The sequence below is a fragment of the Streptomyces sp. NPDC047525 genome, from assembly GCF_040643025.1.
In the GTDB taxonomy this organism is placed as follows: Bacteria; Actinomycetota; Actinomycetes; order Streptomycetales; family Streptomycetaceae; genus Streptomyces; species Streptomyces durmitorensis.
Genome location: NZ_JBEYTL010000004.1, coordinates 565,667 through 622,053, shown reverse-complemented (window position 1 = coordinate 622,053; position 56,387 = coordinate 565,667). Strand labels below are relative to the sequence as shown.

49 protein-coding genes, 1 pseudogene and 1 riboswitch (2 of these 51 running past the window's edge) are annotated in these 56,387 nt (G+C 71.8%); of the genes and pseudogenes, 24 read left to right on the top strand and 26 right to left on the bottom strand.

Going from position 1 to position 56,387, the window contains the following annotated elements; translation table 11 throughout:
• Nucleotides 1–773: the end of a bifunctional glycosyltransferase 87/phosphatase PAP2 family protein gene (locus ABZ833_RS15230; protein WP_361046116.1), read on the top strand. Its footprint begins 1,288 nt before the window's first position; the window shows 773 of its 2,061 coding nt (coding positions 1,289–2,061); the start codon falls outside the window, past its left edge; its stop codon occupies nucleotides 771–773.
• Here the strand turns inward: ABZ833_RS15230 and ABZ833_RS15225 are convergent.
• Both ABZ833_RS15225 and ABZ833_RS15220 read right to left on the bottom strand, forming a co-directional pair.
• Nucleotides 727–2,349, bottom strand: coding sequence for a hypothetical protein (locus tag ABZ833_RS15225; RefSeq protein ID WP_361046114.1), 1,623 nt, complete (start codon nucleotides 2,347–2,349; stop codon nucleotides 727–729). The genes ABZ833_RS15230 and ABZ833_RS15225 overlap by 47 nt on opposite strands.
• Before the next feature lie 192 nt (nucleotides 2,350–2,541).
• Nucleotides 2,542–3,786: a cytochrome P450 gene (locus ABZ833_RS15220; RefSeq protein ID WP_361046111.1), complete on the bottom strand. Its 1,245-nt coding sequence runs from the start codon at nucleotides 3,784–3,786 to the stop codon at nucleotides 2,542–2,544.
• 282 nt (nucleotides 3,787–4,068) lie between these two features.
• Between ABZ833_RS15220 and ABZ833_RS15215 the strand changes: the two genes are divergently transcribed.
• Nucleotides 4,069–5,238 carry a steroid 3-ketoacyl-CoA thiolase gene (locus ABZ833_RS15215; protein WP_361046108.1) on the top strand — a complete coding sequence of 390 codons (1,170 nt, stop codon included), beginning with the start codon at nucleotides 4,069–4,071 and terminating at the stop codon, nucleotides 5,236–5,238.
• A gap of 126 nt (nucleotides 5,239–5,364) precedes the next feature.
• On the opposite strand, the gene ABZ833_RS15210 is transcribed toward ABZ833_RS15215, so the two are convergent.
• The 7 genes from ABZ833_RS15210 to ABZ833_RS15180 all read right to left on the bottom strand — a co-directional run bounded on the left by ABZ833_RS15210 (nucleotide 5,365) and on the right by ABZ833_RS15180 (nucleotide 13,157).
• The gene (locus tag ABZ833_RS15210) at nucleotides 5,365–5,820 is read right to left on the bottom strand and encodes a transglycosylase SLT domain-containing protein (protein ID WP_249590171.1); all 456 of its coding nucleotides are present in this window, start codon (nucleotides 5,818–5,820) and stop codon (nucleotides 5,365–5,367) included.
• Between the two features lie 347 nt (nucleotides 5,821–6,167).
• Nucleotides 6,168–7,031 carry an ECF transporter S component gene (locus tag ABZ833_RS15205; protein ID WP_361046105.1) on the bottom strand — a complete coding sequence of 288 codons (864 nt, stop codon included), beginning with the start codon at nucleotides 7,029–7,031 and terminating at the stop codon, nucleotides 6,168–6,170.
• The gene (locus ABZ833_RS15200; protein WP_361046102.1) at nucleotides 7,028–8,716 is read right to left on the bottom strand and encodes an ATP-binding cassette domain-containing protein; all 1,689 of its coding nucleotides are present in this window, start codon (nucleotides 8,714–8,716) and stop codon (nucleotides 7,028–7,030) included. Before ABZ833_RS15200 ends, ABZ833_RS15205 begins: the two co-directional genes overlap by 4 nt.
• Nucleotides 8,713–9,882 carry an energy-coupling factor transporter transmembrane component T gene (locus ABZ833_RS15195; RefSeq protein ID WP_361046099.1) on the bottom strand — a complete coding sequence of 390 codons (1,170 nt, stop codon included), beginning with the start codon at nucleotides 9,880–9,882 and terminating at the stop codon, nucleotides 8,713–8,715. The genes ABZ833_RS15200 and ABZ833_RS15195 overlap by 4 nt, the downstream gene beginning before the upstream one ends.
• A gap of 8 nt (nucleotides 9,883–9,890) precedes the next feature.
• Complete coding sequence (locus ABZ833_RS15190) at nucleotides 9,891–10,568, bottom strand: SCO2322 family protein (RefSeq protein WP_361046097.1); 678 nt, start codon at nucleotides 10,566–10,568, stop codon at nucleotides 9,891–9,893.
• Nucleotides 10,565–11,791: a prenyltransferase/squalene oxidase repeat-containing protein gene (locus ABZ833_RS15185; RefSeq protein ID WP_361046094.1), complete on the bottom strand. Its 1,227-nt coding sequence runs from the start codon at nucleotides 11,789–11,791 to the stop codon at nucleotides 10,565–10,567. The genes ABZ833_RS15190 and ABZ833_RS15185 overlap by 4 nt, the downstream gene beginning before the upstream one ends.
• A gap of 144 nt (nucleotides 11,792–11,935) precedes the next feature.
• Nucleotides 11,936–12,005: riboswitch (cobalamin riboswitch) on the bottom strand.
• A gap of 102 nt (nucleotides 12,006–12,107) precedes the next feature.
• Complete coding sequence (locus ABZ833_RS15180; protein WP_361046092.1) at nucleotides 12,108–13,157, bottom strand: MBL fold metallo-hydrolase; 1,050 nt, start codon at nucleotides 13,155–13,157, stop codon at nucleotides 12,108–12,110.
• Nucleotides 13,158–13,370: 213 nt separating this feature from the next.
• Here ABZ833_RS15180 and ABZ833_RS15175 point away from each other — a divergent pair, with 213 nt between their 5' ends.
• The 6 genes from ABZ833_RS15175 to ABZ833_RS15150 all read left to right on the top strand — a co-directional run bounded on the left by ABZ833_RS15175 (nucleotide 13,371) and on the right by ABZ833_RS15150 (nucleotide 22,007).
• A complete protein-coding gene (locus ABZ833_RS15175) occupies nucleotides 13,371–14,837 on the top strand; it encodes an aldehyde dehydrogenase (RefSeq protein ID WP_361046089.1) in 1,467 nt (488 codons plus the stop codon).
• On the top strand, nucleotides 14,837–15,070 hold the full coding sequence (locus ABZ833_RS15170; RefSeq protein WP_361046086.1) for a ferredoxin: 234 nt from the start codon (nucleotides 14,837–14,839) through the stop codon (nucleotides 15,068–15,070). The genes ABZ833_RS15175 and ABZ833_RS15170 overlap by 1 nt, the downstream gene beginning before the upstream one ends.
• 205 nt (nucleotides 15,071–15,275) lie before the next feature.
• A complete protein-coding gene (gene lanKC / locus ABZ833_RS15165) occupies nucleotides 15,276–17,966 on the top strand; it encodes a class III lanthionine synthetase LanKC (RefSeq protein WP_361046083.1) in 2,691 nt (896 codons plus the stop codon).
• Between the two features lie 44 nt (nucleotides 17,967–18,010).
• Nucleotides 18,011–18,139: a SapB/AmfS family lanthipeptide gene (locus ABZ833_RS15160; RefSeq protein ID WP_249590181.1), complete on the top strand. Its 129-nt coding sequence runs from the start codon at nucleotides 18,011–18,013 to the stop codon at nucleotides 18,137–18,139.
• Nucleotides 18,140–18,294: 155 nt separating this feature from the next.
• Entirely contained in the window at nucleotides 18,295–20,028 is a 1,734-nt protein-coding gene (locus tag ABZ833_RS15155; RefSeq protein ID WP_361046079.1) for an ABC transporter ATP-binding protein, read from the top strand.
• A 101-nt stretch (nucleotides 20,029–20,129) separates the two neighbouring features.
• Entirely contained in the window at nucleotides 20,130–22,007 is a 1,878-nt protein-coding gene (locus tag ABZ833_RS15150; RefSeq protein ID WP_361046356.1) for an ABC transporter ATP-binding protein, read from the top strand.
• Here the strand turns inward: ABZ833_RS15150 and ABZ833_RS15145 are convergent.
• Nucleotides 21,921–22,163 (bottom strand): annotated as a pseudogene (locus tag ABZ833_RS15145) (LuxR C-terminal-related transcriptional regulator); the annotation flags it as partial. The gene ABZ833_RS15150 and the pseudogene ABZ833_RS15145 overlap by 87 nt on opposite strands.
• A gap of 545 nt (nucleotides 22,164–22,708) precedes the next feature.
• The gene (locus tag ABZ833_RS15140; protein ID WP_249590184.1) at nucleotides 22,709–23,344 is read right to left on the bottom strand and encodes a TetR family transcriptional regulator; all 636 of its coding nucleotides are present in this window, start codon (nucleotides 23,342–23,344) and stop codon (nucleotides 22,709–22,711) included.
• Nucleotides 23,345–23,565: 221 nt separating this feature from the next.
• Here ABZ833_RS15140 and ABZ833_RS15135 point away from each other — a divergent pair, with 221 nt between their 5' ends.
• Genes ABZ833_RS15135 through ABZ833_RS15125 form a run of 3 tightly spaced genes read left to right on the top strand, consistent with a single transcriptional unit; the run spans nucleotide 23,566 to nucleotide 26,761 of the window.
• The gene (locus ABZ833_RS15135; RefSeq protein ID WP_361046076.1) at nucleotides 23,566–24,930 is read left to right on the top strand and encodes a glycosyltransferase family 4 protein; all 1,365 of its coding nucleotides are present in this window, start codon (nucleotides 23,566–23,568) and stop codon (nucleotides 24,928–24,930) included.
• Nucleotides 24,930–25,673, top strand: a complete 744-nt coding sequence (locus tag ABZ833_RS15130; protein WP_361046074.1) for a class I SAM-dependent methyltransferase — start codon at nucleotides 24,930–24,932, stop codon at nucleotides 25,671–25,673. The genes ABZ833_RS15135 and ABZ833_RS15130 overlap by 1 nt, the downstream gene beginning before the upstream one ends.
• Nucleotides 25,670–26,761 carry a prenyltransferase gene (locus ABZ833_RS15125; protein ID WP_361046072.1) on the top strand — a complete coding sequence of 364 codons (1,092 nt, stop codon included), beginning with the start codon at nucleotides 25,670–25,672 and terminating at the stop codon, nucleotides 26,759–26,761. Before ABZ833_RS15130 ends, ABZ833_RS15125 begins: the two co-directional genes overlap by 4 nt.
• Here ABZ833_RS15125 and ABZ833_RS15120 read toward each other — a convergent pair.
• The gene (locus tag ABZ833_RS15120) at nucleotides 26,755–27,045 is read right to left on the bottom strand and encodes a hypothetical protein (protein WP_361046070.1); all 291 of its coding nucleotides are present in this window, start codon (nucleotides 27,043–27,045) and stop codon (nucleotides 26,755–26,757) included. The genes ABZ833_RS15125 and ABZ833_RS15120 overlap by 7 nt on opposite strands.
• A 90-nt stretch (nucleotides 27,046–27,135) precedes the next feature.
• On the opposite strand from ABZ833_RS15120, the gene ABZ833_RS15115 reads away from it, so the two are divergent.
• The gene (locus ABZ833_RS15115; RefSeq protein ID WP_361046353.1) at nucleotides 27,136–27,681 is read left to right on the top strand and encodes a hypothetical protein; all 546 of its coding nucleotides are present in this window, start codon (nucleotides 27,136–27,138) and stop codon (nucleotides 27,679–27,681) included.
• Between the two features lie 77 nt (nucleotides 27,682–27,758).
• On the opposite strand, the gene ABZ833_RS15110 is transcribed toward ABZ833_RS15115, so the two are convergent.
• From ABZ833_RS15110 to ABZ833_RS15090, 5 genes are all read right to left on the bottom strand, one after another.
• The gene (locus ABZ833_RS15110; RefSeq protein ID WP_361046067.1) at nucleotides 27,759–28,769 is read right to left on the bottom strand and encodes an LLM class F420-dependent oxidoreductase; all 1,011 of its coding nucleotides are present in this window, start codon (nucleotides 28,767–28,769) and stop codon (nucleotides 27,759–27,761) included.
• 117 nt (nucleotides 28,770–28,886) lie between these two features.
• Entirely contained in the window at nucleotides 28,887–29,765 is an 879-nt protein-coding gene (locus tag ABZ833_RS15105; RefSeq protein ID WP_361046064.1) for a hypothetical protein, read from the bottom strand.
• A 170-nt stretch (nucleotides 29,766–29,935) separates the two neighbouring features.
• Nucleotides 29,936–30,934: an N-acetylmuramoyl-L-alanine amidase gene (locus ABZ833_RS15100; RefSeq protein WP_361046062.1), complete on the bottom strand. Its 999-nt coding sequence runs from the start codon at nucleotides 30,932–30,934 to the stop codon at nucleotides 29,936–29,938.
• 99 nt (nucleotides 30,935–31,033) lie between these two features.
• Nucleotides 31,034–31,300, bottom strand: coding sequence for a hypothetical protein (locus ABZ833_RS15095; protein ID WP_361046060.1), 267 nt, complete (start codon nucleotides 31,298–31,300; stop codon nucleotides 31,034–31,036).
• Nucleotides 31,301–31,344: 44 nt separating this feature from the next.
• Nucleotides 31,345–31,998, bottom strand: a complete 654-nt coding sequence (locus ABZ833_RS15090; protein WP_361046058.1) for a class I SAM-dependent methyltransferase — start codon at nucleotides 31,996–31,998, stop codon at nucleotides 31,345–31,347.
• 116 nt (nucleotides 31,999–32,114) lie between these two features.
• Between ABZ833_RS15090 and ABZ833_RS15085 the strand changes: the two genes are divergently transcribed.
• Nucleotides 32,115–32,759 carry a CatB-related O-acetyltransferase gene (locus ABZ833_RS15085; RefSeq protein ID WP_361046350.1) on the top strand — a complete coding sequence of 215 codons (645 nt, stop codon included), beginning with the start codon at nucleotides 32,115–32,117 and terminating at the stop codon, nucleotides 32,757–32,759.
• Between the two features lie 83 nt (nucleotides 32,760–32,842).
• Here the strand turns inward: ABZ833_RS15085 and ABZ833_RS15080 are convergent, their stop codons facing one another.
• The gene (locus tag ABZ833_RS15080; RefSeq protein WP_361046055.1) at nucleotides 32,843–34,576 is read right to left on the bottom strand and encodes an MFS transporter; all 1,734 of its coding nucleotides are present in this window, start codon (nucleotides 34,574–34,576) and stop codon (nucleotides 32,843–32,845) included.
• A 273-nt stretch (nucleotides 34,577–34,849) separates the two neighbouring features.
• On the opposite strand from ABZ833_RS15080, the gene ABZ833_RS15075 reads away from it, so the two are divergent.
• From ABZ833_RS15075 to ABZ833_RS15065, 3 genes are all read left to right on the top strand, one after another.
• Nucleotides 34,850–37,033 (top strand): acyl-CoA dehydrogenase, encoded by a 2,184-nt coding sequence (locus ABZ833_RS15075; RefSeq protein ID WP_361046052.1) that lies wholly within the window; start codon nucleotides 34,850–34,852, stop codon nucleotides 37,031–37,033.
• Nucleotides 37,034–37,054: 21 nt separating this feature from the next.
• On the top strand, nucleotides 37,055–38,245 hold the full coding sequence (locus ABZ833_RS15070; RefSeq protein WP_361046050.1) for a lipid-transfer protein: 1,191 nt from the start codon (nucleotides 37,055–37,057) through the stop codon (nucleotides 38,243–38,245).
• A 95-nt stretch (nucleotides 38,246–38,340) separates the two neighbouring features.
• On the top strand, nucleotides 38,341–39,777 hold the full coding sequence (locus ABZ833_RS15065) for an MFS transporter (protein WP_361046048.1): 1,437 nt from the start codon (nucleotides 38,341–38,343) through the stop codon (nucleotides 39,775–39,777).
• Nucleotides 39,778–39,850: 73 nt separating this feature from the next.
• Here ABZ833_RS15065 and ABZ833_RS15060 read toward each other — a convergent pair whose 3' ends face one another.
• From ABZ833_RS15060 to ABZ833_RS15045, 4 genes are all read right to left on the bottom strand, one after another.
• A complete protein-coding gene (locus ABZ833_RS15060) occupies nucleotides 39,851–40,456 on the bottom strand; it encodes a response regulator transcription factor (protein WP_361046045.1) in 606 nt (201 codons plus the stop codon).
• Complete coding sequence (locus ABZ833_RS15055; RefSeq protein ID WP_361046347.1) at nucleotides 40,453–41,604, bottom strand: sensor histidine kinase; 1,152 nt, start codon at nucleotides 41,602–41,604, stop codon at nucleotides 40,453–40,455. The genes ABZ833_RS15060 and ABZ833_RS15055 overlap by 4 nt, the downstream gene beginning before the upstream one ends.
• A 140-nt stretch (nucleotides 41,605–41,744) precedes the next feature.
• Nucleotides 41,745–42,467, bottom strand: coding sequence for an ABC transporter permease (locus tag ABZ833_RS15050; RefSeq protein ID WP_361046042.1), 723 nt, complete (start codon nucleotides 42,465–42,467; stop codon nucleotides 41,745–41,747).
• Nucleotides 42,467–43,402, bottom strand: coding sequence for an ABC transporter ATP-binding protein (locus ABZ833_RS15045; protein ID WP_361046039.1), 936 nt, complete (start codon nucleotides 43,400–43,402; stop codon nucleotides 42,467–42,469). The genes ABZ833_RS15050 and ABZ833_RS15045 overlap by 1 nt, the downstream gene beginning before the upstream one ends.
• A gap of 267 nt (nucleotides 43,403–43,669) precedes the next feature.
• Here ABZ833_RS15045 and ABZ833_RS15040 point away from each other — a divergent pair, with 267 nt between their 5' ends.
• The 3 genes from ABZ833_RS15040 to ABZ833_RS15030 are packed head-to-tail and all read left to right on the top strand — an operon-like array spanning nucleotide 43,670 to nucleotide 46,633.
• A complete protein-coding gene (locus ABZ833_RS15040; protein WP_361046036.1) occupies nucleotides 43,670–44,533 on the top strand; it encodes a MaoC/PaaZ C-terminal domain-containing protein in 864 nt (287 codons plus the stop codon).
• A gap of 40 nt (nucleotides 44,534–44,573) precedes the next feature.
• The gene (locus ABZ833_RS15035; RefSeq protein ID WP_361046034.1) at nucleotides 44,574–45,650 is read left to right on the top strand and encodes a Zn-dependent alcohol dehydrogenase; all 1,077 of its coding nucleotides are present in this window, start codon (nucleotides 44,574–44,576) and stop codon (nucleotides 45,648–45,650) included.
• A gap of 17 nt (nucleotides 45,651–45,667) precedes the next feature.
• Entirely contained in the window at nucleotides 45,668–46,633 is a 966-nt protein-coding gene (locus ABZ833_RS15030) for a 3-oxoacyl-ACP reductase (protein WP_361046032.1), read from the top strand.
• 327 nt (nucleotides 46,634–46,960) lie between these two features.
• Here ABZ833_RS15030 and ABZ833_RS15025 read toward each other — a convergent pair whose 3' ends face one another.
• Nucleotides 46,961–48,043 carry a hypothetical protein gene (locus ABZ833_RS15025; protein WP_361046345.1) on the bottom strand — a complete coding sequence of 361 codons (1,083 nt, stop codon included), beginning with the start codon at nucleotides 48,041–48,043 and terminating at the stop codon, nucleotides 46,961–46,963.
• Nucleotides 48,044–48,294: 251 nt separating this feature from the next.
• Between ABZ833_RS15025 and ABZ833_RS15020 the strand changes: the two genes are divergently transcribed.
• From ABZ833_RS15020 to ABZ833_RS15005, 4 genes are all read left to right on the top strand, one after another.
• Nucleotides 48,295–49,347: an iron-siderophore ABC transporter substrate-binding protein gene (locus ABZ833_RS15020; RefSeq protein ID WP_361046029.1), complete on the top strand. Its 1,053-nt coding sequence runs from the start codon at nucleotides 48,295–48,297 to the stop codon at nucleotides 49,345–49,347.
• Nucleotides 49,348–49,424: 77 nt separating this feature from the next.
• A complete protein-coding gene (locus ABZ833_RS15015; RefSeq protein WP_361046026.1) occupies nucleotides 49,425–50,276 on the top strand; it encodes a Nif3-like dinuclear metal center hexameric protein in 852 nt (283 codons plus the stop codon).
• A complete protein-coding gene (locus ABZ833_RS15010) occupies nucleotides 50,273–51,016 on the top strand; it encodes a C4-type zinc ribbon domain-containing protein (RefSeq protein ID WP_361046342.1) in 744 nt (247 codons plus the stop codon). The genes ABZ833_RS15015 and ABZ833_RS15010 overlap by 4 nt, the downstream gene beginning before the upstream one ends.
• Before the next feature lie 12 nt (nucleotides 51,017–51,028).
• Nucleotides 51,029–52,207 (top strand): bifunctional RNase H/acid phosphatase, encoded by a 1,179-nt coding sequence (locus tag ABZ833_RS15005; RefSeq protein WP_361046023.1) that lies wholly within the window; start codon nucleotides 51,029–51,031, stop codon nucleotides 52,205–52,207.
• 71 nt (nucleotides 52,208–52,278) lie between these two features.
• On the opposite strand, the gene eda is transcribed toward ABZ833_RS15005, so the two are convergent.
• Entirely contained in the window at nucleotides 52,279–52,917 is a 639-nt protein-coding gene (eda, locus tag ABZ833_RS15000) for a bifunctional 4-hydroxy-2-oxoglutarate aldolase/2-dehydro-3-deoxy-phosphogluconate aldolase (protein WP_361046021.1), read from the bottom strand.
• 77 nt (nucleotides 52,918–52,994) lie between these two features.
• A complete protein-coding gene (gene yaaA / locus ABZ833_RS14995) occupies nucleotides 52,995–53,801 on the bottom strand; it encodes a peroxide stress protein YaaA (protein ID WP_361046019.1) in 807 nt (268 codons plus the stop codon).
• A 425-nt stretch (nucleotides 53,802–54,226) separates the two neighbouring features.
• Between yaaA and ABZ833_RS14990 the strand changes: the two genes are divergently transcribed.
• Entirely contained in the window at nucleotides 54,227–55,669 is a 1,443-nt protein-coding gene (locus tag ABZ833_RS14990) for an RNB domain-containing ribonuclease (protein ID WP_361046017.1), read from the top strand.
• On the opposite strand, the gene ABZ833_RS14985 is transcribed toward ABZ833_RS14990, so the two are convergent.
• Nucleotides 55,620–56,387, bottom strand: the 3' portion of a protein-coding gene (locus ABZ833_RS14985; RefSeq protein WP_361046015.1) for a hypothetical protein. The gene runs 42 nt beyond the window's last position; only the last 768 of its 810 coding nucleotides appear in the window; its start codon lies beyond the right edge, outside the window; the stop codon is at nucleotides 55,620–55,622. The two genes, ABZ833_RS14990 and ABZ833_RS14985, sit on opposite strands and share 50 nt — an antisense overlap.

Sequence of the window (56,387 nt, the reverse complement as noted above, 5' to 3'; positions counted from 1 at the left end):
TCCTCGAACTGCTCCTGATCCGCGTCGGCTACTCCGCCTACCAGCAGGCGCGGCTCGCCGCGACGGGCGGCACCAACTCGGGCGGGCGGGCCACCGCCGAGCAGCACGGCGAGCAGGTCTACTCGATCGAGCAGTTCCTGCACATCGACATCGAGCACTGGGTCAACCACGCGGTGGTGAAGGTCGACTGGCTCGAGGAGTTCTTCAACTTCTACTACACGTCGTTCCACTTCGTGGTGCCGCTGACCGTCCTCGGAGTGCTCTACGCCCGGCGCCCCGCCGACTACCGCTGGGCACGCTCCGCGCTCGGCTTCGCGACGCTCCTCGCGCTCGTCGGGTTCTGGCTCTACCCCCTCGCCCCGCCCCGCCTGATGCCCGACCTCGGCTTCATCGACACGGTCCACGGCGTGCAGGACTTCACCCAGCCGGACTACGGCACGCTGACCGCGCTCACCAACCAGTACGCGGCGATGCCCTCGCTGCACTTCGGCTGGTCGCTGTGGTGCGGTGTGGTGATCGTGGCCCTCGCGCCGAAGTGGTGGATGAAGGCCCTCGGCCTGCTGCACCCGCTGTTCACGGTCTCCGCGATCGTCGCCACCGGGAACCACTGGGTCCTGGACGCGGTGGGCGGCGCGACCGTCGTCGGCGCGGGCTTCGGCATCGGCTACCTCCTGGCCGGGCCCCGGGTGGGCAGGACCCTGGAGGTGGCGACGGGCGCGGAGCCGGTCATCGACATGTCGAAGGACTCGGCGAAGGACCGTACCCCGAGCTGATCTTGTACGTCCCCGGGGCGGACACCGTGAGCCGGGTGAAGTCGCCCTGCCGCTTCAGGCAGGCCCCCTCCGCCCGGAGCCACGGCGAGTACACCAGGCGCAGCGTCACCGGCTCGCTCGTGGGGACGCGGACCACCATGGCCGAGCCGGTGGAGCGGACGACCGACGCGGGCCTGGAGACCATCGGCACCGGGTCCTTCACCCGGAACACCCGCCAGTGCGCGTCCCGCCACACCGGCTCCAGCCACTGAGGACCGCTCGCCACGAGCTCCGCCTCGTCCTCGGCGAACCCGTCCGGCTTGCCCGAGGGCAGCACCACATAGCCGACCGCCCACTTGTCCAGCCACGCCCGGTAGGTGGCCGCCGAGAAGGACCCGTCGTAGAAGAGCCGGCCGCGCTCGATGTCGAGCTGCCGGTTCCAGCCGCGCGCCATGTTCACGTACGGGGCGAGCGCCGTGGCCTCGCGGTGATTGCGGGCCGGGACCACCTCCACGCGCCCCCGGTCGGCGCCCAGCCGCTCCAGCTCGCGCACCACGCCCTGGGTGTCGGCGGCCCACTTCGGCACGGCCGTCGACACCGTCAGATCGTCCGCGGTCTTCTGCGTCACCCAGGCCGTGGACAGCACGAGCGCGACGACGAGCACGGCCTTGCGTGCGCGCGTCAGTGCGGGCATCAGGAGCGCGCCGAGCAGCGCCGCGGGCGCGAGCAGCTCGGCAAGGCGCTCCACGTTCGTGCCGATCGGCGACGGGATCAGATACGTCAGGACCGTCCCCGCCGCGTACACACCGGCCCCCCACCGCAGCACCCGCCACTCGCGCGGCACCGCCACGATGAGCGCCAGGCTGAACACCACGGGCGGGAAGATCCGGTCGAACGGCATCAACTGCTCGCCGGTGAACGGGAAAAGGACGGTGGTCGCGCCCACGACAAGCACCGGCGGCGCGATCAGCGCCGCGGCCCGCCCCCAGTCGCGTACGAGGAAATAGGCGGCGCCCGCCACCACGAGGAAGAGCCCCGCCACCGGACTGGACATGGCGGCAAGCGCCCCGCACACCACGGCGGCCCCCACGCGCCGCTCCCGCACGAGCATCAGGCACGCGGCGAACCCGAAGGCGATGCCGAGCGCGAACGTCGTGCGCCCCGACGCGACGTTGCACCACACCGCGAGCGAGGCGAACACCGCGGGCCACAGCGGGCGCCGCATCCCGGTGCGTTCGACCAGCGCGGCGACCAGCCAGGCACCGGCGACGCCCGACACCACCGTCACCGTCTTCACGCCCACGGCGGCCATCAAGTAGGGCGAGATCAGGGAGTAGTTGGCGGTGTGCATGCCGCCGTACCAGAACAGGCCGTACGCGGATGCCCCGTGCTCGGAGGCGAAGCGTGCCCAGGCCTCCTGGGCCGCCAGGTCGCCGCCGCCGGTGGCGAGCCACGCCGCCCACACCGCGTACAGCGGAAGCGTGGGCAGGGTGGCGAGGAGCGGGATCCGGTGGCGTCGGCAGAAGGCACGGAGGGAGGTCTTCCGCTCCGTGGGTGTGCTGCCCGATGGCGCGAGAGAGAAACCGGCGGAGGCCACGGCACCGTTTCCGTTCGAAGTCTTGGAGAGGCAACGTTTGCTTCTCAAGACGCGTAACGCAACGGAAACGTTGGCTTTGGACCGCACCTGGCCGGATATGCCACCCGGATGCGGCCGTGGCCCCGGATGGAGCCAGGGGGAGGCAGGGGCAGGGCGTAGGGGGGAGTCGCCCCTGCCTCCCTGGCAAGCAGGTCAGCCCGTGCTGACCTGCAGTTCCTTGACGCCGTTCAGCCAGGCCGAGCGGAGCCTGCGGGGGTCGGAGACCAGTCGCAGATCGGGCAGCGCGTCCGCGATCGCGTTGAAGATGAGGTTGATCTCCAGGACCGCGAGCGACTTGCCGAGGCAGAAGTGCGGGCCTCCGCCGCCGAAGCCCAGGTGCGGGTTCGGGTCGCGGCTGATGTCGAACTTCCCCGGCTCGTCGAACACTTCGGGGTCGTTGTTGGCCGAGGAGTAGAAGATCCCGACGCGGTCGCCCTTCCTGATCGTCACGTCCCCGATCTCGGTGTCCTGGGTCGCGGTGCGCTGGAAGGAGACGACGGGGGTCGCCCAGCGCACGATCTCCTCGGCAGTGGTCTGAGGGCGCTCGCGCTTGAAGAGCTCCCACTGCTCGGGGTGGGTGAGGAAGGCGTGCATGCCGTGGGTGATGGCGTTGCGGGTCGTCTCGTTTCCGGCCACGGCGAGCAGGATGACGAAGAAGCCGAACTCGTCGGAGGAGAGGTTGCCCTCGTCCTCGGCGGCCACCAGCTGGCTGACGATGTCCTTGGCCGGGCACTCCTTGCGGGCGGCGGCGAGGTTCATCGCGTACGAGACGATCTCCATGGCCGCCTCGGCGCCGACCTCCTCGGTGATCGCGTACTCGGGGTCGTCGTAGGCCGCCATCTTGTTGGACCAGTCGAAGATCTTCGTCCGGTCGTCCTGCGGCACGCCGATGAGCTCGGCGATGGCCTGGAGGGGGAGTTCGACGGCGACGTTCGTGACGAAGTCGAAGGAGCCGTCGGCCTTGGCGTTCGCCAGGGCCGTCTCGACGATGGAGCCCGCGCGGTCGCGCAGGGCGTCCTCCAGGGAGCGGATGGCGCGGGGCGTGAAGCCGCGCTGCACGATCTGGCGGACCCGGGTGTGCTCGGGCGGGTCCATGTTCAACATGATCATCTTCTGGACCTCGATCTGGTCCCGACTGATCGTCTCGTTGAACCGGATGACCGCGGTGTTGAGGTTCGAGGAGAACAACTCCGGGTGCGTGGAGACGTACTTGACGTCCGCGTGCCGCGTGACGGCCCAGTACCCCGAGTCGTCGAAGCCGGAGATGCGTGGCGGCTGGGCGATCCAGCGCACCGGTTCCGTCTGCCGCAGCTGGGCGAACTCCGGGAGGGGTACGCGCTCTTGGAGCAGGTCGGGGTCGGTGAAGTCGAACCCGTCGGGCAGCGCTGGACAGGGCATCGGCAACTCCAGGAGTTCAGTTCCGGTAGTGAGTCGTGGTGCTGAGTCGTGGCTCTGTGTTCTGACGGTCCATCAGGAGATGCCCCGCAAGGTAGTAACGGGTTCTACAAGTGGCAAGGCCCGCGACGGGTCCGCTTTCGTGCAGGTAGTGCGCAAGGTGCGTGCAAGCCCCTTGCGGCGGTGGGGTCGGGCTCAGCAGACTGCATGCAGAACTAGAACGCGTACTAGTTCTCCGCGCGGGTGCCGGGACACTCCCGCGGGATGTGGATGGAGAGGACGCCCATGGCCGCGGAACCTGTCATCGTCGAAGCCGTACGCACCCCCATAGGCAAGCGCGGCGGCGCGCTCGCCAATCTCCACCCCGCCTATCTGCTCGGCGAGACCTACCGCGAGCTCCTCGGCCGTACGGGCATCCACGCGGACTGCGTCGAGCAGATCGTGGGCGGCACGGTGACCCACGCCGGGGAGCAGTCCATGAACCCCGCGCGCACGGCCTGGCTCACGATGGGCCTTCCCTACGAGACCGCGGCGACGACGGTGGACTGTCAGTGCGGCTCGTCGCAGCAGGCGAGCCACATGGTGGCCAACATGGTCGCCGCCGGTGTCATCGACGTCGGCATCAGCTGCGGCGTCGAGGCGATGTCGCGGGTGCCGCTGGGCTCGGGCTCCAAGCACGGTCCGGGGAAGCCCTTCCCCGAGGAGTGGAACGTCGATCTGCCCAACCAGTTCGAGGCGGCCGAGCGGATCGCCCGCAACCGGGCTCTCACGCGGGAGAACGTCGACTCGCTCGGCCTCATCTCGCAGGAGCGTGCCGCCACCGCCTGGGCCGAGGAGCGCTTCAAACGCGAGACGTTCGCCGTCCAGGTCCCCACCACGGAGGAGGAGCAGGCCGCGGGGCAGGGCATGTGGCGGCTCGTCGACCGGGACGAGGGGCTGCGGGACACCACGATGGAGGGCCTTGAGCGGCTCAAGCCGGTGATGCCGACCGCCGTGCACACCGCGGGCAACTCCTCGCAGATCTCGGACGGCGCGGCGGCGATCATGTGGGCGTCGAAGCGGATGGCGCGCGCCCTGAAGCTGAAGCCGCGCGCGCGGATCGTGGCGCAGGCGCTCGTGGGCGCCGATCCGCACTTCCACCTGGACGGGCCGATCGACGCGACGCGGGCGGTCCTGGGCAAGGCGGGGATGTCCCTGAAGGACATCGACCTCGTGGAGATCAACGAAGCCTTCGCCTCGGTGGTCCTCAGCTGGGCGCAGGTCTTCGAGCAGGACCTGGAGAAGGTGAACGTGAACGGGGGCGCGATTGCGTTGGGGCATCCCGTGGGGGCGACCGGGGCTCGGCTCATCACGACCGCCCTGCATGAACTGGAGCGCCGGGACAAGGAGTTCGCGCTGATCACGATGTGCGCGGGTGGAGCCGTGGCCACGGGGACGATCATTCAGCGGCTGTAGGCCGCCGCGGAAGCCGAAAACGCCGGACAGGCTGGAAAATCCAGCCTGTCCGGCGTTTGAGGACGAACTCGGCGAAGCCGGTGATTCGTGGTGCGCAGAGCTTCGTTCAGGCGGCAGAGCCGAGGCTCAGTACCACCCGTTGGCCTGCCAGTGGGCCCAGGCGCCCGTCGGGCTGCCGTAGCGGTCGTTCATGTAGTCGAGGCCCCACTTGATCTGGGTCTCGGGGTTGGTCTTCCAGTCCGAGCCCGCCGATGCCATCTTCGAGGCGGGCAGGGCCTGGACCAGGCCGTAGGCGCCGGAGGAGGAGTTCGTCGCCTTGTGGTTCCAGTGGCTCTCGTGCTCGACGATCTTGCTGAACGCCTGGTACTGCGCGGCGTCCGGGATCATCTTCTTCGCGATCGCCTGGGCCGAGGAAGGAGCCGCGGCGGGAGCGGCGGCCGGAGCGGCCGCCTTCGCCTCGGTCGGGGCGGCGGCCTGGGCCGGACCCGCCATGAGCACCATGCCGGTCGTGGCGGCGGCCAGGGCGGCACCGGTGAGGGCCTTCTTCGGGGTGGCGATGCGGCTCAGGAGCGTGGCGGACAAAGCGTGACCTTCCGTGGGGGACATGGTGTCGCGGGCACGCCGTGGGCCACGGGAGTGTGGCGGGGGGAATGCGTCGGCGCCCTGGGCCTTGAGGCCGTCGGCGCCGTGCGACTCGATCCAGAGAAACAGGGCTGCCGCGTCTCCGCAATGACCCCTTTTACTAGTGGATGTCGCATGTGCGCGGAAGGTCCTTCGTGTGACGTGGCTCTCAATCCCCAGGTCAGGGCGCATATTGGCGCGTCCGCGTCAAGACAAATGATCTACGGCCCCGCCTAGTAGAGGACCAAGGTCCTGTGGGCCGCCTCACCGCGAAGGGACCCTTTCGGTCACGGAGAGCCGACGGCCGGCTACGCCTTCGGACCCTCGAATGTGACCTGGGCCTCGAAGGCGGCCCGGCGCGTGGCCCGGCGCAGCGCCTTCAGGACGGCGGGACCGAGAGCGAGGCTCAGCAGGACGGTGACGACGGCGCGGGGCAGGTCCCAGCCGAGCGAGGTCGCCAGGCAGTACGCGATGAAGCGGCCGAGGTTCTCGCCGACGGGGTCGCCCGGCACGAAGGAGACGCCGGTCGCGAGGCCGCCGAGGTAGGGCCAGCCCTGAAGGTTCATGACGGTGCCGTACAGGACGGACGAGACGGACCCGTAGGCGGCGAGGAGCCACAGCTCGCCGCGCCCGCGCAGGGTGTCGGGGCCCGGCAGCAGCCCCGCGCCCATGCAGACCCACCCCATGGACAGCATCTGGAACGGCATCCACGGCCCGACACCGCCGGTGAGCAGCGCCGAGGCGAACATCGACACCGCACCGAGCACGAACCCGAACCCGGGTCCGAGCACGCGCCCGCTGAGCACCATGAGGAAGAACATCGGCTCGATCCCGGCCGTCCCCGCCCCCAGCGGCCGCAGCGCGGCCCCGGCGGCGGCGAGCACCCCGAGCATCGCGATGGCCTTCGCGTCGAGCCCGACATCGGCGATGGTCGCCACGACCACGGCGAGCAGCAGCGGCAGCAGCGCCGCGAACAGCCAGGGCGCGTCCTGGGCGTGCGCGCTCAGGCCCGATTCCCCGCCCGCGATGAGTGGCCACCCGAAGGCCACGACACCGACCGCGCTGACGAGCGCGAGGGCGCCGATGGAGCGCGGGCCCAGGCGGATGGGCCGCGCCTGACGGGCGGCGGGAGGAACAGGAGGAACAGGAGGAACAGGAGAGGAGGGGCTCATGCGCTGCCGCCCTCCGCGCGCAACGCGTCCCGTACCTCCGTGACCGTCAGCCACTGCTGCGGGGCCAGGATCTTGGTGGTCTGCGGGGCGAAGGACGGGGACGAGACGACGATCTCCGGGGTCGGGCCGTCCGCGACGATCTCGCCGTCGGCGAGGATCGCCACCCGGTGGGCCAGTTCCGCCGCCAGCTCCACGTCGTGCGTGGCCAGGACGATCGCGTGGCCCTCGGCGGCGAGGCCGCGCAGGAGCGTGACCAGACGCGCCTTGGCCGCGTAGTCGAGGCCACGGGTCGGCTCGTCCAGGAGGAGAAGGGGAGGGCGGGCCGTCAGGACGATCGCCAGGGCCAGGGTGAGGCGCTGGCCCTCCGAGAGGTCGCGGGGGTGGGTGTCGTCCGCGATGCCGGGGAGCAGCTCCGTGACCAGGGCGCGGCAGGTGCCGGGCACCGCCGACGCGTCGTGGTCCGCCGCCGCGCACTCGGCGGCCACGGTGTCCGCGTACAGGAGGTCACGCGGTTCCTGGGGGACCAGGCCCACGTGGCGGATCAGCTCGCGGGGGCCCGTGCGGTGCGGGATCGCGCCGCCGACGCGGACCGATCCGGCCGCCGGTTCGAGCAGCCCCACCAGGGTCGACAGGAGCGTGGACTTCCCGGCGCCGTTGCGGCCCATCAGGGCCACCGTCTCGCCCGCGCGGACGGTGAGGTCCACGCGGCGCAGGGCCTCCACCCGGCCCCGCCGGACGCCCAGACCGGAGACGCTCGCGGCGGCCGCCTCCGGGGCGTCGGTCTGCTTCGTACGCCGGAAGAGGCTCGGCCTGCCCGCCGCCGGAGGCACGGCCACGGCTTCCTCGCGCGGCCCGGCTGCGGCTCCGGCGAGCGCCAGGCGCTCCCGCAGCGCGCCCGCCCTGCGCCGCGCGTCGCGCACCGTCAGCGGAAGGGGAGACCACCCGGCGAGCCGGCCGAGGCCCACCACCGGCGGGTAGACCGGCGAGACGGCCATCAGCGCGGCGGGATCCCCGAGCACGGGAGCCTCGCCCGGCGCCGCGAGCAGCAGCACCTGGTCGGCGTACTGCACGACCCGCTCCAGGCGGTGCTCGGCCATCAGGACCGTCGTGCCCAGGTCGTGGACCAGCCGCTGCAGTACGGCAAGGACCTCCTCGGCGGCGGCCGGGTCCAGGGCCGACGTCGGTTCGTCGAGGACGAGGACCTGGGGGTGCGGCGTCAGCACCGAGCCGATGGCGACGCGCTGCTGCTGACCGCCGGAGAGCGTGGCGATGGGGCGGTCGCGCAGATCGGCCAGGCCAAGGAGGTCGAGGGTCTCCTCGACCCGGCGGCGCATCACTTCGGGGGCGAGTCCGAGCGACTCCATCCCGTACGCGAGCTCGTCCTCGACCGTGTCCGTCACGAAGTGCGAGAGCGGATCCTGGCCCACCGTGCCGACGACGTCGGCGAGTTCACGCGGCTTGTGCGTACGGGTGTCGCGCCCCGCCACGGTGACCCGCCCCCGCAGCGTGCCCCCGGTGAAGTGCGGCACGAGCCCGCTCACCGTGCCGAGCAGCGTCGACTTGCCGACCCCGGAAGGGCCGACGAGGAGCACCAACTCGCCCTCGGGCACGGCGAGATCGACCCCGCGCACGGTGGGCTCCGCGACCCCTTCGTACGTCACGGAGGCATCCTCGAAGCGGATCATGAGGACTCCTTGGTGCGAGCGGGGGCGCGAACAGGGGTGGCGGAATCGGCGGGCACCGGCGCCACGAAGGCGGGCAGGAGGCCGATGAGGATGGCCGCGGCGGGCCACAGCGGCAGCGTCGGCGCCGTCAGGGGGACGACTCCGGGGTGCAGGGCGGACGCGTCGTACGAGGCGGCCCAGATCATCAGGCCCGCCACCGCGATGCCCGACCCGGCGACGAGCCAGGCGCGCACGCCCCAGGGGTCGGGGCGGTAGCGGGTGCGCACGGAGCGCCGCCCGCCCAGGTGAAGCCCCGCGAGGGCGGCGACGAGCCCGGCGGCCAGGACCGGCAGGCCGTAGCCCGTGCCTCCCTCGGAGAGCAGGCCGTACGTTCCCGCGCAGACGCCCATCAGACCGCCGAGGGTCAGGACGGCCGTGGTCCTGCGCACCCCGGCGGGCACGGGCGCGCTGCGGCCGAAGCCGCGCGCGTCCATCGCGGCGGCCAGAGCCACCGACCGCTCAAGGGCGCCTTCGAGGACCGGGAGCCCGACCTGGAGCAGCCCCCGGATGCCCTTGTCGGCGCGCCCGCGAAGGCGCCGCGCGGCACGAAGCCGCTGCACGTCCATGATCAGGTTCGGTGCGAACGTCATCGCGACGACGATCGCGACCCCCACCTCGTACAGCGCGCCCGGCAGCGACTTGAGCAGCCGGGCCGGGCTTGCGAGGGCGTTGGCGGCGCCGACGCAGATGAGGAGACCGGCCAGGCGCACCCCGTCGTAGAGCGCGAAGAGCAGCCCCTCGGCCGTCACCCGGCCCCCGATCCGCACCCCCTTCGCCCAGTCGGGCAGCGGCACCTCGGGGAGCGTCACGACGACATGGCTGCCGGGGATGGGGGAGCCGAGGACGACGGCGAAGACGAGCCGGATCGCGATCACGAAGAGGCCCAGCTTCACGAAGGCCCCGTACGACTTGGCCCACGGGGCGGACGTCCTGCGGGCCGCGACGACATAGCCCGCGACCCCGATGAGCAGCCCGAGCAGCAGGGGATTGGTGGTGCGGGACGCCGCGACCCCGAGGCCGAGCGCCCACACCCACCAGGCGCCCGGGTGCAGCGCGTTGCTCCGGTGGGCTTCGGGGGCCAGACGCCGCCGCAGCGCACCGGGAGCGGTGCTCGGGTGATCCTTCATCGTGCGGGTCAGCCGCGTCGGCGGCGTGCCTGCCAGACGGCGGCACCGCCGAGCAGGGCGATGGCGGCCACGCCCGCGATCAGGCCGACGGAGGGACCGCCGGAGTCGTCCTTCCCGCCGGACTCGCTCGCGGTCGGCTTCTTCTCCGCCTTCTCGGACTGCCCGTTGCCCGCCACCTGCTCCCCGCAGCCCGACTTCGGGTAGTCCGCGATGGCGCACAGCAGGGCGTTGCTGTCGTAGCGCAGCGGCTTGGCGACCGCGGCAAGGGCGTCCGCGCTGGTCGCGTCGTCGGCGACCTGCGCGCAGGCGGTACGCGGCTTCGGCGGACTCTCGCCGTCGGGGGCGTCACCCGGCGTGCCGAAGTCGACGACCAGGGCGATCCGCTTGCGGTCGTCCTTGGCGGGGGTCTTGGCGCAGATGGTGTCGAAGTCCGCGGTGCCGCGCGGCTTCGCGGCGTCCTTCGAGTCCTCGGACACGGAGAACCGGAAGCCCTGGACGGCACCGTCGTCGGGGCGGGCGGTGCTCGGCCCCTGACTCGCATACGCCCACTTCGCGCCGTCCCGGTCCCAGAAGGACCAGTAGCGGTAGCCGGCGGCCTGGGCGGGGGCGGCGGCGAGGACGCCGAACAGGGCGGCGATAAGCGCCCCGATCACCAGGCGTCCGCACCGCGCGCGACCCCGCGTCACAGCTGCTGCTTCTTCTTGTTGCCGCTGTACAGGAAGCCGATGCCGATACCGGCGACCATGCCGACGCCGATGATCCACCAGATGCTCACGCCGCTGCCGTCGGCGTCGTCGGTGGCCTTCTTCTCGCCGTCGGCCTCCTCGGTCGCCTGCGGGGCCGGACCCTGCGCGTTGAGCTGCTTGACCAGGTCCGCGCCGCCGAAGTCGCGCGGGTCCATGCCCGCGGCGTGGGCGGCGAAGATCAGCTGGGCGTAGGCGGCGGGGCCTGACTTCTTGGCCCACTCGGCCGAGTTCTTCGCCAGCCACTGGGCCGACTTCTCGGCCTGCTCCTGCTGGCCGGCCGCGGCGAGCGCGAGCACGGAGTCCGCGGTGTTGCCCAGGTCGGGCATGTTCTTGGCGCCGGGCATCGACGACATCAGGTGGTCGTCGCCCTTGGCGAGGGTCTTGAGGAGGTAGCCCGTGCCGTTCGACGCCGCCTGCTCGGAGCTGTCCGCCTTGGCGCACTTCGGGGCGGCGGCCGTCTTCTTGGCGGGCTCCACCACCAGGCCCTTGCCGTGGCCGCCCAGGACACCGGCCGCCGTCGCGTCCGCGTTCGGCGAGAGCTTGCCGGACTTGACGTCCGCGAGGCCGAAGGCGCCGCCGTCCTTCTCACAGCTCATCGAGAGGGCGGGCAGTGCGTCGTACGGGGACTTGCCGTCCTGGTTCTTCACCGACTGCGGCTTCTCGCCCGCCGCGGTCAGCGCGCCGATCACGATGCCGGTGGAGTTGGCGTCGGAGTCCATGCCGGGGCTGTAGCCCCAGCCGCCGTCCTTGTTCTGCACCGACTTCAGCCAGCCGACGCTCTTCTTGACGGCCTTGTCCTGACCGCCGAGCGCGGCGAGCGCCTGCACGGCGGACGCCGTCGCGTTGCTGTCGAACATCGTCTTGGAGTCGCACGGCTCGCCCGCGTCGGCGCGGTACGCGGCGAAGCCGCCGCTGTCGCAGCTCTGGCCCGTGAGCCAGTCGACGGACTTCGCCGCGGGCTTCACACCGGCCGAGTCCTGGGCGAGCAGGGCGTACGACTGCCGGAACACCCCGTCGAACTTGGGGTCCGCGTCGCCGTACAGACCGGAAGGAAGGGCGGCGGAGGGCGACGGTGACGCACTCTCCGCGAAGGCGGCCGGGGCGGCGGCCGAACCGAACACGGCGACGGCGGCCAGGACCGCTGCGCTGCGGCGAACGTTCATGATGCGGCGGGTGCCTCTCCCTGCGGGGAGCGGGGCAGCACGGGCGCGTAGCGGGCACGGGCACCGGGCGGCTCCGGCTCCGTATACCTCGACGGTGCCGGTCGCCGGAGGTTCCGACGACGCGAGCCGGTCACGCTTCGTACCGGGCATTCCGGCTCACCGCTCGACGCGGTATACGGCTGCGGGTCAGCGCCGGATTCGCACCGGCTTCCCCCCGTACGGGCATGATGACGACGGGGCCACTCTACCGGCCCGTAGGGGGAGTGGCCCGGGGCGCCCGGACCCGGCCGGAGACCGACCGCTCCCCGGCCGGAGGTCACACCGCCCGGTACCGCACCGGATCGTTGCCCACCGCCTCCGCGCGCCCCAGCTTCACCAGGCGCCGCACATGGGCCTCGGCCTCGGAGACCGCGATGTTCCGTGAGCCGTAGCGGATCTCGGCCCAGGGGCGGTTCCACTCCATCTGCTCGGCGAGCTGCCAGGGCGTGAGGGGCTCGGCGAGGAGGGCCAGCAGGTCGGTGAGGCGCTCCTCGTGGTGGGCCAGGATCTCCCGCACGCGGGCCGGGGCGTCCGTGAACGCGTACTGGTGGGCGGGCAGCACCTCGGCGACCCCCAGGCGGCCGATGCGCTCCAGGGAGTCGATGTAGTCGCCGAGGGGGTCGGTGACGGTCTCGTCGTCGGGGTCCTCGTACAGGCCGATGTGCGGGGTGATCCCGGGGAGCAGATGGTCGCCGGAGAACAGGCGGCCGTGTCCGGGCAGTTGAGCCGGGTGCTCCTCCTCCAGGTGCAGGCAGACGTGGCCCGGGGTGTGGCCGGGCGTCCAGATCGCGCGGAGTCGGCGCCCCGGCAGTTCGAGCAGCTCGCCCGGCGTGATGTCGCGGTCGGGGAGCGCGGCGGCCATGCCGGGAAGGCGGGGCGCGCGGCCCGCGTCCCGGGCGGCGATGAGGGGGCCCAGGTGGTCGGCGGGGGCGCCCGCGGCCGTCAGCTTCTCCACCATGTAGTCGAACCAGCGCGCGGGCGGTCCCGTGCGCGTGCGGCGTACGACCGACGCGTCCGCCTCGTGCATCGCGATCCACGCGCCCGACGCCTCGCGGACCTTGGCCGACAGGCCGTGATGGTCGGGGTGGTGGTGGGTGATGACGACACCGTGCACCGCGTCGGGGGACGTGCCGCAGGCGGCGAGACCGGTGGCGAGCGCGTCCCAGGACGTGGGGTCGTCCCAGCCCGTGTCGACGAGGACGGGTCCCGCGTCGGTGTCCAGGAGGTGGACGAGCGTGAAGCCCAGGGGGTTGTCCGGGATCGGGACCTTGATGCTCCACACGCCCCCACCGTGCTCGGTCACCTGCGGGTCGGTCACCTGCGTCATCGGGAGCCCTCATCTCTCGTCGGCTGCGCGGCCACGACCACGGCCCCCACCACCATAACTAGAACTAGTTCCAATGATCGCCCAAGTCGACTGTTTCGACAGGCTACTTGCACCTTGCCCTCCGTGGACTCCTGGAACTAGAACTGGTATCAGTTCTGAAACAGTGTCAGAAAGCGTGCCGCGCAGGCGGAACTCCGCAGGAGGCAGTCAGCCATGACCGAGCTCGTGGAACACGGACAGCTTTTCATCGGCGGGGAGCTGGTGGACCCCCTCGGCAAGGACGTCATCGAGGTGATCTCGCCGCACACCGGCCAGGTCTTCGCGCGGGTGCCGCACGCCGCGCCCGCCGATGTCGACCGGGCCGTCGCCACCGCGCGCAAGGCGTTCGACGAGGGGCCCTGGCCCCGGATGACGCTCGACGAGCGGATGGAGGTCATCACCAGGATCAAGGACGCGATCGCCGTACGGCACGAGGAGATCGCCCGCGTCATCAGCTCCGAGAACGGCACCCCGTACACCTCCAGCATCATGGTGCAGGCCCTCGCCGCCATGATGGTCTGGGACTCGGCGCTCACGGTCGCGCGCGACTTCACCTACGAGGAGGAGCGCGCCGGAGCCCTCGGCAAGATCCTCGTGCGGCGCGAGCCGGTGGGCGTCGTGGCGGCCGTCGTCCCGTGGAACGTCCCGCAGTTCACCGCGGCGGCCAAGCTCGCGCCCGCGCTGCTCGCCGGGTGTCCGGTGATCCTCAAGACCTCGCCCGAGGCGCCGCTCGACGCGTACATACTCGCCGACATCGCCACTGAGGCGGGGCTGCCGAAGGGTGTGCTCTCGATCATCTCGGCGGACCGCGAGGTGAGCGAGTACCTCGTCGGGCACCCCGGCATCGACAAGGTGTCCTTCACCGGCTCCGTCGGCGCGGGCAAGCGCGTCATGGAGGTCGCGGCCCGCAATCTCACCCGCGTGACCCTGGAGTTGGGCGGCAAGTCGGCCGCGGTGATCCTGCCGGACGCGGACGCTGCGACCGCGGTCGCGGGCATCGTCCCCTTCGCCTGGATGATCAACGGCCAGGCCTGCGTGGCCCAGACCCGCATCCTGGTGCCCCACTCCCGCTACGACGAGTTCGCCGAGGCCTTCGCCGCCGCGGCCTCCGCGCTCAAGATCGGCGACCCGCTCGACCCGGAGACCGAACTCGGCCCGCTCGTCGCCCAGCGCCAGCAGCAGCGCTCGCTCGACTACATCCGCATCGGCCAGGAGGAAGGCGCCAAGATCCTGACGGGCGGCGGGCGTCCGGCCGGGCTCGACGACGGCTGGTACGTCGAGCCGACGCTCCTGGGCAGCGTGGACAACTCGATGCGCGTCGCGCGCGAGGAGATCTTCGGCCCGGTCATCTGCCTTCTTCCGTACGGAGACGAGAGCGAGGCAGTGAAGATCGCCAACGACTCGGACTACGGGCTCAGTGGCAGCGTCTGGACGGCGGACGTGGAGCGCGGCATCGACATCGCCCGGCGGGTGCGCACCGGGACGTACTCCGTGAACACCTTCAGCCTCGACATGCTCGGCCCGTTCGGCGGCTACAAGAACTCCGGTCTGGGGCGGGAGTTCGGGCCCGAGGGGTACGGCGAGTACTTCGAGCACAAGATGATCCACCTGCCGGCCGGGTACGAGGGGACGGGTGCCTGATGGGTGACCGCTGGCACGTCGAGGTGGACCGGTCGGTCTGCATCGGCTCCGGGATGTGCGTGATCACGGCACCGGGCGGCTTCGCGCTCGACTCCGCCCGCCAGTCGCACCCCGCGGACCCCGAGACCGACGCCAACGAGAAGGTGCTCGAAGCGGCCGAGGGGTGCCCGGTCGAGGCGATCACCATCACGTTGTCCGGCGGCGGGGAGGTCGTTTTTCCGCCGGAGGAGTAGCGGAGTTCGCACCGGCAACGGGCTTTACTCCCGTGACGCCGTCCGCGCCGGTTTGTGTGGGTCCTGTGTTCATTATGTGCGCTCGAACGTGTGCGAACAGGACTTTACCCATGCGTTCCGCATGCCCGATCGATGACATCCGTGACTGTCCGTCCCCTTTGCGGCCTGGAACTCTCTGACCCAGACGACATGGGGAGGGGACGCCGTGGACAAGCGGTACGAGGTCTACTGTCTGGCCGACAGGTACTTCTACGAGACTCCGGACCGCTTGTCCGTGGGCGGCGCCGCCGCCGCTGCCCCGTTCGCGACGGCGGAGCGCGCCGTCCCGGACGGCTGGCGCTCGGTGCGTGCGGGGGACTGGCTCTCGATCGTCCCTGTCGACGCCGATGGGGAGGCGCGACCCGCCCCTCAGCAGGGCTGGAAGGTCCACGCCTCCGCGACCCTGGGCAACGCCGACCGCGTCGGCGCGATCATCTGGGACTACTGCGTGGAGCGCTCCGTCCCCTTCAAGTTCGTGCCCGCCGCCCACCTCCTGCACCTGCGCAACAGCAAGTACGCGGGGCGCGACAACAGCGGCAAATTCGCCACGATCTACCCGGCCGACGAGGAGCAACTGCGCGCTGTCCTGAATGAGTTGGGCAAGCTGCTCGAAGGTTTCGAGGGTCCCTACATCCTGACCGACCTGCGCTGGGAACAAGGACCGCTCTACGTCAGGTACGGGGCGTTCACGCGGCGCATGTGCGACAACGGCAAGGGCACGCTCGTGCCCGCCATCGAGGACGCCCGGGGCGTGCTCGTGCCCGACTCCCGCGACCCGGCCTTCCGGGTGCCCGAGTGGGTGACGCTGCCCGCGTTCCTCGAACCCCAGCTGGCCGCCCGCAACACGACGACCGTCGGCGACCTGCCGTACCGCATCGAGAAGGCCCTGCACTTCTCCAACGGCGGCGGTGTCTACGCGGGAACCGACACCCGCGACGGCCGCAAGGTCGTCCTGAAGGAAGGCCGGCCGCACGCGGGCCTCGCCGCCGACGGAGCCGATGCCGTCGCCCGGCTCGAGCGGGAGAAGACCGCCCTCGACAAGCTGTCGGGCCTCGGCGTCGCTCCCGAGGTCCGGGACTGGTTCCTGCTCGGCGACCACCGCTTCCTGGTCATGGACTTCATCGAGGGCACCACCCTCAACTCCTTCTTCGCCCACCGGCATCCGCTCCTGGTCAGCAGGCCCGACCCCAAGGACATCGCCGACTACACGGCCTGGGCGCTGCGCATGCACCGCCGCGTCGAGGAGGCCGTCGCCGCGGTGCACGAGCGCGGTGTCGTCTTCAACGACCTCCACCTCTTCAACATCATGGTCGCGCCCGACGAACAGACCGTGGCACTCCTCGACTTCGAGGCGGCGGGATCCGTGGGCGACTCGGGGCGCCAGGTCATGGCGCACCCCGGATTCGTCGCGCCGCCGGACCGCACCGGCACGGGCGTCGACCGCTACGCCCTCGCGTGCCTGCGGCTCGCCCTCTTCCTGCCGGTCACCTCGCTGCTCGCCGTCGACCGGGGCAAGGCCGCACATCTGGCCCAGATGATCGCCATCGAATTCCCGGACGTACCGGCGGAGTTCCTGGCCGACGCGGTGGCGGAGATCGAGCACGGCGGCACCGATGAGCGGGCGCCGGTCCTCGACGCGGGAGCGCCGATGGCCCTGGGCGGGGGCGGTCTTGGGCGGAGCGGGACCGGCGCCACCAAGGCGGCGAGCATGTCCACGGTGTTCGTCGACCCGGCCGACTGGCCCTACAGCCGGGACTCGATGGTCAAGGCGATCCTCGCCTCGGCCACCCCCGAGCGCGACGACCGCCTCTTCCCGGGCGACATCGCCCAGTTCGCCGACAGCGGCGGCCTCGGCCTCGCGCACGGTGCGGCCGGAGTGCTGCTCGCCCTCGACGAGAGCGGCGCCGAGCGCTACGAGGAGGGCGAGCGCTGGCTCCTGAAGCACACCGAGCGCGTCCGCCCCGGCACCCCCCTGGGGCTGCACGACGGCCTGGCGGGCATCGCCCACGTACTCGGCAGGCTCGGGCACAGCGGCCGCGCCCTCGACCTGATGGAGGTCGTCCTCCAGGAGAACTGGCAGCGGCTCTCCTCCGACCTCCAGGGCGGCCTCGCCGGACTCGGCCTCGCCCTCGACGCCCTCGCCCACAGCACCGGCGAGGAGGAACTCGCCCAACACGCGCTCAAGGCAGCGGAGTTGCTCGGCGAGCGGCTCGCCGTCGAAAGCCCTCCGGGCGGGCGGCCGCGGGCCGGGCTGCTGCACGGGGCCACCGGCCCCGCACTCCTCTTCCTGCGGCTCCACGAGCGCAGCGGCGACCCCGCGCTCCTCGACCTCGCGGCGCGGGCCCTGCGCGCGGATCTGGCCCGGTGCGTGGCGCGTCCGGACGGCAGCCTCGGCGTGGACGAGGGCTGGCGCACGATGCCGTACCTCGGCGACGGGAGCGTCGGCATCGGGATGGTCATCGACGACTACCTCGCGCACCGGGACGACGCCGAGTTCGAGGCGGCACGGCCGGGCATCCTGGCCGCCGCGCGCTCACGCTTCTGTGTGCAGCCAGGCCTCTACCAGGGGCGGGCCGGACTCCTGCTCCACCTCAACCGGACCACCGCGCCGGGCGTCGAGCCCGAGGACATCGCCGAGCAGATCGCGGCGCTCGGCTGGTTCTCCATGTCGTACGAGGGCCAACTCGCCTTCCCCGGCAACCAGATGATGCGCCTCTCCATGGACCTGAACACCGGCACGGCGGGCGCTCTCGTGGCCCTGTCGGCCGCGCTCGGTGACGGCGAGGCGCACGTCCCCTTCCTGCCGCCGCCCCGGCGGCAGCCCCAGAGCCGGCCCCGCCACGCAGCGGGGTCGTGACACCACCCATAAGGACAATACGTCCCCAAATGAGAGGGAAGATCATGGCGCTTCTCGACCTGCAGAGCATGGAGTCCGACGAGATGACCGGTGGCGGCGGCGGTGGCGGCGGCCAGAGCACGGCCAGCCTGCTGCTGTGCTGGAGCGAGGTCAGCCTCGTCATCTGTCTGTGACGCGCTTGCGCGCATGAGCGGTACGGCAACTGACGGCCCGGGCGGCGCCCTCTCGAGGGGGCCCGCCCGGGTCCGCCGGCGTCGGCCGCCCCGTCACGGACATCCGGCCACGGACATCCGGCCACGGACACGAGGACTGCGAGGACCCGGACCGCATGGCGACCACGACCCCCCGTCTCCGTCCTCCGCCACCCGCCTCCGACGCGGGCCTGCTGCGCGCGGCGACCCGCCACAGCGCGGCCCGCTGCACGGCCCTTGTGCTGTGCGCCGCCGGGGGCGCGGGAGGGAGCCTGCTCCTGCCGCTCGCGATAGGCCGTGCCCTGGACGCCGTCCTGACCGGCCACGCGACCGGCCACGGCGGGGGCGGCGCGACCCGCTGGATCCTCGCGTGCGCGGGGCTCATCGGCGCGATGGCCCTGCTCGACGCCGTTGACGGCGTCCTCACCGGGACCACCAACGCCCGCACCACGGCCTGGCTGCGCGGTCGCGTGGTGCGCCATGTCCTCGCCGTCGGCCCGCGCACCACCGCACGCTTCGCCCACGGCGACCTGGTGGCACGCCTCATCGACAACGCGGCACACGCGGGCATCGCGCCCGCCACGTTCGCCGCGCTCCTCTCCGCCCTGGCCGTGCCCGTCGGTGCCGTGGTGGCCCTCGCCCTGATCAACGGCTGGCTCGCCGTGGCGTTCATCGCCGGGGTCCCCGTACTCGTCCTGCTCCTGTGGGCGTTCACCCGTGCCACATCCGACTGCGTGGCGAGCTACCAGCGGGTCCAGGGAGACATCGCGGGCCGCCTGTCCGAGGCGATCGGAGGCGTCCGCACCATCGCGGCCGCGCACACCGAGGACAAGGAAGCGGCCCGCGTCCTCGCGCAGCTGCCCGAACTCTCCCGGCACGGCCACCGGATGTGGCAGGTCCAAGGCCGCTCGCAGGCCCAGGCCGTCACGGTCGCGCCGCTCCTGCAGCTCGCGGTCGTCGCGGTGGCCGGACACCAGCTGCTCCAACACCACATCACCGTGGGGGACTTGCTGGCCGCTTCCCGGTACGCGGTGCTCGCCACCGGCATCGGCATGCTCGTCGGACAGCTGGGGGGCATCGCGCGGGCAAGGACGGCGGCACACCGTCTCGGCGAGATCCTCGCGGAACCGGAGACCTCATACGGGACACACGAACTGCCCGCAGGAGACGGCCTGTTGGAGCTGCGCGGCATCAAGGTGACCCGCGGCGGGCGCACCGTGCTCGACGGCGTCGATCTGACGGTGCCCGCGGGCGGCACGCTCGCCGTGGTCGGGCGCTCCGGCGCGGGCAAGTCGCTCCTCGCGTCCGTCGCGGGCCGGCTCGCCGACCCCGACGAAGGGGACGTACGCCTCGACGGCGTCCCCTTGCGTTCGCTCAGCCGCGAGGAGCTGCGCCGCGAGGTCGGCTACGCCTTCGAGCGGCCCGCGCTGCTCGGCACCACCCTGGAGGACACGATCGGCTTCGGAGCACCCCGCCCGGCCCCGCCCCGCATCCGCGAGGCGGCCCGCGCCGCCCATGCCGACCCCTTCATCACCCGCCTCCCCGACGGCTACGCCACGCCCTGCGGGCAGGCGCCGCTGTCCGGAGGCGAGGCCCAACGCCTCGGCCTTGCACGGGCGTTCGCGCGGGGAGGGCGGATCCTGATCCTGGACGACGCGATGTCCAGCCTGGACACGGTGACGGAACACCACATCGCCGAGGCCGTGCTCCACCACACCCCGCACCGCAGCCGCCTGATCATCGCCCACCGCGCGGCGACGGCGGCCCGCGCCGACGTGGTGGCGTGGCTGCACGACGGCCGGATCCGGGCGGTGGGCACGCATGCGGAGCTGTGGGAGCGGCCGGAGTACCGGGAGGTGTTCGGCGCGTGAGGCGTGTCAGGCGCGTGGCGCCGGTGAAGCCCGTGCAGCCGTCCCCGGCCCCGCAGGGCACCTACCACCGAGGCGTCCGCTTCCTGTGGCGCAGGTGGCCGGTGGTGCTGCGGCTCGCGCTCTGGTCCGTCCTGGAGACCGGGCAGACCTTCCTCACCGGGTACGCACTCGCGCGCGCCCTGGACGACGGATTCCTGGCCGGGCGCGAGGCGGTCGGCCTCGGGTGGCTCGGCGCGGCCGGGATCGGCGTGGTCGTGGCCGCGTACGGCACGGGCCGGGTGTACCGCGCCGTCGCCGATCTGGTGGAGCCGCTGCGGGACACCCTGGTGCGGCAGGTAGTCGGCCGGGGGCTGCGGGACGCGGACGGTGCCTCCGTGTCCCGGCTGACCCAGCAGGTGGAGATCGCCAGGGACACGTTCGCGGGCCTGGTCCTCGTCTCCCGTTCCTTCGTCTTCACGGCGGCGGGCGCGCTGATCGGCCTGTTCTCGCTGGCGCCGCTCCTCCTCCTGGTGGTCGCGCCGCCGCTCGTGGCCGGTGTCGCCCTGTTCGTGGTGAGCCTGCGCCCGCTGGCCCGGCGTCAGGAGAGGTTCCTCGTCGCCGACGAGGGCATCGCGGCCCAACTGGGCGTGGTCTCACCGGGGTTGCGGGACGTCGCGGCCGCGGGCGCGGAGCAGGACGTGGCCGAGGAGCTGGACCGGGGTGTCGCCGCGGAGTACGCGGCGGCCGGTGCCCTCGCCCGCTGGGGCGTCCTGCGCACGGCCGCCCTCGCGACCGGCGGCCAGCTCCCGCTCGTCCTGCTCCTGGTCACGGCCCCCTGGCTCCTGGACCGCGGAGTGACACCGGGCGCCCTGGTGGGGGCGATCGCCTACGTCACCCAGGCCCTGCTCCCGGCCCTGCACAACCTGATCCACGGCCTGGGCACGAGCGGCTCCCGCCTGGCGATCGTCCTGCGCCGCGTGACGTGGACCCCTGGGGCAGCGGAACCCGAGCCGGGCGAGCAGGCGGCGCAGGAGGCGCCCGCTCCCGACGGGGAGCCCGCCCTCCAGCTCTCCTCCGTCACCTTCGCCTACGGCCCCCTCGCCGAGCCCGTCGTCCGGGACCTGTCGCTCACCGTCCCCCGGGGCGGCCACCTGGCGGTGGTCGGGCCCAGCGGGATCGGGAAGTCGACGCTCGCCGGGCTCGTGGCGGGGCTGTTCGAGCCTGGGGAGGGTGTCGTCCGCGTGGGCGGGCGGTCCGTGCGGGGGCACGAGGCCGTCGGGCGGCGGGTGTTGATCCCGCAGGAGGCCTACGTCTTCAGCGGGACCGTGCGGGAGAACCTGGAGTATCTGCGGGTGGACGCCGTCGGGGACGCGGAGTTGCTGGCCGCCGCGCGGGCCGTCGGGCTCAGCGGCGTGATCGAGCGGCTCGGCGGGCTCGGCGCCGCGGTCGAGCCCGCCGCGCTCTCCGCAGGCGAGCGCCAGCTCATCGCGCTGACCCGCGCCTATGTCTCGTCCGCGCCTCTCGCCCTGCTCGACGAGGCCACCTGCCACCTCGACCCGGTGGCGGAGGCCCGCGCCGAGCGGGCGTTCGCGGCGCGGCCCGGCGGCACCCTCGTGGTGATCGCCCACCGCATCAGCTCGGCCCGCCGCGCCGACCGGATCCTGGTGATGGACGGGACGTACACCCTGTGCGGCAGCCACGAGGAGCTGCTCGAGTCCTCCCCGCTCTACCGTGAGCTCTCCGGCAACTGGGGCCCGGTGAACGAGACGTCGCCCAGCGAGATGTCCCCCAACGGGATTTCGCCCGACGGGCCGTCACGCAACGGGGCGTCACACCCAGCCCTCCACGCGCGAGATGCGTATGGCGTCGATCCTGTTGCGGGCCCCGGTCTTGCGGGTGATGGCGGCCATGTAGTTGCGCACCGTCCCGTTGGTCAGATGCAGACGGTGCGCGATCTCGGAGACGGGCGCGCCGCCGGCGGCGAGCGAGAGCACCAGTAACTCTCTGTGGGTGAGCGGCATCTGAGCCGCCTTCAGGAAGCCGAACCCCAGTGAATCGTCCACGAACCGCTGTCCGCCCGCCACCTGCCTGATGCCGGTGAGCAGCCGGTCCGGCGGGCTCGCCTTGTCCACATAGCCCAGGGCGCCCGCCTCCATGCAGCGCCGGAGCAGCCCTGGCCGGTTCCCGGAGACCAGGACGAGGAGCGGGCTGCCGAGCCCGCCGTTCACCGGATGGGACTGCTCCCCGAACTCGGCGGACGTGTAGGCCGTGTCGCCGTCGGGATCGACCACGCAGACGTCGGGACGCACCGCGCCGATGCTGTCGCGGGCGCTGTGCCATGGTGCATGGAACACCTCCAGGTCCGGCTCGCGGGCGAGACGTTCCGCCAGAGCCGACCGCAGCAGACAGGCGTCGTGCACGAGAAGTACCCGGATCACGTTTCGCTCCTCCAGGTCCCCGCATTTTTCGGGCCCCGTCGCTTCATTCAGCACGTAGACCATTCATACGGCGCCGACCGCGGATACGGACGCGGAGAACTGGCCAAGCGGGACCAGGAGAGGCTCAGGGGCGCAATTGCCAGGCGAGTGTGCGCCCCCCGTGCACCGATTGAGGGGTTGTGGGCAGCGAGATCCCCCGGCAAGGCGCAACGGGTTGCGAGTGACGTACGGCGAGCGCCGGGCCACGAGTGACGGAGGGCGCGCTACGAGGCCTCGGGAGTCGTCAGATCGATCAGGCGGCACACCATCTCGATGTCGATCTTGACCTGCGCGATCGAGGCCCGGCCCGAGAGCCACGTGATCAGCGCGGAGTGCCACGTGTGCTCGATGACCCGGACCGCGGAGAGCTGCTCGGGGGTCGGCGCGTCCTCCAGGCCCATCGCGTCCAGGATGATCGCCGTGGTCAGCCGCGAGACCGTGTCCACCTCGGGGCTCACGGAGCGGTCGGCGAAGGTCAGGGCCCTGACCATCGCGTCCGCCAGATGCGGCTCGCGCTGCAGGGCGCGGAAGGCCCGCATCAGCGTCTCGGCGCACCGCTCGGCGGGCGTCTCACCGGCGGGCGGACGCTTACGGATCGTCGTGTGCATGTGCTGCAGCTGGTCCTGCATGGTGGCGACCAGGAGATGCACCTTGGAGGGGAAGTAGCGGTACAGCGTGCCGAGGGCGACGCTGGAGGACTCGGCCACCTCGCGCATCTGCACCGCGTCGAACCCGCCCCTGCTCGCGAGTTGGGCGCTCGCGTGCAGGATGCGGCGCCGACGCGCCTCCTGCCGCTCGGTCAGGGGCGGCGACGCCGGATCAGCTGCTGCGACTTCCGCTGCCTTGGCTTCCGCTGTCATATGTCCCGTTGTTCCGTCGTGCGGGTCCGGTCATGTGGTGGGCCAGCATGGCAGGGCACCCGTCGTGGCGCGAATCACCTGATCCGGGCCTTACAGCGCGGCTACCTGCCGGTAGATTCAAAGCTCGTTCAGCGATCATTCAGCGATCAAGTCTGTAACTTGTTCTAGATTACCGTCCCGGCGTAACCTCGCGGACAACCGCAGGGAGAAGGGGGCCGAGAGTGACCGCTGAGGCCATGGAGGCGGGCCCCCGGACGGGGTCGGACGCCGATGGTGACCGTCCGTTGCGCATCGCTCTCCTCACGTACAAGGGAAACCCGTTCTGCGGGGGACAAGGCGTCTACGTACGTCACCTCTCACGCGAGCTGGCCCGCCTGGGCCACAGCGTCGAAGTGATCGGCGCACAGCCCTACCCCGTCCTGGACGAGGGTCTCGAAGGCCTCAAGCTCACGGAGCTCCCGAGCCTCGACCTGTACCGCTCGCCCGACCCCTTCCGCACGCCCAAGCGCGACGAGTACCGCGACTGGATCGACGCGCTCGAAGTGGCGACGATGTGGACCGGCGGCTTCCCCGAGCCCGCGACGTTCAGCCTGCGTGCCCGGCGCCATCTGCGGGCCAGACGGGGCGAGTTCGACGTCGTGCACGACAACCAGACCCTCGGCTACGGCCTGTTGGGCGACCTCGGTGCCCCGCTCGTCTCGACGATCCACCACCCCATCACCGTGGACCGCCGCCTTGACCTGGAGGCGGCACCCAACTGGCGCCGCCGCATGTCCGTGCGCCGCTGGTACGCGTTCACCCGCATGCAGAAGCGCGTGGCCCGCCGCCTGCCCTCCGTGCTCACCGTCTCCGGCACCTCGCGCCAGGAGATCATCGACCACCTCGGCGTACGCGACGACCGCATCGACGTCGTGCACATCGGCGCCGACACCGACCTCTTCTCGCCGGACCCCTCGGTCCCCGAGGTGCCGGGCCGGATCGTCACGACGTCCAGCGCCGACGTCCCGCTCAAGGGTCTCGTCCACCTCGTCGAGGCCCTTGCCAAGGTCCGCGCCGAGAACCCCGCCGCCCACCTCGTCGTCGTCGGCAAGCGTGCCGAGGACGGGCCGGTGGCACAGGCGATCGAGAAGTACGGCCTCGCCGACGCCATCGAGTTCGTCAAGGGCATCACCGACGAAGAGCTGGTGGACCTCGTCCGCTCGGCCGAGGTCGCCTGCGTCCCCTCTCTCTACGAGGGCTTCTCGCTCCCCGCGGCCGAGGCGATGGCGACGGGTACGCCGCTGCTCGCGACGACCGGCGGCGCGATCCCGGAGGTCGCGGGCCCGGACGGCGAGACCTGCCTCGCCGTGCCGCCCGCCGACCCCGGGGCGCTCGCCGCGGGCCTGAGCCGGCTGCTCGGCGACCGCGAGCTGCGGGCCCGCCTCGGCGCGGCAGGACGCGAGCGCGTTCTCGCCAAGTTCACCTGGGCCCGCGCCGCCCAGGGCACCGCAGAGCTGTACCGCGCGGCGATCGCCGGAAAAAACGCGGCCCCGCAATCCGGCCGCCCCCCGGCCACCACCCCGACGTACTCCGGGAGCCATCGCTGATGCTGACCGTCGACTTCACCCGCTTCCCGCTCGCCGCGGGCGACCGCGTCCTTGACCTGGGCTGCGGCGCGGGCCGGCACGCCTTCGAGTGTTACCGGCGGGGGGCCCAGGTGGTGGCCCTCGACCAGAACGCCGAGGAGATCCGCGAGGTCGCCAAGTGGTTCGCCGCGATGAAGGAGGCGGGCGAGGCACCGGCGGGCGCGACCGCCACCGCGATGGAGGGCGACGCGCTCAACCTCCCCTTCCCGGACGCCTCGTTCGACGTCGTGATCATCTCCGAGGTGATGGAGCACATCCCGGACGACAAGGGTGTCCTTGCCGAGATGGTCCGCGTCCTGAAGCCGGGCGGCCGCATCGCGGTCACCGTCCCGCGCTACGGCCCGGAGAAGATCTGCTGGGCCCTGTCGGACGCCTACCACGAGGTGGAGGGCGGCCACATCCGCATCTACAAGGCGGACGAACTGCTCGGCAGGATGCGGGAAGCGGGTCTGAAGCCGTACGGCACGCACCACGCGCACGCCCTGCACGCGCCGTACTGGTGGCTGAAGTGCGCGTTCGGCGTGGACAACGACAAGGCGCTGCCGGTCCGGGCGTACCACAAGCTCCTGGTCTGGGACATCATGAAGAAGCCGCTGGCGACGAAGGTGGCGGAGCAGCTGCTCAACCCGGTCGTGGGCAAGAGTTTCGTGGCGTACGCGACGAAGCCGCACCTGCCGAAGACCGACGCGAAGACCGAAGCGTGACGAGCCCGGAGCGGACGGAACACCTGGTCCTGCCGGGCGTCCTGACGGCCGATCAGGCGAATCGCACGGTCCGCGGGATCCTGGCCGTCCAGCGCGAGGACGGCGCCATCCCGTGGTTCCGGGGTCACCATCTCGACCCCTGGGACCACACCGAGGCCGCCATGGCCCTGGACGCGGCGGGCGAGCACGCGGCGGCGGCCCGCGCCTACGACTGGCTTGCGCGGCACCAGAACCCGGACGGATCCTGGTACGCGGCGTACGCCGACGGGGATCCGCACGACGTGACGGACCGGGGCCGCGAGACGAACTTCTGCGCGTACATCGCCGTGGGCGTCTGGCACCACTACCTCTCGACCGGCGACGACACCTTCCTGGACCGGCTGTGGCCGACGGTGGTGGCGGCGGTAGAGTTCGTCCTCGCGCTGCAGCAGCCGGGCGGTCAGATCGGCTGGAAGCGGGAGCCTGACGGGACGCCGGTCGACGAGGCACTCCTGACGGGCAGTTCGTCGATCCACCAGGCGCTGCGATGCGCCCTGGCGATCGCCGAGCAGCGCGAGGAGCCGCAGCCGGACTGGGAGCTGTCGACGGGCGCGCTGGCCCATGCGATACGCAGCCACCCCGAGCGTTTCCTGGACAAGGACCGCTACTCGATGGACTGGTACTACCCGGTGCTCGGCGGCGCGCTGACGGGCGCGGAGGCCAAGTCCCGCATGGAGGACGGCTGGGACCGCTTCGTGGTGCCGGACCTCGGCGTGCGCTGCGTCATCCCCAACAACTGGGTGACGGGCGGCGAGAGCGCCGAACTCGCCCTGGCTCTCTGGGTGTTGGGTGAATCGGACCGTGCCCTGGAGATCCTCCAGTCGATCCAGCACCTGCGCGACCCGGAGTCAGGCCTCTACTGGACGGGCTACGTCTTCGACGACAAGGCGATCTGGCCCGAGGAACTGACGACGTGGACGGCGGGCTCGCTGCTGCTCGCGGTGGCGGCACTCGGCGGCGACGAGGCCACCTGCGCGGTGTTCTCGGGAGAACGCCTGCCGGTGGGCCTCGCGCCGGAGTGCTGCGGGACGGCCGCGGGGGGTCAGTAGCGGCGGAGCCGTCCCGCGATGGCATGGCCGACGAGGACGTAGACCAGGGCAGCCAGGCCGTAACCGCAGACGACTCGGGCCCATGCCTCGTCGAACGTGAACAAGTCATGGGACCAGCCGGCCAGCCAGCGGGCCACGTCGTGGATGAATTGGACGAGGTCGTTGGCGCGGTTGGCGTCCAACAGGTACATGAGGATCCACAGGCCGAGGATGATGGCCATCACGTCCGCGACGATGACGATGACCCTCGCTGCTGTGCTACCACGTGCTTGTCGGGTGGACATGACACCCGTGTACCTGGATCGGCCCGGTTGAAACCCGTACGGGCGGGGTGAGGCTGCCGGGAGAGCTGTCCACTTCTGGAGGTCCCCGTGTTGCTCTCCGCCGCGGCCGTACGCCGGTCCCTCGTCGCCCCTGTGCTGTGCGGGGCCCTGCTCGCGGGGACGACAGGCTGCGGCGGTGACGACGCCGACGCGGCGTCCGCGCCGTCGGCCTCCAGCTCCGCGGAGAAGCAGAAGTTCGCGAAGACGCGGTTCGTGGCGAACGCGGGGATCGCCGCCGGGGCGACCTACCAGTGGATCGTGAAGCCCTTCCGGGCGGGGAAGTTCAAGAAGGGTGCCGACGGGCGGAAGTTCGCCCTGATCAAGGCCGGGCTCGCGGGGACGCTCGCCTACAACCGCCTGAAGGCGGCGACGAAGAACGCTCAGGGCGACCCGACGCTGGCCAAGGCGGTGGCTCCGCTGACCGCCGGGATCGACGCGTTGAAGGGCCTCCCTTCGAAGCTGCGCAAGGGGGACTCGACGGACTCGGTCGTGAACTCCTTCGACGACGTCATCAACTCGGTGAAGGACGCGGGCAAGAGCGCGGGGGCAGAGGTCAAGGACAAGGTGCCGTCGGCGGGGGAGCTGGCGAAGGGCTGAGCCTGGCTCCGGAGCCTCGGGCACCGTCAATCACCGGCACCGCCGAGTTCGTCCTCAAGCGTCGGACGGGCTGAAGATCAGCCGTTCAGCTCCGCCAGCACCCGCAGCGTATGCGCGTCCGGGGCAAGGACCAGCAGGTCCGTGACCGGGCCCTTGCGCCACAACTCCAGCCGCTCCGCGATCCGTTCCCGAGGCCCCACCAGCGAGATCTCATCCGCGAACTGATCCGGCACCGCCAGGACCGCCTCCTCCCGGCGCCCCGCCAGAAACAGCTCCTGAATCCGCCGCGCCTCCTCCTCGAACCCCATCCGCCCCATCAGATCCGCATGAAAGTTTCGCGCGGAGTGCCCCATTCCGCCGATATAGAACCCCAGCATCGCCTTGACCGGAAGCAAGCCCTCCGCCACGTCGTCGCAGACCTTCGCCCGTGCCATGGGCGCGACCATGAATCCGTCCGGCGCCTCCGCCAGCGACGCCTCGTACACATCGGCTCGCATCGGCGACCAGTACAGCGGCAGCCACCCGTCCGCGATCCGCGCCGTCTGCGCGATGTTCTTCGGCCCCTCCGCGCCGAGAAGCACCGGCAGATCCGCCCGCAGCGGATGCGTGATCGGCTTCAGGGGCTTGCCCAGACCGCTCCCGTCATCGCCCCGGTACGGGTGCGAGTGAAAGCGGCCGTCCAGGGCCACCGGCCCCTCCCGCCGCAGGACTTGGTGGATGACATCCACGTACTCCCGCGTGGCGGTCAGCGGCGACTTGGGGAACGCCCGCCCGTACCACCCCTCCACCACCTGCGGCCCGGACAGCCCGAGCCCGAGCATCATCCGCCCGCCGGACAGGTGGTCCAGGGTCAGCGCGTGCATCGCGGTCGTCACCGGCGAGCGCGCCGCCATCTGTACGATCGCCGTGCCCAGCTTGATCCGTGAGGTCTGCGCCGCGATCCAGGTGAGCGGGGTGAAGGCGTCGGATCCCCATGCCTCCGCCGTCCACACGGAGTCGTATCCGAGCCGCTCCGCCTCCTGGGCGAGCTCCACGTGCCCGGGGTCGGGGCCGCGCCCCCAGTAGCCGAGTGCGAGTCCCAGGCGCATGAGCAACCCCTCGATCCGTCCTGACGCCCCGTCAGTTCAGTGCAGGGTGGCGACTGTACGACAACGGCCCCCCGCCCGGAAGGGCGAGGGGCCGCGAGGTGCGTCAGGCGTCAGCGATCAGCCGCGCTGGATCCCCGTGGTGTCCTGCAGCACGCCGCGACGGCCGTCCTGCGTCTGGGCCACCAGGCCGGGACCGCGCTGCTCGACCGCCAAGTACCAGGTGCCGGGCGCCAGTTCGGCGATCGGCGTCGGCGAACCGTCCTCCGCGTACAGCGGGCGCGGCACCGGCACGGCGAACCAGAACGGCGAGAAGTCACCGGTGGCCTGCGCCTGCCCGGGAGGCGGCGTCTGCTGCCCCGGCTGCGGCTGCGGCTGACCCGGCTGGGCGCCGAAGGGCTGACCCTGCTGGGGCTGACCCGGCTGGGCGCCGTACGGCTGCCCCTGCTGCGGCTGGCCCTGCGCACCGGGGTACCCGTAACCACCCTGCGGGTGGCCGCCGTAGGGCTGGGGGGTGACGGGGCGCGGGGCGCCCATGAGCGGCGCCTTCAGGGCCGGGACCAGCGCGGTCGCGACCGCGGCAGCGGCCAGGACCAGGGCTGCGATCAGGCCGAGGATGAGACCGATACCGGCCTCGGGGCCGCCGGAGCCGCCGCCCAGGCTGCTGTCGAAGAAGAAGCCGTAGGACTGGTCGGCGTCGAAGATCGCACCGAGCGAGCTCCAGGCGGCGGCGATCGTGAAGGCGACACCGAGCTGGCCGAGGTCAAGGCCCGCGACCTTGCGCGGCTGCGGGAGCGCACGGCCCACGACGATGAGCGCGGCACCGATGATCCCGAGCAGGTACACGCTCAGCAGCAGGTTGCCGTTCTCCCAGGCGTTGGGAAGCTTGTCGCTGTCGCCGCCGTCGGCGTCAAGGGTGTTGAGGAACGATGCGATGAAGAGCAACACCGCTGCCCCGATCACCACGCCGTCGCCTCGAGTGAGAGAGCGGATATTCACTTCAGGTCCTTCGTAAGTCGTCTCGTCGGTGGAGGCGTCGCTCGCCCCAGGTCGCGGCGCGGAGCGCGGGGATGGCCCCCCATCGTACGGAGGACATTATCGTTCACGTGGGTGGGGTGTCTGCTCGGGATAAAGACGTACCGACCCGTTATCCCCGACCTACCAACCCGTTATCCGCGCAGAAAGCTCACGATTCCGTCGGAGATGCCCTGCGCGGCCTTCTGTCGCCAGGCGCCGCTGGTGACCAACGCCTCGTCCTTCGCGTCCCGCATGTTGCCGCACTCGATGAAGACCTTGGGGACGGTGGACAGGTTGAGGCCGCCCAGATCCTTGCGTACGTCGAGTCCTGTGCCGTCGCCGATGTAGTTGGAGGGGGCGCTGCCCGTCGCGCTCACGAACTTGCCCGCGATGCGCTCGCCCAGGGCGCGCGACGGTACGACGATCTTGGAGGTGTCCGCGGCGCCGGACTTCACCGACGCGGGCAGGATCACGTGGAAGCCGCGGTTGCCCGCCGCCGAGCCGTCGGCGTGCACGGAGACGACGGCGTCCGCGTGGGCGTCGTTGCCGATGCGGGCGCGCTCGTCGACGCAGGGGCCCCAGGGGCGGTCGCCGTCCTGGGTGAACTTGACCGTGGCGCCCTGCTTCTCGAGCAGCGTGCGCAGACGGCGCGAGACGTCGAGGGTGAACTGGGCCTCGCTGTAACCGTTGTTGGTGGACGTGCCCGTGGTGTCGCACTCCTTGCGGTGCGTGCCGACGTTCACCAGGCGGTTGATCTCGGCCGTGTGCTTGCCGTTGCCCAGGTTGTGGCCGGGGTCGACGACGACGACCTTGCCCTTGAGGGGTCCGGAGGCGGCGGGGCGGCTCGACGACTTCGGCGGCTTCGTCGTGCTCGGCTTGCTGTCGGCTTCCTCCCCCTTGCCCTTGTCGTCCTTGTCGTCCTTCTCGGCCTTCGAGGGGGACGGCACGGCGGACGCCGAACCCTGCGCGGACTGGCTCGTGGAGGGGAGCGTTCTCGGGGGCTCGCTGCCCCCGGGACCGCTCGTCGCCTCGTAAATGAGCCACCCCGCCAGGCACGTCGGCACCAGCGCGGCGAGCGTCACGGTGAGAGGGCCGCCGCTGAAGCGGCGGGGCGGGCGAGGGGGCTGGCTGTCCGGACCTACGTACGACACGACAGCCACCTTACGGGCCGTTCACGTGCTCCGCAGGGTCCCTGGGTGTGGCGCTCGGACGCGAAGCGGTGGATCACGGATGCAGGGCGGCGCGAGACGTCAGCCGCGTGCGCCGATGCGGCCGCGCACCGCGTGCGTGCTGCTGATGGCGCCCGCCATCCAGAAACATGCCCCCGATACGGCGACCTGGGCCGGTGCGCCGAGGAGCAGGGCAAGTACGCAGACGACCGCGAAGGTGATGACGCCGCAGACCACCGATGCCGTGTCACGCCAGACAGGTGTGACGGGTCTGCCCATGAACATCATGAGTACCGCGGACAGGAGCACAACCAGGGCTCCGCTGTAGATGAGCCAGGTGCTGCTCAAAGCCGTTCTCCGCTCGTGTAGCCGTTCCCGTGGGTGATGCGAGGTCAGATACCCGGTCCCGTTCGCCGCAGGACGCGCAGCGAGTCGGTTGCCGAGACCTCGGTGAACGCGCCGGACTCCAGTGCCCTGAGGTAGACGCGGTACGGGGCCTGGCCCGTCATGATGTCGGCGGGGTTCGGGAAGACGTCGTGGATCAGGAGCAGGCCGCCCTCCGCGATGTGCGGTGCCCAGCCCTCGTAGTCGCCCGTCGCGTGCTCGTCCGTGTGGCCGCCGTCGATGAAGACGAGACCGAGTGCCCCGCCCCATGCCTTCGCCACCTGCGGCGAGCGCCCGACGATCGCGATCACGTGCTCTTCCAGGCCCGCGTGGTGGAGCGTGCGGCGGAAGGTCGGGAGGGTGTCCATCCGGCCGACCTCCGGGTCGACCGTCGCCGGGTCGTGGTACTCCCAGCCCGGCTGCTGCTCCTCGCTGCCGCGGTGGTGGTCCACCGTGATCGCGGTGACGCCTGCCTCGCGGGCGGCGTCGGCGAGCAGGATCGTGGAGCGGCCGCAGTACGTCCCGACCTCAAGGAGCGGGAGGCCGAGCGCCGCCGCGTCAGCCGCCGCCGCGTACAGGGCGAGGCCCTCGCCGGCCGGCATGAAGCCCTTGGCCGCTTCGAAGGCGGCGAGAATCTCGGGCTTGGGCTGGGGGGCGGCCATGGGGGTCCTCCCGGTCATGAATGCGGTGGGTTCGTGCGTGGGCCGCCCTATGCTGCCGCATGGCCCGGCCATTGACCGAGGCGGGGCCGCAGATGAGGAGTGGAAGGCGCTTGTCCATGCAACGTGTACCGGCTGATCCGACTGTGCTGCATCCCTTTCCGGACCAGCCTCGCGTCGTGCTCCTGAAGCCGCTGGTGAAGTCTCCGCTGATCGAGGTGGGGGAGTACTCGTACTACGACGATCCGGACGACGCGACGGCCTTCGAGACGCGCAACGTCCTTTACCACGGCGGGCCCGAGAAGCTTCGTATCGGGAAGTTCTGTGCGTTCGGGACGGGGGTGCGGTTCATCATGAACGGGGCGAATCACCGGATGGACGGGCCCTCGACTTTCCCGTTCCCCATCATGGGCGGCTCGTGGAGCGAGCACTTCGATCTGATCAGTGGACTGCCGGGGCGGGGGGACACCGTCGTCGGCAACGATGTCTGGTTCGGGTACGGGGTGATGGTGATGCCCGGGGTGCGGATCGGGCATGGGGCGGTCATCGCCTCTGGGTCCGTTGTTGTGGATGACGTGCCTGATTACGGGGTGGCCGGGGGGAATCCGGCAAAGCTGATCCGTACGCGGTACAGCGAGGACGAGGTTGCGCGGTTGCGTGCGGTGGCGTGGTGGGACTGGCCTGCGGAGCACCTCACCGAGCATGTCCGGACTGTGATGTCCGGGACCATCGATGACCTTGAGAAGGCCGCCCCACGGGGTTAGAGGCTTTTCCAGTTCGTCCTCAAACGCCGGGCGGGCTGACCAGTCAGCCCGCCCGGCGTTTGAGGACATCTTGTACGGGGCCCCTACGCCAGCACCTCACTCCCACCCGGCAGCAGCAGATCCATCTCCACCGCCCGGTCGTCCCCGCCATGCGCAGCCGCCGAAGCCAGCGGCGCGTGCCCGGCGGCCGTTGCCGCGAGGACGTACGAGCCGTTGCCCGGCACCGCAAGGGCATAGCGGCCGCCCTCATCCGTGAGCGCCGCCCCCGCCTGCCGCCCCCGCCGGTCGATCAGCGTCACCTTGGCCCGTGCGACCGGCGCCCCGGAGGGGCTCAGGACCCGGCCGTGGAAACCGGCCAGCGCCTCCGTCGCGGCGCGCAGGTTCGCGTCCTCCTCGCTGCTGGCCCGGAGCTGGGTCTTGACCGAGCTCCGGGCGGAGGGGAGGAACAGGGCGAAGACGAGGCCCAGGGCCACCGCCCCCGTGGCGATCAGGAAGGACGTGCGGAAGCCCGTCATCGTGGGGATCGCGACGCCTCCCACGTGGTCCGCCGTGTTGGCGAGGACCATGCCGATCACGGCGCTCGACACCGACGTACCGATCGAGCGCATCAACGTGTTGAGGCCGTTCGCCGCGCCCGTCTCCGAAGGGTCGACCGCGCCGATGATCAGCGCGGGGAGCGAGGAGTAGGCGAGGCCGATGCCCGCGCCGACGACGACCGCGATGATGATCGTCTGCCAGGCGGCGCTCATCAGGCCGAGGCCCGCGCCGTAGCCGATCGCGATGATCAGCATGCCGAGGATGAGGGTGACCTTCGGGCCGTACTTCGCCGACAGACGGGCGTAGACCGGGGCCGTGAACATCATCGTCAGGCCCAGCGGTGCCACGCACAGGCCCGCGACGACCATGGACTGGCCGAGACCGTAGCCGGTGGCGGTCGGCAGCTGGAGGAGCTGGGGCAGGACCAGGGAGATCGCGTAGAACGCGACGCCGACCATGATCGAGGCCAGGTTGGTGAAGAGGACCGCGGGGCGGGCCGTGGTGCGCAGGTCCACCAGCGGCGCCTTGAGGCGCAGCTCCATCACGCCCCAGAGGACCAGGACGAGCGCCGCCGCGCCGAACAGGCCGAGTGTCATGCCCGAGGTCCAGCCCCAGTCACTGCCCTTGGTGATGGGCAGGAGGAAGAGGACCAGGCCCGCGGAGAGGCCGAGCGCACCGGCCACGTCGAACGTGCCCTGGGCCTTCACGGTGCTCTCGGGTACGAAGAGGACGGTCAGGAGCATCGATATGACGCCGAGGCCCGCCGCGCCGAAGAACAGGGCGTGCCAGTCGGCGTGCTGCGCGGTCAGTGCCGCGATCGGCAGGGCGAGGCCACCGCCGACGCCGATGGACGAGCTCATCAGGGCCATCGCGGAGCCGAGCTTCTCGCGGGGCAGCTCGTCGCGCATCAGGCCGATGCCGAGCGGGATGGCGCCCATCGCGAAGCCCTGGAGGGCGCGGCCGACGATCATCACGACGAGGTCGTCGGTGAAGCCGCAGATCAGGGATCCGACGACCATCACGGCCAGGCTCGTCAGGAGCATGCGGCGCTTGCCGTAGAGGTCGCCGAGGCGGCCCATGATCGGGGTCGAGACGGCGCCCGCGAGCAGGGTCGCCGTCATGACCCAGGTGGCGTTCGACGGCGTGGTGCTCAGCAGCGTCGGCAGGTCCTTGATGACCGGCACCAGGAGCGTCTGCATCACCGCGACGACGATGCCGGCGAAGGCGAGTACGGGGACGACTCCGCGGGTGCCGCGTTGGTGGGTCGTCGACTGCGTCATTACGTGGGGCCTCCGGGGGCGGTGCAGGAGCTGGCAGGGGTACGTGGGATACGAACCTGTTTCCCGAGGCGACTATTCCGACGGGTGTCGTACGAGGGGAAGTCTTGACCTGTTGTTAACCGGGCGCTTACGGGCGGACGGGTGGGCGCCCGCGGCCGGCGTGAAGCCGGTGGCGAAGTCGGCCGCGAAGCCGACCCGTATCTGACCTTCCGTCAGATTGGAACGTGTTCTAGTCTGACGCCGTCCCGGAAGCTGCTACCGGCGAGGACGCGCATGGGCATCGGAATCACGCAGGAACAGCGGGAGTTGGCGTCGGCGGTGCGCGGCTGGATCGCCCGCGCCATGCCGCCCGAGGAGATACGCAAACTGCTCGACGCCCCGCCCGGAGGTGGCGGCAGGCCCGCCCACTGGGACGGGCTCGCCGAGCAGGGGCTGCTCGCGGTGCACCTGCCCGAGGAGTGCGGCGGCGGGGGCGGCGACCTCGTGGACCTCGCCGTCGCCCTGGAGGAGGCTGGGCGGGCCGCGCTCCCCGGGCCCTTCCTGGCGAGCTCCCTCGCCTCGCTCGTGCTGCACAGGGCAGGCGCCCGGGACCTCGCCGCCGACCTGGCGTCCGGGGCGCGGATCGGCGCCGTCGCGCTCGGCGCGGGCACGCTCACCGCGGTGTCCGTGGCGGACGGCTGCGTCCTCGACGGCACCGCGCCGCCCGTGCTCTGTGGGGCGGACGCCGACCTCCTGATCCTGGCCGCGGAGTCCGCGCGCGGAACCGTGTGGCTCGCCGTCGACGCGGCCGAGCTGACCGTGCGTACGCAGGAGGGCGCCGATCCGACGCGGCCCACCGCCGAGGTGACGGCGGACGGGGTGGAGGTCCCGGCCGGGCGCGTGCTCGACGTCGACGCGACGCTCGTACGGGACCTCGCGTGCGCCGTGTACGCCGCCGACGCGTGCGGCGTCGCGGCCTGGGCGCTTGAGACCGCCACCGAGTACGCCAAGGTGCGGGAGCAGTTCGGGCGGCCGATCGGGCAGTTCCAGGCGGTCAAGCACGGTTGCGCGGACATGCTGGTGCGCCTCGAACAGGCGCGGGCGCTGGCGTGGGACGCGGCGCGGGCGGCCGGTGAGCCCCCGGAGGTGCGGGGGCTCGTCGCCGCGCTCGCCGCCGGTGGCGCGCTCGACGCCGCGTACTCCTGCGCCAAGGACGCCATCCAGTTCCTCGGCGGCATCGGCTTCACCTGGGAGCACGACGCGCATCTGTATCTGCGCAGGTCACTGGTTGCCCGGCAGCTGCTCGGCACCGGCGACGCGCACCGGCTGCGGGCGGTGCGGCTCGCGGAGGGAGGAGCGCGGCGCGAGCTGCGGATGGAGCTGCCCCAGGAGGCGGCGGCGTACCGGGAGCAGGCGCGCGAGGCCATCGCGCAGGCCCGGGGGCTCGACCCGGCCGCCGCCCGCAAGGCGCTCGCGCCGACCGGCTACGCGGCGCCGCATCTGCCCGAGCCGTACGGTCTTGGCGCGGGCCCCGTCCAACAGCTCGCCGTCCAGCAGGAGTTGGCGGCCGCCGGGGTGCGCGTCAGCGATCTCGGGATCGCCACCTGGGTGGTGCCCTCGCTCATCGCGTACGGGACGAGCGAGCAGCAGGAGCGGTTCCTGGCGCCGACGCTCAGGGGCGAGGTGCTGTGGTGCCAGCTGTTCAGCGAGCCCGGGGCGGGTTCGGACCTGGCGTCGCTGCGGACGAGGGCGCAGCGGGTCGACGGCGGCTGGCTCATCAACGGGCAGAAGGTGTGGACGAGCGCGGCGCAGTGGGCCGACCACGGGATCCTCCTGGCCCGTACGGACCCCGAGGCCCCCAAGCACAAGGGCCTGACGTACTTCCTCATCGACATGAAGCGCGCCAAGGGCGTCGACATCCGCCCGCTGAAGGAGATCACCGGGGACTCCCTCTTCAACGAGGTCTACTTCGACGACGTCCTGCTGCCCGCCGACGCGGTCGTCGGCGAGGTGAACGACGGCTGGCGGGTCGCGCGCCACACGCTCGGCAACGAACGCGTCCACATGGCCGACCAGTTGACCTTCGACACCGGCCTGGAAGCACTCATCGGGCGCGCCGGTGATCTCGACGGCGCCCACCGCGCGCGCATCGGCGCGCTGGCGGCCGAGGCGCACGCGCTCGCCTGCATCGGCCTGCGCACGACGATGCGGCAGGTCGCGGGCGCGGAGCCGGGGGCCGGGGCCTCCGTCCGCAAGCTCGTGCAGACCCCGCATCAGCAGAAGGTCGCCGAGCTCGCGCTCGAAATGCTCGGTCCGGCGGGCGCGGTGCGCGAGGGCGCAGGGGAGCGTGCGCTGCACGGCTTCCTGATGTCGCGCTGCCTGACCATCGCGGGCGGGACCACGCAGGTGCAGCTGAACGTCGTCGCGGAGCGGCTCCTCGGCCTGCCGAGGGACCCCGAGCCGCGCCCCATCATCTGATTCATCTGAAGGAGCTGGCCAGTGAAGGCGTACATAGTCGGCGTCGGCATGACGAAGTTCGAGAAGCCCGAGACGCGGGACTGGCAGTACTGGGACATGGCGAAGGAAGCGGGCACCAAGGCGCTCGACGACGCCGGGATCTCGTACGAGCAGGTGGAGCAGGTCCCGGTCGGGTACTGCTTCCAGGCATCGACGGCAGGACAGCGGGCCGTGTACGAGCTGGGCCTGACCGGCGTCCCCGTCTACAACGTGAACAACAACTGCGCGACCGCCTCGACCGCGCTGATGATGGCGCGGCAGTTCGTCGAGGGCGGCATCAACGACTGCGTGCTCGCGCTGGGCTTCGAGAAGATGGCGCGCGGCGCGCTGGGCGGAGGGTCCGACGGCGGGGACTTCAAGACGTCTCCCGTCGCCCGGCACTACGGCGTGATGGCGGCACGCCACGGTTTCGAGATGACCCCGCCCACCGCCCAGATCTTCGGCGACGCGGCGCGCGAGCACATGGAGCTGTACGGCACGACACCGGCGCAGCTCGCCGCGGTGGGCGCCAAGAACCACCGGCACTCGGTGAACAATCCGTACGCCCAGTTCCAGGACGAGTACACGGTCGACGAGATCCTCGCCGCCAAGACCATCCACAGCCCGCTCACCAAGCTCCAGTGCTCGCCGACGTCGGACGGTTCGGCGGCGGCGGTGGTGGTGTCGGAGCGCTTCGTGGAGCGGCACGGCCTTCAGGAGCGGGCCGTGGAGATCGCGGCGCAGGCGATGACGACGGACACCGGGGAGTCCTTCGAATCGGGCTCGTGCATCGACGTCGTGGGGCAGCCGATGTCGAGGGCGGCGGCTCGGGAGGTCTACGAGAAGTCGGGCCTGGGCATCGAGGACGTCGACGTCGTCGAGCTGCACGACTGCTTCTCCGTCAACGAGCTCCTGACGTACGAGGCGCTCGGCATGTGCGCGGCGGGGGAGTCGGGGAAGCTCGTCGAGAGCGGGGCGACGACGTACGGCGGGCGCTGGGTGGTGAACCCGTCGGGCGGCCTGATCTCCAAGGGACATCCGCTCGGCGCGACGGGAATCGCCCAAGTTGCGGAGATCACCTGGCAGTTGAGGGGCGAGGCGAAGGCGCGGCAGGTCGCGGGGGCGCGGGTGGGGCTCGCGCACAACATCGGCCTGGGGGGAGCGGCGGTGGTGACGCTGCTGCGGAAGGGGTAGTCGGCAAAGGACCGGAGTCCTAGGACCCGCGGCCGAGGCCCCCTGCGTCGAAACCCCGATGCACGGGGAACGAAATTCCTGAGACCATGCCCGTCATGGTCCAAACGCCCCCCGACACTTACATAGCCGCGACCGCGCGGAAGTCCGCACCCGTGTGGGCGGTGCTGCTCGCCGCCTGCGCCGGGCAGTTCCTGGTCGTCCTGGATGTGTCGGTGGTGAACACCGCGCTGCCGTCCATGCGCTCCGACCTGGGGATGAGCGCCGTCGGACTGCAGTGGGTGGTCAACGCGTACTCGATCGCCTTCGCCGGTTTCATGCTGCTCGGCGGGCGGGCCGGTGACCTCTTCGGGCGCAAGCGGATGTTCCTGGTCGGGCTCGGGCTCTTCACGGTGGCCTCGCTCGCGGGCGGCCTCGCGCAGGCCGAGTGGCAGCTGCTCGTGGCGCGGGCCGTGCAGGGGCTCGGCGCGGCGGTCCTCGCACCGTCCACGCTGACGATCCTCACCTCGGCGGTGCCCGAGGGGCCCGCGCGGATACGGGCCATCGGGACCTGGTCGGCGGTGGGCGCGGGCGGCGGCGCCGCGGGCGGCCTCGTCGGAGGGGTCCTCACCGACGTGCTCTCCTGGCGCTGGGTGCTCCTGATCAACGTGCCGATCGGCGCGCTGGTCGTCGTCGCGGGCGTGGCCTGGCTCACCGAGAGCCGGGCCGGCGAGGCACGCCGCCTCGATGTGCCGGGCGCGGTCCTTGTGACGGCGGGCCTCGCCACGCTCGCGTACGGGATCGTGCAGACGGAGGAGGAGGGCTGGACGGCTTCGGCGACCCTGGTGCCGCTGGCCGCCGGGCTGGCGTTGCTCGGCCTCTTCCTGCTGGTCGAGGCGCGGACGAAGGTTCCGCTGATGCCGCTGAAGCTGTTCCGGGTGCGGTCCGTCTCGGCGGCGAACGCGGCGATGTTCGTGTGCGGCGGCGGCATGTTCGCCATGTGGTTCTTCATGACGCTGTACGCGCAGAACGTCCTCGGCTACTCGGCGTTGAAGGCGGGCCTTGCGCTGATCCCCTCGTCGCTGACGGTCGTCGTCGGCTCGAAGCTGGCGCCGCGCCTGATGCGGGTCCTCGGCGCGAAGAACGTCTCCGTGCTCGGGATCCTGGTGGCGGCGGCGGGCTTCGGCTGGCAGTCCCTGATGACCGCGGACGGCGGCTACGTCACGTCGATCATGCTGCCCGGCGTCGTGATGATGCTCGGCGCGGGGCTCGCCACGACGCCGCTGGCGTCGCTCGGGACGTCCGGGGCGGACCCCGGGGACGCGGGGCTCGTCTCCGGCCTGATCAACACCTCGCGGACGATGGGCGGGGCGCTGGGGCTCGCGGTGCTCTCCACGGTCTCGGCGTCGCGGATGGGGGGTTCGACCACTCCGGAGGCGCTGACGGCCGGGTACGCGTTGGCGTTCCGGACCAGTGGGTTCATTCTGCTGGGGGGCGTGCTGGTGCTGCTGCTGTGGATGCCGCGGGACGGGAATTCCAGCCCGTCCGGCGTTTGAGGACGAACTCGGCGGAGCCGGTGATCGACGGTGCGCGAGGTCCAGGGCTCAGGGCTCAAGGCCCAGGGGCCAGTCAGAGCCAACCCCGCTGCCTCGCCTCCCGTACCGCCTCCATCCGGTTCCGCGTCCCCGTCTTTCCGATCGCCGCCGAGAGATAGTTCCGCACCGTCGACTCCGACAGGTGCAGCTTCTCCGCGATGTCGGAGACCGTCGCCCCGTCCACCGAGGCCCGCAGGACGTCCGACTCGCGCGTCGTCAGCGGACTGGGCCCCGCGCTCAGGGCCGCCGCCGCGAGAGCGGGGTCGATCACCGTCTCGCCCCGCAGCGCCTGGCGGATCGCCTCCGCCAGGTCCTCCACCGGGCCGTCCTTGACGAGGAAGCCCACCGCGCCCGCCTCCATCGCCCGGCGCAGATAGCCGGGCCTGCCGAAGGTCGTGAGGATGAGGACCCGGCACTCGGGGCACTCGTCGCGCAGGTCGGCCGCCGCGTCGAGCCCGCTGCGGCCCGGCAGTTCGATGTCGAGGAGCGCCACGTCGGGGCGTGAGTTCAGCGCCGCGTTCACGATCTCGTCGCCCGCGCCGACCTGCGCGACGACCTCGATGTCCTGCTCCATGCCGAGCAGCAGCGCGAGCGCGCTCCGCATCATGCCCTGATCCTCGGCGAGCAGGACTCTGATCATGGGGTGCGCTCCTCCACAACGGGGCCGGTGCTGAACTCGGTGACCGGCAGCTCCGCGGTGACCCGGAAACCGCCGCGTGGTGCGGGGCCCGACTCCAGGGAGCCGCCCGCCGCCGCGAGGCGTTCGGCCAGGCCTTTCAGCCCGCTGCCGGGCGTTGTCGAGCCTACGCCGCGGCCGTCGTCGGTGATCAGGAGTCGGGTCCGTTCGGCGGTGCCCGTCACCTCGATCTCGCAGCGGGTCGCCTTGGAGTGGCGTACGACGTTCGTGGCGGACTCCCGGACGACCCAGCCGAGCAGCGCCGCCGTCTGCGGGGCGAGCGGCGGCCCCGACTGGCGTACGACCGCTTCGATGCCCGCCGCGTCCAGGAGGTCACGGGCCCGGTCGAGCTCCGTGGCGAGGCTGCCCTCGCGGTAGCCGGTGACCGCCTCGCGGATCTCGGTCAGGGCCTGGCGGCCGACGGACTCGATGTCGGCGACCTGCCCGAGCGCCGCGTCCAGGTCGCGGGGGGCGAGGCGGCGCGTGGCCTCCGCCTTGACCACGATCACCGAGAGCGTGTGGCCGAGCAGGTCGTGCAGGTCCCGCGAGAAGCGAAGCCGTTCCTTCTCGACGGCGGTGCGGGCCAACTCCTCACGGGTGGTGCGCAGTTCCTTGACCGTCTCGGCCAGGGCCAGGATCGCGGCCGTCACCATGACGGAGAGGAACGTGCCGTACGCGATGCCCGCCGCGTCCCAGCCCTCCCGCAGCCCGCCGACCACCGCCGCGGAGATGCTCAGGGCGAACCCGGCGGGAACGAGCTGCCTGCCCCGCAGCACCGATCCTGTGGCCAGGCCGAGGAGCGGGAAGAACATCAGCCAGCTGTCGCCGTAGCCGATGGCGAGCGCGAAGGTGACCGCGGTCAGCGCGAGCAGCGACTGCTTGGTGACGCGGGCCTCCCGCGCGTGTTTGTTGAAGGCGCGGAACACCACGTTGATGTAGAGGGAGTTGAAGACAAGGAGGCCGAGGCCTGCGAGCCAGGGGTTGCCCGTCTTGCCCTGGAGGAGGTTGGAGAAGGAGCCCATCCCCATCAGGAGCCAGGGCAGCATCGCGAAGCCGTTGGGCGGACCCAGGTCCTCGGGCCTGCTCCGCCCGGACTTCTCCTTCGCCCGCATCTCGGCGAGCTGCTCCCTGCTGCTCTGTTTCCAGGCCGCGAGACGTGTGTGCCGCTGCCAGAAGCCGTTCACCGGCATCGCTTCTCCTGTCGTGCCGTGACGCGTCGTCGGAGTCGGAGTCGGAGTTGGAGTCGGAGTCGTCATACGGTCCGCGCCGCCCGGCGGTACGAGGTCACAGCGTACGAACCGAACGCCAGCAGCCAGGCGATCAGCACCGCGACCGTGCCGAAACCGATGCCGCCGCCGTCCGTCACGGACGTGCCGAGCTCCGCGAAGCGGTGCGTGGGTGTGTAGCCGGACAGGGTGCGCAGCCAGCCGGGGAACAGGTCGACGGGGAACCAGAGGCCGCCGAGCACCGCGAGCCCCAGGTTGCAGGCAGTGTTCACCACGCCCGTGGTCTGCGCGGTCAGGCGGTAGCCGTTGCCGAGCCCCAGCATCGTGAAGGGCAGCGAGCCGAGCCAGAGCAGCACCGCTGCCGCCGCCCACTGCCAGGCCTCCATGCGTACGCCGTTGACCAGGCCACCCGCGGCGAACACCGCCACGATCGCCGGGAGCACGGTCACCGCACCGGTCAGGGCCCGGCCCGTCACGACCTCGCGCGGTGTCATCGGCGTGACCCGCAGCTGCCGCAGCCAGCCGATCGTCTTGTCCTCGGCGACGCCGGTGCCGGTGTTCAGGGCGGCGATCACGGCCCCGTACGCGGCCATGCCGATCATCGACGTCGTCTTCCACTCCTCGTAGTCCGAGCCGCCGCCGATGTTGGTGAACAGCAGATACATCAGCACCGGGAGTGCGATGCCGCCGATGACGAAGCCGGTGTCGCGGAGCGTTCTGCGCACTTCGAGCCTGAGGTAGGCGAACATCACACGGCCTCCGGGGTGAGAGCGGTCTTTGAGGTGAGAGGCGCGGTGGTCAGGGCCAGGAACGCCTCGTCGAGCGAGGCGGCCTTGACCTCGAGGCTGCGGATCGCACCGCGCTGCGCGAGCGCGATCACCGTGGCGTCCGAGTCCTCCGTACGCAGCCGGGCCCGGTCCCCGCGCACCTCGACGGCGACCACACCGGGCAGCAGCGTCAGACCCTCGGTGCCGCTCCCGGCCAGGTCGAAGGAGACGGTGCTGCCGCCCGCGGACCGCTTGACCTGCTCGCCCGTGCCGTCGGCGACGATCCGGCCGTGGTCCATGACGACGATCCGGTCCGCGTGCCGGTCCGCCTCCTCCAGGTAGTGGGTGGAGAACAGGACGGTGTGGCCGCGCCGCGCGTAGGCACGCATCGACGTCCAGAACGCCTGGCGCGCCTCCACGTCGAGAGCGGCGGTCGGCTCGTCGAGCACGGTCAGCGAGGGGTTCCCGGCCAGGGCGAGGGCGAACCTCACCCGCTGCGTCTGGCCCCCGGACAGCTTGTCGACGCGCCGCCCGGCCAGCTCCTCGATCCCGGCGAGCGCGAGCGCCTCGCCGACGGGCAGCGGCGCCGGATAGCGCCCGGCCACGAAGGAGACGAGCTCGCGCACGGTGACGCGCGGGACGAGGCGGCCCTCCTGGAGCATGGCGCCCACGTGCCCGGCGCGCACGGCGTCATCGGGCGGCCCGCCGAAGAGCTCGACGCGGCCCGCGTCGGGGGCGTCGAGGCCGAGCAGGAGGGAGATCGTCGTGGACTTGCCCGCGCCGTTGCGGCCGAGCAGGGCGACGGTCTCGCCGCGCCGGATCTCCAGGTCGACGCCGTCGACGGCGCGCAGCGGCCCGAAGGCCTTGACCACGCCGGAGAACGCCACGGCCCGCTCGGCGGGCACTGAATTCGTCATGGCTGTGACGTTACGAACCCGGGGCGGTGCGGCGGCAGATGTGGTTGTACGGACTCGGCCGGTACAAATGTCACACGCCTCGCCAACGGCGTTTCTGACGTGACGTCAGGAGTCTTCACAACTACCGGACGCTCGGCTATACATGGGATCGCCGGACTGGAACGCGTTCTAGAACGGGCTCCTTCCGGCCCTGTTGCGACCTCGGTGCGACCGACGGTGCGGACGGCCGCACCGAGGTCTTCAGACCGGCCAAGGAGCTGCCACCACATGCCCATCGACGCCGCGAAAGCACTGGCCGCGGAGCCCAGGTCGGCCGAGATCACCTGGGATCACAAGGACATCCAGCTCTACCACCTGGGCCTGGGCGCGGGCGTCCCCGCCACCGACCCCGACGAACTGCGCTACACCCTGGAGTCGAAGCTGCACGTCCTGCCCAGCTTCGCCACCGTCGCGGGCGCGGGCATGGGCGTCGTCGGCGGGCTCTCGTCACCGGGCATCGAGGTGAACCTCGCCGCGGTCCTGCACGGCGGCCAGAGCATCACGCTGCACCGCCCGATCCCGGTCAAGGGCCAGGCCGTCACCACGTCCAAGGTGGCCGCCGTGTACGACAAGGGCAAGGCCGCGATCCTCGTGCTGCGCACCGAAGTGGCCGACGGCGACGGGCCGTTGTGGACCAGCGACGCCCAGATCTTCGTACGCGGCGAAGGCGGATTCGGCGGCGAACGCGGACCCTCCACCCGCGTCCCGGCCCCGGAGGGCGAGCCCGACAAGACCGTCGAGCGCCCGGTCCGCGAGGAGCAGGCGCTGCTCTACCGCCTCTCCGGCGACTGGAACCCCCTGCACGCCGACCCCGAGTTCGCCAAGCTCGCGGGCTTCGACCGGCCGATCCTGCACGGCCTGTGCACCTACGGGATGACGCTCAAGGCCGTCGTCGACACGGTGCTCGGCGGCGACGTGTCGCGGGTGCGCGGCTACAGCACGCGCTTCACCGGGATCGTCTTCCCCGGGGAGACCCTGCGGATCCGGATGTGGCGCCCTCAGGGGACGGAGGGCCGCGTCCAGGTCGCCGTGACGGCGGTCGAGCGGGACGACGCGCCGGTCCTCGCCGACACGATCGTCGAACACGCCTGAATTCCGTACGACCTGTATTCCGTACGAGAGGAGCCGCACCATGCGCGCAGCCGTACTGCACGAGACAGGCCAGGACAAACTCGAGGTCCTCGACGACGTCGAGACGGTGGGCTTCGGCCCCGGCAAGGTGAAGATCAGGGTGCGGGCCACCGGCCTGTGCCACTCCGACGTCTCGGCCATGAACGGCGTACTGCCGCAGCCCGCGCCGTTCATCCCCGGTCACGAGGGCGCGGGCGAGATCATCGACGTCGGCGACGGCGTGAGCGGCATCAGCCAGGGCGACCGGGTCCTGGTGTGCTGGCTGCCCGCCTGCGGCACGTGTCCGGCGTGCAAGCGCGGCCAGAGCCAGCTGTGCCTGGCCGGTTTCATGAACGCGGGCACCCCCAACTTCAAGCGCCCGGCGGGCGATGTCTTCGGCTTCGCCGGCACGGGGACCTTCGCCGAGGAGGTCGTGGTCGACGCGGGCTGCGCCGTGCCGATCCCGGACGACGTGCCCTTCGACATCGCGGCGCTGATCGGCTGCGGAGTGACGACGGGGCTCGGGGCGGCCATCAACACCGCCGATGTGCAGGCCGGTTCGTCGGTCGCCGTCATCGGCTGCGGCGGCGTCGGCATCTCCGCGATCCAGGGTGCGCGGCTCAAGGGCGCGGCGCAGATCATCGCCGTCGACCCGGTGGCGTCCCGGCGCGAGGCCGCGCTGCGGTTCGGCGCTACGGAGGCGGTCGCACCGGACGAACTCGCCGACGCCAAGCAGCGGGTGACCGCGGGCGAGGGCTTCGACTACGTCTTCGAGGTCGTGGGCAAGTCCGCCACCGCCCGCACCGCGTACGAGACGACGCGGCGCGGCGGCACGCTGTGCATCGTCGGAGCGGGCGCCATGGACGACAACCTCCAGCTGAACATGTTCGAGCTGTTCTTCGACGAGAAGAAGATCCTGCCGTCCATGTACGGCGGCGGCGACGTCCTGCGGTCCTACGAGCGGGCCATCGCGCTGTGGCGCGCGGGCCGGATCGACCTGGAGAGCCTGATCACCCACCGGGTGCCGCTCTCCGAGATCAACGAAGCGCTTGACCAGATGCGTACGGGCGTCGCGCTGCGTACGTGCATCGAGATCTGAGAGGACTTCGATCCCTGATGGCACAGCCATTGCCACGGCCACACCCACGGCCACTCGATGGGTTGGCCGCGATCGTGACAGGAGCGGGCCGGGGCCTGGGGCGTGCGGAAGCCCTGGAACTCGCCCGGCTCGGCGCGAGCGTCGTCGTCAACGACTTCGGAAAGACGGGCCGCGACGGTTCCGGCGAGGCCTCGGCGACACCGGCCGAGGAGGTCGCGGCGGAGATCCGGGCCGCGGGCGGGCAGGCGGTCGCGCACCTGGGCGATGTCGCGGACCACGAACAGGCGCGCGGGCTCGTCCGGTTGGCGGTCGACACGTACGGCAAGCTCGACATCCTGGTCAACAACGCGGGGATCCTGCGGGACCGGATGATCTTCTCGATGAGCGAGGGTGAGTGGGACTCGGTCATCCACGTCCACCTCAAGGGCCACTTCAACACGACGCACTTCGCGTCGGTGCACTGGCGTGAGCGGTCCAAGGCGGCGGGGGAGCCGGTGTACGGCCGGATCGTCAACACGTCGTCGGAGGCGTTCCTCGCGGGCTCGGCGGGCCAGCCGAACTACGCGGCGGCGAAGGGCGGCATCGTCGGCCTGACGACGTCGAGCGCGCTGGCGCTCGGCAAGTACGGGGTGACGGCGAACGTCATCTGCCCCCGTGCGCGGACGCGGATGACGGAGGACGTCTTCGCGGGGTTCCAGGAGCCGGGCGCGGGCGAACTGGACGCGCTCGCCCCCGAGCATGTGGCGCCGCTGGTGGGCTACTTGGCCTCGCCTGCCGCCGCCGGGGTCAACGGCCAGTTGCTGGTGGTCCACGGCGGCATGGTCGCGGTGGTCGAACGCCCCAAGGTGGCGGCGAAGTTCGACACGGCGAAGGACGCCTTCACGTACGAGGAGCTGGACGGGGTCCTGTCCCCCTACTACGCGGGGCGGCCTGCGAACGAGACGTTCGCGGCGGCGGAGGTTCTTGGGTTGAAGCGAGGGTAAGTCCTCCGCCTCGACGCAAACGCCGGACGGGCTGGAGAATTCCAGCCCGTCCGGCGTTCGAGGACGAACCCGGCGGAGCCGGTGATCGGCGTCGCGCAAGGCCAGAGGCCCTACTTGTCGCCCTGGCGACGGTGCCGCCCCCGCGGTGCCCCGCCCTCGTCATGCTCGGCCACAGGCCCCCGATGCCTACCGGCACCGGAAGTACCCGCCGCCTCCCGCGGCTCGGGATTCCGCTCGGATTCCGTACTGATCTCGGTTCTCATCAACACACTCACCCCGTAAACCGGTAACTCTGTAAAGAAGATCGTTCGATGTGGCCGGGCGAGTCTAACCAACGCCCGTACGCCCCGTGAGGGGTGCCTGCTGCAACGGAACAGGCCGCGCGGCAACCACCGCGGGCGGCGCCTCCGGAGCCGGCAATTCCGCCTCCGCGACCCCGCACGGCACCGCCCCCGTCACATACGGAAGGCGCAGCGCCCCCTCCCGCGTCCACCACCCGGAGCCCGCCAACCACCCCTCGGGCGCCGCCAGTTGATGCAGCCGCCGGTCGGTGGGGCGCCACAGGCCGAGCCAGCTGCCCGCCGCCCCGTCGATCCGCAGCGCCACCCCGCAGCTCTCCGGCATCAGCGTCTGCTCGGGCTGGATGGCGAACGGCGTCACCGCGAGGTCGGGCAGGTGCAGGCACTCGGGGAAGCGCACCGGGCGCGTACCGCCGAGGACGCCCCAGCCGAGCCGGTCGTGGCCCGGCGCGTCCGAGCGGATCAGGAGCAGCCCGCTGTCGGCGTCCGCGAGCAGCAGCCGGTCGTTGCTCTCGTCGGCGATCTGGAGGAGGGGCGACACCTCGCCGCCCCGCTCCAGGTCCACGGCGACCGCCTTGACCCGGCCGCCCAACTCCCGGTCCAGGGCCAGCATCCGGCCATCGCCGTCCAGCCAGACCCCGCCCGAACAGCGCCCGGGGATCTCGGCGACGTGCTCGGGCCCGAAGGCGCCGCCCGCCACCATCCACAGGGCCGTCGACCCTGTGCCCACCGCGAGGGCGTACGCGTGGCTGCCGACCGGTGACGGGGGAAGCAGCGTCAGCCGGGACTCCCCGCACTCCACGGCGCCGAGCGGCACCTCGCCGGTCTCCGGACCGGTCGGGTAGAGGAGCGCGAACGTGTGCCGTCCGTCGACGACGCGGTGGATCAGGACCCGCCCGTCGGCCATCGGGAGCACCTCCGTGCCGGGCTCCTCGGGCTGGTTGCCGGGCAGTGGCACCGCGTACGGCTCCGGGGAGTCGAGGGTCCAGCGCTCGGGGAACCAGGAACCGCCGTCGTGGGCGAGCCGAGCCGCGTACGCGCCGTTGGCGGTGATCACGGGGGGCGTCGCGGGCGCCGGGCGGGACGTCGGCGGGGACGTCGGCGCGGTCATGGGCTCGGGCTCAAGCGTGGGCGCTGTCATGTGGGGGTACCTCCGGGCCCCGAAGCTAGTTTTCGCACGCGCTGCCGTGGCATCTGTGACCGTCCGCTTCACACAGAAGGGTGGCGAAGTACCGATTCGCCTGAGGGGTCGGGGGTGGTTGTGCTGGGTGGGGAGGGCGCGCTTAAAGTAAGGCGAACCTAAGTGGCCGCGGGCCTGCGGAAGCGGCAGTCGCGGCACACCCCCTGGAGCATGGAGCACCGATGTCCGTCTCTGTACGGTCCGTACGACCCCGCCGCCACCGCGCCACCGCCGCCCTCGCCCTCGCCGTGGCCGGCGCGCTCTCCCTCGCGGCCTGCGGGTCCGGCGACAGCGACGGCACGTCCGACAACGGCAGCGGCAGCAAGGCCGTCGCCCAGGGCGGCGACGACTTCTCCAAGGCCGCCGAGCAGACCGCGAAGATGGGCACCACGGCCAAGGCCGGCGCGTTCCCGCGCACCATCACGCACGCCCGCGGCAAGACGGAGCTCAAGGCGCAGCCCAAGCGGGTCGTGGTCCTGGACGTCGGCGAGCTCGACAACGTCGTCTCGCTCGGCATCAAGCCCGTCGGCTACGCCCCCACCGAGGGCGACGACGGCATCCCCGGCTACCTGAAGAAGGACGCGGGCAACCCCAAGGACGTCGGCACGATCAACGCCCTCAACCTGGAGGCGATCGCGAACCTCAAGCCGGACCTGATCCTCGGCAGCGAACTGCGCGCCGCCAAGCTCTACCCGCAGCTCGCCAAGATCGCCCCGACCGTCTTCTCCATCCGCCCCGGCTTCACGTGGAAGGAGAACTACCTCCTGAACGCGGCCGCGCTCGACAAGACGGCCAAGGCGAAGACGGAGCTCGCCGCGTACGAGGAGAAGGCGCGGTCCCTGGGCCGGGACCTCGGCGACGACAAGCCGACGATCACGATGCTCCGCTACATGCCGGACCGCGTCCGCCTCTACGCCAAGGCGTCCTTCATCGGCACGATCCTCGACGACACCGGCCTGCCCCGCCCCAAGAACCAGCAGGTCAACGACCTCGCCACGGAGATCAGCACCGAGAAGATCGACGACGCCGACGCCGACTGGATCTTCACCGGCGTCTACGGCGACGCGAAGAAGACCGGCCGCACCGAGGCCGAGAAGAACCCGCTGTGGAAGAAGCTCGACGCGGTCGAGGACGGGCAGGCCAAGGACGTCCCCGACGAGACCTGGTACCTGGGTCTCGGCGTGACGGCGGCCAACGAGGTCCTCGGCGACCTCAGGGGCTTCCTCGTCAAGTAGGACGCAGCTCGTGGGCGGCCGGTAGCAGTACGTAAGCCATGGCCAGTGGGGCACGGAGGACAGGTAGCCTTTCCTCTGTGCCCCGTCTGTCTGAAGTCATCGCCGCCCTCGACGCCCTGTGGCCCGCCGAACTGGCCGAGAGCTGGGACGCGGTCGGCACGGTCTGCGGCGACCCCGAAGCGGAGATCTCCCGGGTCCTGTTCGCCGTCGACCCCGTCCAGGACATCGTCGACGAAGCGGTGAAGCTCGGCGCCCAGCTCCTGGTCACCCACCACCCGCTCTACCTGCGCGGCACGACGACGGTCTCGGCGGGCACCTTCAAGGGCCGCGTCGTCCACGACCTCATCAAGAACGACGTCGCACTGCACGTCGCGCACACGAACGCCGACCGCGCCGACCCGGGCGTCTCCGACGCCCTCGCGGGCGCGCTCGACCTGCGGATCGTCCGTCCCCTCGTACCGGACCCGGCCGACGCGCACGGCCGCCGCGGCCTCGGCCGGATCTGCGAGCTCGAACACCCCCTGACGCTCCGCGAACTCGCCGCCCGCGCGGCCGAGCGGCTGCCCGCCACCGCGCAGGGCATCCGGGTCGCGGGCGACCCGGAGCAGATCGTCCGCACCCTCGCCGTCAGCGGCGGCTCCGGCGACAGCCTCTTCGACGACGTACGCGCGTCCGGCGTGGACGCCTTCCTCACCGCCGACCTGCGCCACCACCCGGTGTCGGAGGCCCGCGCACAGACTCCGCTCGCGCTGCTCGACGCCGCGCACTGGGCCACCGAGTGGCCGTGGTGCGAACTGGCCGCCGCGCAGCTCGATCAGATCTCCGACCGTCACGGATGGGGACTTCGCGTCCACGTCTCCAAGACGGTCACCGACCCCTGGACCGCCCACGCGGCCTCGAATACCGACACAACAGGAGCCCCCAACTGAACGCCGCGCCCGCCGACCAGATCCGACTCCTCGACGTCCAGGCACTCGACGTACGCCTCCAGCAGCTGGCGCACCGGAAGAAGTCCCTGCCCGAGCACGCCGAGATCGAGTCGCTGAACAAGGACCTCACGCAGCTGCGTGACCTGCACGTCGCCTCGACGACCGAGGAGAGCGACTGCTCCCGCGAGCAGACCAAGGCGGAGCAGGACGTCGACCAGGTGCGCCAGCGTGCCAACCGCGACCAGCAGCGCCTGGACTCCGGCGCCGTGACGTCCCCCAAGGACCTGGAGAACCTCCAGCGCGAGATCGCCTCGCTCGCCAAGCGACAGGGCGACCTGGAGGACGTGGTCCTCGAGGTCATGGAGCGCCGCGAGTCCGCCCAGGAGCGCGTCTCCGAGCTGGCGGAACGTGTCTCCTCCGTCCAGTCGAAGATCGACGACGCGACGGCCCGCCGTGACGCGGCCTTCGAGGAGATCGACGGCGAGTCCGCCACGGTCACCAAGGAGCGCGAGGTCGTGGCCGGTTCGGTCCCGGCCGACCTGCTCAAGCTCTACGACAAGCTCCGCGTCAAGGAGGGCGGCATCGGCGCGGCCAAGCTCTACCAGCGGCGCTGCGAGGGCTGCCGCATCGAGCTGGACATCACCGGGGTCAACGAGGTGAAGGCGGCGTCCCCCGACACGGTCGTGCGGTGCGAGAACTGCAGCCGCATCCTGGTCCGCACGTCCGAGTCGGGTCTGTAAGGGACTGTGACCGTGCGGGAGTTCATCGTCGAGGCCGACGGCGGGTCGCGGGGCAACCCGGGGCCCGCGGGCTACGGCTCGGTCGTCATCGACGCGACCACGGGGGAGACCCTGCGGGAGGTCGCGGAGTACATCGGCGTCGCGACGAACAACGTCGCCGAGTACAAGGGACTCGTGGCCGGCCTGAAGGCGGCACACGAGCTCGACCCGGCCGCGTCGGTCCATGTCCGCATGGACTCCAAGCTCGTCGTCGAGCAGATGTCGGGCCGCTGGAAGATCAAGCACCCGGACATGAAGCCGCTCGCCGCCGAGGCCGCGCGGGTCTTCCCGTCGTCCCAGGTGACGTACGAGTGGATCCCGCGCGAGAAGAACAAGCACGCGGACCGTCTCGCCAACGAGGCGATGGACGCGGGCAAGCGCGGGGAGCAGTGGTCGGCGTCGGACTCGACGGCCGAGCTGGACGCGATGACCGCGCCGACGGGCACGGCAGGCACGGCAGGCGCGGACGTGCGGGCCGCGGGCAACGTGGCCGCGCAGGCTCCGCCCGTCGGCTGGGGCGCCGCAGACCTGGGTGCCCCCGCGACCTTCGTGCTGCTGCGGCACGGCGAGACCGCGCTGACCCCGCAGAAGCGGTTCTCCGGCAGCGGAGGCTCCGACCCCTCCCTCTCCGACGTGGGCCGGGAGCAGGCCGAGCGCGCGGCGGCGGCGTTCGCCGCGCGGGGCACGATCCAGGCGATCGTCTCCTCGCCGCTGAAGCGCTGCCAGGAGACCGCGCAGGCCGTCGCCGCCCGCCTCGGCCTCGACGTACGCATCGAGGACGGGCTGCGCGAGACGGACTTCGGGGCCTGGGAGGGACTGACCTTCGGCGAGGTGCGCGAGCGCCAGCCCGAGGAGCTGAACGCGTGGCTCGCCTCGCCCAAGGCCGCGCCGCCCGGCGGTGAGTCCTTCGCCGCGGTGGCCCGCAGGGTGTCGGCGGCGCGGGACCGTCTGGTCGCCGAGTACGCGGGCCGCACGGTCCTCCTGGTCACCCACGTCACGCCGATCAAGACGCTGGTGCGGCTCGCGCTGGGCGCGCCGCCGGAGTCCCTGTTCCGCATGGAACTCTCGGCCGCGTCCGTCTCGGCGGTGGCGTACTACGGGGACGGCAACGCGTCCGTACGGCTGCTCAACGACACGTCACACCTGCGGTAGGGCTTGACTGCGTCGTCTGCTGCGGGTGCTCTGTGGCTGGTCGCGCAGTTCCCCGCGCCCCTTACGGGCGCCTAACGCAGCGCCGCTGCCTCGCGGGCCAGGGTCTCGATCCTGCCCCAGTCCTTCGCCGCGACCGCGTCGGCGGGCAGCATCCAACTGCCGCCCACGCAGCCGACGTTCTTCAGGGCGAGGTACGACGGCGCGGACGCGAGGCCGATGCCGCCCGTCGGGCAGAAGCGGGCCTGCGGCAGCGGGCCGCCGAGCGACTTGAGGTAGGCGGTTCCGCCTGCGGCCTCCGCCGGGAAGAACTTCATCTCGTGCACGCCGCGCTCGATCAGCGCCACGACCTCGGACGTCGTCGAGACGCCCGGCAGGAACGGCACCCCGGACGCCTTCATGGCCGCCAGCAGCGTGTCGGTCCACCCCGGGCTGACCAGGAAGCGGGCCCCGGCGTCCACGGAGTCCGCGACATTCGTGGCCGAGATGACGGTGCCCGCGCCGACCACCGCGTCCGGCACCTCCGCCGCGATCGCCCGGATCGCGTCGAGCGCGGCGGGCGTCCGCAGCGTCACCTCGATCGCGGGCAGCCCGCCCGCGACCAGCGCACGCGCCAGCGGCACGGCGTCGGCGACGTCCTCCACCACGACTACGGGGACGACGGGGGCGAGATCGAGCACGGAGGCGGAGGCCGCGGCGGAGGGGGAAGTCATGGGAGCATCCTGCCTCGGCGTACGCAGCATGCGCAAAGGGCGTTGCGCATGCTGCAACGCCAAGTCCGTGGGGGAGATCAGTGGATCTCGCGCACCACCACGTCGAGCGCCCACGCCTTGCCCGCCTTGGCCGGAGCCTGTGCCTCCACCACGTGCCCGAGGTCCCGCAGCGCCTCGACCAGCTCCGCCGGGTCCTTCGGCTGTGTGCCGGTCTCCAGGAGGGAGCGGACGATCCTGCCCTTCGTCGCCTTGTTGAAGTGCGAGACGACGGAGCGCTTCTCGACGCCGGTCGCCGGGTCGGTCTGCGCGTGCAGCACCCGCACCGTCGCCGTCCGGTCCGCGACCTCGCCCTTCGGCTTCCACGCGGCCGTGTACGCCGACGAACGCAGGTCGAGGACCAGCCCGTCGCCTGCCGCCTCGGGCATCGCCGAGGCCATCGGCGTACGCCAGTAGGCGCCGAGCGCGCCGAGGCCCGGCAGCTTCACGCCCATCGAGCAGCGGTAGGAGGGGATGCGGTCCGTGATGCCGACGGCGCCCCACAGTCCGGAGAAGACCAGCAGCGAGCGGGCCGCGCGGCGCTTGGCGGCGGTGTCCAGGGAGGCGAGGTCAAGCGCGTCGTACAGGACGCCGGTGTAGATCTCCCCCGCGGGGCGCGCGCCGGCAGTCCGCAGCTCGGTGTTCTTGGCGACCTCACCGCGCAGACCTTCACTCAGTCCGAGTACGTCACGGGCCTTGTCCTCGTCCGCCACGCAGAGCTCGACCAGTTCGTCGAGCACGGCCTGCCGCGCGTCCGCGAGCGCCGGCAGGGAGAGCGACTCCGGCTTCAGGGGGGCGCCGCGGCCGGAGGGTGCCTTGCCTTCGGAGGGCGGCAGCAGGACGAGCATGGGTCTCCTTCGGAGGGTTACGGGAGGGGATGCGGCCCCGCCGCCAGGGTAATCGCCCCCGCGCCCCAGCTTCGCCTACGCCGCCGCTGCCGCCCTTCCTGCCCACACGCCCGTCACCCCGCATCCGCTCTTGAACGAACAAGCTTTCCCGCCCACCCACTCGATTGCCCCGCAGCGACCGACGATTGGCCGCAGTCGGCGACGCGCGCGAGGGGACGTGCCGGTATGTCCGCCCGGAGCACGGTTCGCGGCACTCCAGCACCGAAGCAGCAATCGCGGCCACCGGACGATAGCGAGGACGGACATACCGGCGCGGCCCCGCACCCACACACGGACCGGCACCGTCCCGCCCCGCCATGCCGCCCCGCCCACCGTCCCGCCCCGCCCACCGCGCCGCCCCGCCCCCCGCGGCCTACGCTCGGTCCATGCCCCGTCGCCACCTCCGCGTGACCGGCGCAGCCGAAGCTCCGTTGCGGGGCGCGCTGCGTGAGCTGCGTACGAAGCTGGACATTCCCGAGGCCTTCCCCGGGGATGTCCTCGCCGACGCGGAGCGGGCCGTCGCCGACCCCCGCCTCCCCGCGCACGACGCGACCGACATCCCCTTCTTCACCATCGATCCGCCCACCTCGGTCGACCTCGACCAGGCGATGCACCTGTCCCGGCGCGAGGGCGGCGGCTTCCGGGTGCGGTACGCCATCGCCGACGTCGCCGCGTACGTCACGCCGGGCGCGCCGCTCGACACGGAGGCCCACCGGCGCGTCACCACCCTCTACTTCCCGGACGAGAAGGTGCCGCTGCACCCCACCTCGCTGAGCGAGGGCGCGGCCAGCCTGCTGCCGGGCCAGGACTGCCCGGCGGTGCTCTGGACGATCGACCTCGACGGGGAGGGGCGTGCCGTCTCGACCGACGTGCGCCGTGCCCTCGTACGCAGCCGCGCCAAGCTCGACTACGAGGGCGTGCAGCGGGCCATCGACGGAGGCACCGCCGAGGAGGCCCTCGCGCTGCTCGGCGACATCGGGCGGCTGCGCGAGCAGCTGGAGGTCGAGCGGGGAGGCATCTCCCTCAACGTGCCCGAGCAGGAGATCGTCGAGCGGGACGGCGCGTACGAACTCGACTTCCGCGCCCCGCTGCCCGCCGACGGCTGGAACGCCCAGATCTCCCTCCTCACCGGCATGGCCGCCGCGGAGCTGATGATCCGGTCGGGCACCGGCATCCTGCGCACCCTGCCCACCGCCCCCGACGGCGCCGTCGGCAGGCTCCGGCGCACCGCGCAGGCCCTGCGGGTCGACTGGCCGCACCACGTCCCGTACGCCGAGCTCGTCCGCTCACTCGACCCGCGCAAGCCCCACCACGCCGCGTTCCTCCAGGAGTGCACCACGCTCCTGCGCGGCGCCGGATACACCGCGTTCAGCGGCGGCGACGTCCCCGAGCTCACCACGCACGCCGCCGTCGCCGCGCCCTACGCCCACTGCACGGCCCCGCTCCGCCGCCTCGTCGACCGCTATGCAGCCGAGCTGTGCCTTGCGGCGGTCGCCGGGGAAGAGCCGCCTCAGTGGGTGCTCGCCGCGCTGCCCGAGCTGCCCAAGGAGATGGCGGACGGGACGCGGCGCGCCAACACCGTGGAGCGCGAGTGCGTGGACATCGTCGAGGCGGCGCTGCTCAAGGACCGGGTCGGTGAGCTCTTCGACGCGGTGGTGGTGGACGTCCAGGAGCGTGAACCGGACGCAGGAACCGTCCAGTTGACCGATCCCGCGATCGTCGCCCGCATCGAGGGCGGCACGGGCGGCCTTCCGCTGGGGGAGCGGCTGCGGGTGCGGCTCACGCAGGCGGAGCCGGGGACGGCGAAGGTGCGGTTCGCGCCTGCCTGAGGGCGCTCAGGAGCCGCTCCGGCTCGTCCGCGTGCAGCCGCACGGTCGTCACCGGGCGCCGTTTGCCGAGGAACCCGACCGCCGTGACGGGCTCCGTCAGCTCCAGGGTGAGGGAGGTCTGCGAGCCGACGGGCAGGTCGATGACCCCGTCGGCGGCCTCGTGCGTGAAGCGCCGCTCACCGCGCACGGCGGCGATCCTCTCCAGCGGTATCCGCAGGTCGCGGTGGGCGCCCTGACGTACGCGGAGCGCGTCTTCCGTCAGTACGTGCGGCCGGGTCACGGAGGCGGCGTGGATGCCGAGCATCAGGATCACGGTGTAGACGTCGACGACGAGCATCACCGCGTGGACCGCGGGCCAGTTCCGCAGCAGCACGGCCATCCCGATGGTCTCCACCATGCAGACGAAGACGAAGCCGTAGAGCATCGAGGCCTGGTCGCGGGCGTGCCCGAACGCCAGATCCCCCTCGCGCACACCGTGCCGCCGCCGGGCCACCCACAGCGCGAGACTGCCGAGCACCCGCAGCTCGTGCCCGACGATCCTGCGCACCGGCTCCGGCACGACGTCCCTGACCGCCGCGCGCCCGCCCCGCCGGTACACGAGGGCGAGCCCCACGCCCTCGACGGCGAGCAGCACCAGGGCGACGGCCTCCGCGCCGACGAGTACGTCCGCGGGGAGCGAGGCCCCGGCCAACAGGCAGACGACGAGCACGAGTTCGAC

Bases quoted from the DNA above. Each gene is read 5' to 3' on its own strand.
- ABZ833_RS15220 (WP_361046111.1), bottom strand. From the start codon at position 3,786: ATGCCCTGTCCAGCGCTGCCCGACGGGTTCGACTTCACCGACCCCGAC.
- ABZ833_RS15215 (WP_361046108.1), top strand. From the start codon at position 4,069: ATGGCCGCGGAACCTGTCATCGTCGAAGCCGTACGCACCCCCATAGGC.
- ABZ833_RS15205 (WP_361046105.1), bottom strand. From the start codon at position 7,031: ATGAGCCCCTCCTCTCCTGTTCCTCCTGTTCCTCCTGTTCCTCCCGCC.
- ABZ833_RS15200 (WP_361046102.1), bottom strand. From the start codon at position 8,716: ATGATCCGCTTCGAGGATGCCTCCGTGACGTACGAAGGGGTCGCGGAG.
- ABZ833_RS15195 (WP_361046099.1), bottom strand. From the start codon at position 9,882: ATGAAGGATCACCCGAGCACCGCTCCCGGTGCGCTGCGGCGGCGTCTG.
- ABZ833_RS15185 (WP_361046094.1), bottom strand. From the start codon at position 11,791: ATGAACGTTCGCCGCAGCGCAGCGGTCCTGGCCGCCGTCGCCGTGTTC.
- ABZ833_RS15180 (WP_361046092.1), bottom strand. From the start codon at position 13,157: ATGACGCAGGTGACCGACCCGCAGGTGACCGAGCACGGTGGGGGCGTG.
- ABZ833_RS15175 (WP_361046089.1), top strand. From the start codon at position 13,371: ATGACCGAGCTCGTGGAACACGGACAGCTTTTCATCGGCGGGGAGCTG.
- ABZ833_RS15170 (WP_361046086.1), top strand. From the start codon at position 14,837: ATGGGTGACCGCTGGCACGTCGAGGTGGACCGGTCGGTCTGCATCGGC.
- ABZ833_RS15160 (WP_249590181.1), top strand. From the start codon at position 18,011: ATGGCGCTTCTCGACCTGCAGAGCATGGAGTCCGACGAGATGACCGGT.
- ABZ833_RS15155 (WP_361046079.1), top strand. From the start codon at position 18,295: ATGGCGACCACGACCCCCCGTCTCCGTCCTCCGCCACCCGCCTCCGAC.
- ABZ833_RS15140 (WP_249590184.1), bottom strand. From the start codon at position 23,344: ATGACAGCGGAAGCCAAGGCAGCGGAAGTCGCAGCAGCTGATCCGGCG.
- ABZ833_RS15130 (WP_361046074.1), top strand. From the start codon at position 24,930: ATGCTGACCGTCGACTTCACCCGCTTCCCGCTCGCCGCGGGCGACCGC.
- ABZ833_RS15120 (WP_361046070.1), bottom strand. From the start codon at position 27,045: ATGTCCACCCGACAAGCACGTGGTAGCACAGCAGCGAGGGTCATCGTC.
- ABZ833_RS15110 (WP_361046067.1), bottom strand. From the start codon at position 28,769: ATGCGCCTGGGACTCGCACTCGGCTACTGGGGGCGCGGCCCCGACCCC.
- ABZ833_RS15090 (WP_361046058.1), bottom strand. From the start codon at position 31,998: ATGGCCGCCCCCCAGCCCAAGCCCGAGATTCTCGCCGCCTTCGAAGCG.
- ABZ833_RS15085 (WP_361046350.1), top strand. From the start codon at position 32,115: ATGCAACGTGTACCGGCTGATCCGACTGTGCTGCATCCCTTTCCGGAC.
- ABZ833_RS15080 (WP_361046055.1), bottom strand. From the start codon at position 34,576: ATGACGCAGTCGACGACCCACCAACGCGGCACCCGCGGAGTCGTCCCC.
- ABZ833_RS15075 (WP_361046052.1), top strand. From the start codon at position 34,850: ATGGGCATCGGAATCACGCAGGAACAGCGGGAGTTGGCGTCGGCGGTG.
- ABZ833_RS15065 (WP_361046048.1), top strand. From the start codon at position 38,341: ATGGTCCAAACGCCCCCCGACACTTACATAGCCGCGACCGCGCGGAAG.
- ABZ833_RS15060 (WP_361046045.1), bottom strand. From the start codon at position 40,456: ATGATCAGAGTCCTGCTCGCCGAGGATCAGGGCATGATGCGGAGCGCG.
- ABZ833_RS15055 (WP_361046347.1), bottom strand. From the start codon at position 41,604: ATGCGGGCGAAGGAGAAGTCCGGGCGGAGCAGGCCCGAGGACCTGGGT.
- ABZ833_RS15050 (WP_361046042.1), bottom strand. From the start codon at position 42,467: ATGTTCGCCTACCTCAGGCTCGAAGTGCGCAGAACGCTCCGCGACACC.
- ABZ833_RS15045 (WP_361046039.1), bottom strand. From the start codon at position 43,402: ATGACGAATTCAGTGCCCGCCGAGCGGGCCGTGGCGTTCTCCGGCGTG.
- ABZ833_RS15040 (WP_361046036.1), top strand. From the start codon at position 43,670: ATGCCCATCGACGCCGCGAAAGCACTGGCCGCGGAGCCCAGGTCGGCC.
- ABZ833_RS15035 (WP_361046034.1), top strand. From the start codon at position 44,574: ATGCGCGCAGCCGTACTGCACGAGACAGGCCAGGACAAACTCGAGGTC.
- ABZ833_RS15030 (WP_361046032.1), top strand. From the start codon at position 45,668: ATGGCACAGCCATTGCCACGGCCACACCCACGGCCACTCGATGGGTTG.
- ABZ833_RS15025 (WP_361046345.1), bottom strand. From the start codon at position 48,043: ATGACCGCGCCGACGTCCCCGCCGACGTCCCGCCCGGCGCCCGCGACG.
- ABZ833_RS15020 (WP_361046029.1), top strand. From the start codon at position 48,295: ATGTCCGTCTCTGTACGGTCCGTACGACCCCGCCGCCACCGCGCCACC.
- eda (WP_361046021.1), bottom strand. From the start codon at position 52,917: ATGACTTCCCCCTCCGCCGCGGCCTCCGCCTCCGTGCTCGATCTCGCC.
- yaaA (WP_361046019.1), bottom strand. From the start codon at position 53,801: ATGCTCGTCCTGCTGCCGCCCTCCGAAGGCAAGGCACCCTCCGGCCGC.
- ABZ833_RS14990 (WP_361046017.1), top strand. From the start codon at position 54,227: ATGCCCCGTCGCCACCTCCGCGTGACCGGCGCAGCCGAAGCTCCGTTG.